The sequence below is a fragment of the Xenophilus azovorans DSM 13620 genome, assembly GCF_000745855.1.
Classification (GTDB): Bacteria; Pseudomonadota; Gammaproteobacteria; order Burkholderiales; family Burkholderiaceae_C; genus Xenophilus; species Xenophilus azovorans.
Window position 1 is genome coordinate 1 of record NZ_JQKD01000011.1, and the last position, 53,387, is coordinate 53,387.

63 protein-coding genes and 3 pseudogenes are annotated in these 53,387 nt (G+C 65.7%); 17 read left to right on the top strand and 49 right to left on the bottom strand.

Annotation, left to right across the window (positions count from 1 at the left end; translation table 11 throughout):
* On the bottom strand, positions 1-1,116 hold a 1,116-nt coding region (gene mobH / locus Q392_RS07815; protein ID WP_245610674.1), incomplete at its 3' end, for a MobH family relaxase.
* A 298-nt stretch (positions 1,117-1,414) separates the two neighbouring features.
* Here mobH and Q392_RS07820 point away from each other — a divergent pair.
* The 3 genes from Q392_RS07820 to Q392_RS07830 are packed head-to-tail and all read left to right on the top strand — an operon-like array spanning position 1,415 to position 2,594.
* Positions 1,415-1,732, top strand: a complete 318-nt coding sequence (locus tag Q392_RS07820; protein ID WP_038204260.1) for a type II toxin-antitoxin system PrlF family antitoxin — start codon at positions 1,415-1,417, stop codon at positions 1,730-1,732.
* Positions 1,732-2,190 (top strand): type II toxin-antitoxin system YhaV family toxin, encoded by a 459-nt coding sequence (locus Q392_RS07825; protein WP_011804662.1) that lies wholly within the window; start codon positions 1,732-1,734, stop codon positions 2,188-2,190. The genes Q392_RS07820 and Q392_RS07825 overlap by 1 nt, the downstream gene beginning before the upstream one ends.
* Positions 2,191-2,216: 26 nt before the next feature.
* Positions 2,217-2,594 carry a DUF3742 family protein gene (locus Q392_RS07830; protein ID WP_011804663.1) on the top strand — a complete coding sequence of 126 codons (378 nt, stop codon included), beginning with the start codon at positions 2,217-2,219 and terminating at the stop codon, positions 2,592-2,594.
* Positions 2,595-2,609: 15 nt separating this feature from the next.
* Here Q392_RS07830 and Q392_RS07835 read toward each other — a convergent pair whose 3' ends face one another.
* The 16 genes from Q392_RS07835 to Q392_RS07910 all read right to left on the bottom strand — a co-directional run bounded on the left by Q392_RS07835 (position 2,610) and on the right by Q392_RS07910 (position 16,649).
* Positions 2,610-4,127 carry a conjugal transfer protein TraG N-terminal domain-containing protein gene (locus Q392_RS07835; RefSeq protein ID WP_011804664.1) on the bottom strand — a complete coding sequence of 506 codons (1,518 nt, stop codon included), beginning with the start codon at positions 4,125-4,127 and terminating at the stop codon, positions 2,610-2,612.
* 14 nt (positions 4,128-4,141) lie between these two features.
* Positions 4,142-4,501 carry a hypothetical protein gene (locus Q392_RS07840; RefSeq protein ID WP_009518522.1) on the bottom strand — a complete coding sequence of 120 codons (360 nt, stop codon included), beginning with the start codon at positions 4,499-4,501 and terminating at the stop codon, positions 4,142-4,144.
* Complete coding sequence (locus tag Q392_RS07845) at positions 4,498-5,892, bottom strand: integrating conjugative element protein (RefSeq protein WP_009518521.1); 1,395 nt, start codon at positions 5,890-5,892, stop codon at positions 4,498-4,500. The genes Q392_RS07840 and Q392_RS07845 overlap by 4 nt, the downstream gene beginning before the upstream one ends.
* 9 nt (positions 5,893-5,901) lie before the next feature.
* The gene (locus Q392_RS07850) at positions 5,902-6,849 is read right to left on the bottom strand and encodes a TIGR03756 family integrating conjugative element protein (RefSeq protein ID WP_023108457.1); all 948 of its coding nucleotides are present in this window, start codon (positions 6,847-6,849) and stop codon (positions 5,902-5,904) included.
* A complete protein-coding gene (locus tag Q392_RS07855) occupies positions 6,846-7,292 on the bottom strand; it encodes a TIGR03757 family integrating conjugative element protein (RefSeq protein WP_009518519.1) in 447 nt (148 codons plus the stop codon). Before Q392_RS07855 ends, Q392_RS07850 begins: the two co-directional genes overlap by 4 nt.
* Positions 7,293-7,455: 163 nt before the next feature.
* Complete coding sequence (gene radC, locus Q392_RS07860) at positions 7,456-7,950, bottom strand: RadC family protein (protein WP_009518518.1); 495 nt, start codon at positions 7,948-7,950, stop codon at positions 7,456-7,458.
* A gap of 175 nt (positions 7,951-8,125) precedes the next feature.
* Positions 8,126-8,890 (bottom strand): DsbA family protein, encoded by a 765-nt coding sequence (locus Q392_RS07865; RefSeq protein ID WP_023098544.1) that lies wholly within the window; start codon positions 8,888-8,890, stop codon positions 8,126-8,128.
* A 24-nt stretch (positions 8,891-8,914) separates the two neighbouring features.
* Positions 8,915-11,806: a conjugative transfer ATPase gene (locus tag Q392_RS07870; protein WP_024766751.1), complete on the bottom strand. Its 2,892-nt coding sequence runs from the start codon at positions 11,804-11,806 to the stop codon at positions 8,915-8,917.
* Entirely contained in the window at positions 11,806-12,255 is a 450-nt protein-coding gene (locus Q392_RS07875; protein WP_009516217.1) for a TIGR03751 family conjugal transfer lipoprotein, read from the bottom strand. Before Q392_RS07875 ends, Q392_RS07870 begins: the two co-directional genes overlap by 1 nt.
* Positions 12,236-13,666, bottom strand: a complete 1,431-nt coding sequence (locus Q392_RS07880) for a TIGR03752 family integrating conjugative element protein (protein ID WP_009516218.1) — start codon at positions 13,664-13,666, stop codon at positions 12,236-12,238. Before Q392_RS07880 ends, Q392_RS07875 begins: the two co-directional genes overlap by 20 nt.
* Complete coding sequence (locus Q392_RS07885) at positions 13,656-14,564, bottom strand: TIGR03749 family integrating conjugative element protein (RefSeq protein WP_009516219.1); 909 nt, start codon at positions 14,562-14,564, stop codon at positions 13,656-13,658. The genes Q392_RS07880 and Q392_RS07885 overlap by 11 nt, the downstream gene beginning before the upstream one ends.
* Positions 14,561-15,253, bottom strand: coding sequence for a PFL_4703 family integrating conjugative element protein (locus Q392_RS07890; protein ID WP_009516220.1), 693 nt, complete (start codon positions 15,251-15,253; stop codon positions 14,561-14,563). Before Q392_RS07890 ends, Q392_RS07885 begins: the two co-directional genes overlap by 4 nt.
* On the bottom strand, positions 15,250-15,648 hold the full coding sequence (locus Q392_RS07895) for a TIGR03750 family conjugal transfer protein (protein WP_009516221.1): 399 nt from the start codon (positions 15,646-15,648) through the stop codon (positions 15,250-15,252). Before Q392_RS07895 ends, Q392_RS07890 begins: the two co-directional genes overlap by 4 nt.
* An 11-nt stretch (positions 15,649-15,659) precedes the next feature.
* Positions 15,660-16,019: a TIGR03745 family integrating conjugative element membrane protein gene (locus Q392_RS07900; RefSeq protein ID WP_003090173.1), complete on the bottom strand. Its 360-nt coding sequence runs from the start codon at positions 16,017-16,019 to the stop codon at positions 15,660-15,662.
* Positions 16,020-16,035: 16 nt separating this feature from the next.
* The gene (locus Q392_RS07905; RefSeq protein WP_003050225.1) at positions 16,036-16,269 is read right to left on the bottom strand and encodes a TIGR03758 family integrating conjugative element protein; all 234 of its coding nucleotides are present in this window, start codon (positions 16,267-16,269) and stop codon (positions 16,036-16,038) included.
* Positions 16,266-16,649, bottom strand: a complete 384-nt coding sequence (locus Q392_RS07910) for an integrative conjugative element protein, RAQPRD family (RefSeq protein WP_003090167.1) — start codon at positions 16,647-16,649, stop codon at positions 16,266-16,268. The genes Q392_RS07905 and Q392_RS07910 overlap by 4 nt, the downstream gene beginning before the upstream one ends.
* A gap of 203 nt (positions 16,650-16,852) precedes the next feature.
* On the opposite strand from Q392_RS07910, the gene Q392_RS07915 reads away from it, so the two are divergent.
* From Q392_RS07915 to Q392_RS07950, 8 genes are read left to right on the top strand one after another with little or no spacing between them, the layout of a single operon-like run.
* Positions 16,853-17,323, top strand: a complete 471-nt coding sequence (locus Q392_RS07915) for a helix-turn-helix domain-containing protein (protein ID WP_003050245.1) — start codon at positions 16,853-16,855, stop codon at positions 17,321-17,323.
* A complete protein-coding gene (locus tag Q392_RS07920) occupies positions 17,320-17,895 on the top strand; it encodes a PIN domain-containing protein (protein WP_003153636.1) in 576 nt (191 codons plus the stop codon). The genes Q392_RS07915 and Q392_RS07920 overlap by 4 nt, the downstream gene beginning before the upstream one ends.
* 17 nt (positions 17,896-17,912) lie before the next feature.
* Positions 17,913-18,827 (top strand): CBASS system CD-NTase-associated protein Cap6, encoded by a 915-nt coding sequence (cap6, locus tag Q392_RS07925; protein WP_003050256.1) that lies wholly within the window; start codon positions 17,913-17,915, stop codon positions 18,825-18,827.
* Positions 18,824-19,294: a type III CBASS phage resistance system CD-NTase-associated protein Cap8 gene (cap8, locus tag Q392_RS07930; protein WP_003090160.1), complete on the top strand. Its 471-nt coding sequence runs from the start codon at positions 18,824-18,826 to the stop codon at positions 19,292-19,294. Before cap6 ends, cap8 begins: the two co-directional genes overlap by 4 nt.
* Positions 19,291-19,791 (top strand): type III CBASS phage resistance system CD-NTase-associated protein Cap7, encoded by a 501-nt coding sequence (cap7, locus tag Q392_RS07935; RefSeq protein WP_003090159.1) that lies wholly within the window; start codon positions 19,291-19,293, stop codon positions 19,789-19,791. The genes cap8 and cap7 overlap by 4 nt, the downstream gene beginning before the upstream one ends.
* Positions 19,791-20,693 (top strand): CBASS oligonucleotide cyclase, encoded by a 903-nt coding sequence (locus Q392_RS07940; protein ID WP_003090158.1) that lies wholly within the window; start codon positions 19,791-19,793, stop codon positions 20,691-20,693. Before cap7 ends, Q392_RS07940 begins: the two co-directional genes overlap by 1 nt.
* A gap of 38 nt (positions 20,694-20,731) precedes the next feature.
* The gene (gene nucC / locus Q392_RS07945) at positions 20,732-21,457 is read left to right on the top strand and encodes a CBASS effector endonuclease NucC (RefSeq protein WP_003050273.1); all 726 of its coding nucleotides are present in this window, start codon (positions 20,732-20,734) and stop codon (positions 21,455-21,457) included.
* Between the two features lie 9 nt (positions 21,458-21,466).
* Entirely contained in the window at positions 21,467-24,091 is a 2,625-nt protein-coding gene (locus tag Q392_RS07950; protein WP_038204325.1) for an AAA family ATPase, read from the top strand.
* A gap of 40 nt (positions 24,092-24,131) precedes the next feature.
* On the opposite strand, the gene Q392_RS07955 is transcribed toward Q392_RS07950, so the two are convergent.
* From Q392_RS07955 to pilL2, 7 genes are read right to left on the bottom strand one after another with little or no spacing between them, the layout of a single operon-like run.
* Positions 24,132-24,881 (bottom strand): TIGR03747 family integrating conjugative element membrane protein, encoded by a 750-nt coding sequence (locus tag Q392_RS07955; RefSeq protein WP_023108453.1) that lies wholly within the window; start codon positions 24,879-24,881, stop codon positions 24,132-24,134.
* Positions 24,878-27,070: a type IV conjugative transfer system coupling protein TraD gene (traD, locus tag Q392_RS07960; protein ID WP_023108452.1), complete on the bottom strand. Its 2,193-nt coding sequence runs from the start codon at positions 27,068-27,070 to the stop codon at positions 24,878-24,880. The genes Q392_RS07955 and traD overlap by 4 nt, the downstream gene beginning before the upstream one ends.
* A gap of 4 nt (positions 27,071-27,074) precedes the next feature.
* The gene (locus tag Q392_RS07965; RefSeq protein ID WP_033961852.1) at positions 27,075-27,623 is read right to left on the bottom strand and encodes an integrating conjugative element protein; all 549 of its coding nucleotides are present in this window, start codon (positions 27,621-27,623) and stop codon (positions 27,075-27,077) included.
* Positions 27,620-28,210, bottom strand: a complete 591-nt coding sequence (locus tag Q392_RS07970; protein ID WP_024767279.1) for a transglycosylase SLT domain-containing protein — start codon at positions 28,208-28,210, stop codon at positions 27,620-27,622. The genes Q392_RS07965 and Q392_RS07970 overlap by 4 nt, the downstream gene beginning before the upstream one ends.
* Positions 28,192-28,917: a TIGR03759 family integrating conjugative element protein gene (locus Q392_RS07975; RefSeq protein ID WP_011804680.1), complete on the bottom strand. Its 726-nt coding sequence runs from the start codon at positions 28,915-28,917 to the stop codon at positions 28,192-28,194. Before Q392_RS07975 ends, Q392_RS07970 begins: the two co-directional genes overlap by 19 nt.
* A gap of 16 nt (positions 28,918-28,933) precedes the next feature.
* Positions 28,934-29,569: a hypothetical protein gene (locus Q392_RS07980; protein WP_011804681.1), complete on the bottom strand. Its 636-nt coding sequence runs from the start codon at positions 29,567-29,569 to the stop codon at positions 28,934-28,936.
* Complete coding sequence (pilL2, locus tag Q392_RS07985; protein ID WP_011804682.1) at positions 29,566-30,132, bottom strand: PFGI-1 class ICE element type IV pilus protein PilL2; 567 nt, start codon at positions 30,130-30,132, stop codon at positions 29,566-29,568. Before pilL2 ends, Q392_RS07980 begins: the two co-directional genes overlap by 4 nt.
* A 168-nt stretch (positions 30,133-30,300) precedes the next feature.
* Here pilL2 and Q392_RS31785 point away from each other — a divergent pair, with 168 nt between their 5' ends.
* The 5 genes from Q392_RS31785 to arsH are packed head-to-tail and all read left to right on the top strand — an operon-like array spanning position 30,301 to position 33,359.
* Positions 30,301-30,621 carry an ArsR/SmtB family transcription factor gene (locus Q392_RS31785; RefSeq protein WP_023108449.1) on the top strand — a complete coding sequence of 107 codons (321 nt, stop codon included), beginning with the start codon at positions 30,301-30,303 and terminating at the stop codon, positions 30,619-30,621.
* Between the two features lie 2 nt (positions 30,622-30,623).
* Positions 30,624-31,118 (top strand): arsenate reductase ArsC, encoded by a 495-nt coding sequence (locus Q392_RS07990; RefSeq protein ID WP_011804684.1) that lies wholly within the window; start codon positions 30,624-30,626, stop codon positions 31,116-31,118.
* Positions 31,119-31,128: 10 nt separating this feature from the next.
* On the top strand, positions 31,129-32,205 hold the full coding sequence (gene arsB / locus Q392_RS07995; RefSeq protein ID WP_023108447.1) for an ACR3 family arsenite efflux transporter: 1,077 nt from the start codon (positions 31,129-31,131) through the stop codon (positions 32,203-32,205).
* A gap of 16 nt (positions 32,206-32,221) precedes the next feature.
* On the top strand, positions 32,222-32,644 hold the full coding sequence (arsC, locus tag Q392_RS08000; RefSeq protein WP_011804686.1) for an arsenate reductase (glutaredoxin): 423 nt from the start codon (positions 32,222-32,224) through the stop codon (positions 32,642-32,644).
* On the top strand, positions 32,637-33,359 hold the full coding sequence (gene arsH / locus Q392_RS08005; protein ID WP_023108446.1) for an arsenical resistance protein ArsH: 723 nt from the start codon (positions 32,637-32,639) through the stop codon (positions 33,357-33,359). The genes arsC and arsH overlap by 8 nt, the downstream gene beginning before the upstream one ends.
* Before the next feature lie 58 nt (positions 33,360-33,417).
* Here the strand turns inward: arsH and Q392_RS08010 are convergent, their stop codons facing one another.
* The 17 genes and pseudogenes from Q392_RS08010 to merT all read right to left on the bottom strand — a co-directional run bounded on the left by Q392_RS08010 (position 33,418) and on the right by merT (position 45,996).
* On the bottom strand, positions 33,418-35,697 hold the full coding sequence (locus Q392_RS08010) for a helicase-related protein (protein WP_038204362.1): 2,280 nt from the start codon (positions 35,695-35,697) through the stop codon (positions 33,418-33,420).
* A gap of 136 nt (positions 35,698-35,833) precedes the next feature.
* Positions 35,834-36,139, bottom strand: coding sequence for a hypothetical protein (locus Q392_RS08015; RefSeq protein ID WP_011804740.1), 306 nt, complete (start codon positions 36,137-36,139; stop codon positions 35,834-35,836).
* Between the two features lie 89 nt (positions 36,140-36,228).
* Positions 36,229-36,549 carry a hypothetical protein gene (locus Q392_RS08020; RefSeq protein WP_003098896.1) on the bottom strand — a complete coding sequence of 107 codons (321 nt, stop codon included), beginning with the start codon at positions 36,547-36,549 and terminating at the stop codon, positions 36,229-36,231.
* Positions 36,550-36,599: 50 nt separating this feature from the next.
* A complete protein-coding gene (locus tag Q392_RS08025) occupies positions 36,600-37,733 on the bottom strand; it encodes a DUF6094 domain-containing protein (RefSeq protein ID WP_254917107.1) in 1,134 nt (377 codons plus the stop codon).
* A 40-nt stretch (positions 37,734-37,773) separates the two neighbouring features.
* Complete coding sequence (locus Q392_RS08030) at positions 37,774-38,421, bottom strand: hypothetical protein (RefSeq protein ID WP_003098901.1); 648 nt, start codon at positions 38,419-38,421, stop codon at positions 37,774-37,776.
* Between the two features lie 76 nt (positions 38,422-38,497).
* Entirely contained in the window at positions 38,498-38,758 is a 261-nt protein-coding gene (locus tag Q392_RS08035; protein WP_003098905.1) for a hypothetical protein, read from the bottom strand.
* A gap of 16 nt (positions 38,759-38,774) precedes the next feature.
* A complete protein-coding gene (locus Q392_RS08040) occupies positions 38,775-39,182 on the bottom strand; it encodes a hypothetical protein (RefSeq protein ID WP_038204371.1) in 408 nt (135 codons plus the stop codon).
* A 106-nt stretch (positions 39,183-39,288) separates the two neighbouring features.
* The gene (locus tag Q392_RS08045) at positions 39,289-39,630 is read right to left on the bottom strand and encodes a hypothetical protein (RefSeq protein ID WP_023108442.1); all 342 of its coding nucleotides are present in this window, start codon (positions 39,628-39,630) and stop codon (positions 39,289-39,291) included.
* 92 nt (positions 39,631-39,722) lie between these two features.
* The gene (locus tag Q392_RS08050) at positions 39,723-40,412 is read right to left on the bottom strand and encodes a DUF3275 family protein (protein ID WP_038204375.1); all 690 of its coding nucleotides are present in this window, start codon (positions 40,410-40,412) and stop codon (positions 39,723-39,725) included.
* A gap of 56 nt (positions 40,413-40,468) precedes the next feature.
* Positions 40,469-41,398 carry a DUF3577 domain-containing protein gene (locus Q392_RS08055; protein WP_011804694.1) on the bottom strand — a complete coding sequence of 310 codons (930 nt, stop codon included), beginning with the start codon at positions 41,396-41,398 and terminating at the stop codon, positions 40,469-40,471.
* A 310-nt stretch (positions 41,399-41,708) separates the two neighbouring features.
* Positions 41,709-42,159, bottom strand: a pseudogene (locus Q392_RS33845) (XF1762 family protein).
* 141 nt (positions 42,160-42,300) lie between these two features.
* Positions 42,301-42,597 (bottom strand): annotated as a pseudogene (locus Q392_RS08065) (DUF3085 domain-containing protein); the annotation flags it as partial.
* 33 nt (positions 42,598-42,630) lie between these two features.
* Positions 42,631-43,149, bottom strand: a pseudogene (locus Q392_RS34175) (Tn3 family transposase); the annotation flags it as partial.
* Positions 43,113-43,628: a Tn3 family transposase gene (locus Q392_RS34180; protein ID WP_003098931.1), complete on the bottom strand. Its 516-nt coding sequence runs from the start codon at positions 43,626-43,628 to the stop codon at positions 43,113-43,115. The gene Q392_RS34180 and the pseudogene Q392_RS34175, both read right to left, overlap by 37 nt.
* 18 nt (positions 43,629-43,646) lie before the next feature.
* Entirely contained in the window at positions 43,647-45,335 is a 1,689-nt protein-coding gene (merA, locus tag Q392_RS08075) for a mercury(II) reductase (protein WP_003098932.1), read from the bottom strand.
* Positions 45,336-45,345: 10 nt separating this feature from the next.
* A complete protein-coding gene (gene merP, locus Q392_RS08080) occupies positions 45,346-45,633 on the bottom strand; it encodes a mercury resistance system periplasmic binding protein MerP (protein ID WP_003116826.1) in 288 nt (95 codons plus the stop codon).
* A gap of 12 nt (positions 45,634-45,645) precedes the next feature.
* Positions 45,646-45,996 carry a mercuric ion transporter MerT gene (gene merT / locus Q392_RS08085; protein WP_011804695.1) on the bottom strand — a complete coding sequence of 117 codons (351 nt, stop codon included), beginning with the start codon at positions 45,994-45,996 and terminating at the stop codon, positions 45,646-45,648.
* 71 nt (positions 45,997-46,067) lie between these two features.
* Here merT and merR point away from each other — a divergent pair, with 71 nt between their 5' ends.
* Complete coding sequence (gene merR, locus Q392_RS08090) at positions 46,068-46,475, top strand: mercury resistance transcriptional regulator MerR (RefSeq protein ID WP_003098939.1); 408 nt, start codon at positions 46,068-46,070, stop codon at positions 46,473-46,475.
* Between the two features lie 261 nt (positions 46,476-46,736).
* On the opposite strand, the gene Q392_RS08095 is transcribed toward merR, so the two are convergent.
* The 8 genes from Q392_RS08095 to Q392_RS08130 all read right to left on the bottom strand — a co-directional run bounded on the left by Q392_RS08095 (position 46,737) and on the right by Q392_RS08130 (position 53,296).
* Entirely contained in the window at positions 46,737-47,561 is an 825-nt protein-coding gene (locus Q392_RS08095; protein ID WP_038204397.1) for a hypothetical protein, read from the bottom strand.
* A 288-nt stretch (positions 47,562-47,849) separates the two neighbouring features.
* Positions 47,850-48,128 (bottom strand): hypothetical protein, encoded by a 279-nt coding sequence (locus Q392_RS08100; protein ID WP_003116828.1) that lies wholly within the window; start codon positions 48,126-48,128, stop codon positions 47,850-47,852.
* A 97-nt stretch (positions 48,129-48,225) separates the two neighbouring features.
* Positions 48,226-48,963 (bottom strand): DUF5983 family protein, encoded by a 738-nt coding sequence (locus Q392_RS08105; protein WP_003116829.1) that lies wholly within the window; start codon positions 48,961-48,963, stop codon positions 48,226-48,228.
* An 83-nt stretch (positions 48,964-49,046) separates the two neighbouring features.
* Complete coding sequence (locus Q392_RS08110; protein ID WP_003116830.1) at positions 49,047-49,733, bottom strand: hypothetical protein; 687 nt, start codon at positions 49,731-49,733, stop codon at positions 49,047-49,049.
* 182 nt (positions 49,734-49,915) lie between these two features.
* Positions 49,916-50,308: a hypothetical protein gene (locus tag Q392_RS08115; RefSeq protein ID WP_003050375.1), complete on the bottom strand. Its 393-nt coding sequence runs from the start codon at positions 50,306-50,308 to the stop codon at positions 49,916-49,918.
* A 21-nt stretch (positions 50,309-50,329) separates the two neighbouring features.
* Positions 50,330-50,551, bottom strand: a complete 222-nt coding sequence (locus tag Q392_RS08120; protein WP_003120032.1) for a hypothetical protein — start codon at positions 50,549-50,551, stop codon at positions 50,330-50,332.
* A 333-nt stretch (positions 50,552-50,884) separates the two neighbouring features.
* A complete protein-coding gene (locus Q392_RS08125) occupies positions 50,885-51,442 on the bottom strand; it encodes a hypothetical protein (protein WP_038204404.1) in 558 nt (185 codons plus the stop codon).
* 243 nt (positions 51,443-51,685) lie between these two features.
* Positions 51,686-53,296, bottom strand: a complete 1,611-nt coding sequence (locus Q392_RS08130; protein ID WP_038204406.1) for a DNA cytosine methyltransferase — start codon at positions 53,294-53,296, stop codon at positions 51,686-51,688.
* Positions 53,297-53,387: the final 91 nt, after the last annotated feature.

The following is a 53,387-nucleotide window of genomic DNA, read 5'->3' on the forward strand; positions in this document are numbered from 1 at the left end:
CCAAAGTGTCCATGTGTCCACGCAAAAGTCCGTGGACACAAGCATCCTTGGCCGGCTATCGAACTTCAATGTGGGTTGGCCGGACGCATACCGCCAGACCGCCTTGCCGTCGGACGTCGGCTGCAACATGCCGTGATCCTGCAGGACGTTGAACACCGCGGTGTTGTTCGCTGGAATGCCGTCGATACCCTGAGACAGCAGGTGCGCACGCAGCTTGTCCGAGACTGTCTTGCTCACCAGCCACAGGGCATCCTCGGTGAGCCAGCCATCGGAGGCTTCCGGCTGGTTCAGTTTCAACTGTTCCTTGAGCAGGTAGCGCAACCCGTCGAGCAGCTTGCGCTGCAGCGCGTGCTTGGGCGCAGCCATGGCGCGGGCCGGATCGCCGCCCAGTTCCTGGGCCACCGAAGCCCGGTCGGCCTGCACGACAAGTTCGCCCAGCACGCCGGCGTGCTCGTACTGGCCGGCCAGGACGTAGAGCAGCGGTCCCCACAGGTCGGGATAGCCACTGAGCCAGTCCAGGGCATCACGGTCGAGGAGTTGGCGGTAGAGCAAACCTGTCGCGGCGCTGTGAAGCCGATATTCCCGATCGTCGCGGTAGCGGAAGCGGTATGGCTGGTGCAGCGGGCCGTGCCAGGGGTGCCACAGCGAGCCGTCGGCCAGTTCGACGTGCAGATCGACGGCGATCTTGCCGATGTCGTGCAGCAGCGCGGCATAGGCGACCGCGGCAGTCCAGGCTTCAGACTGCGCCGCCTGGTCTTCGGGACTGGCGCCAATCGGCAGCAGATGGGACTGCCGCAGTTTCAGGCTGTAGGCGACGATTTCCAGGCCGTGGTCCAGCATGCCGCCCGGGTAGGCATGGTGATGCGCCTCGGAGGCCGGGAAGGCCTGGACCAGCTCGGCGTAGCGCTCCAGGGGCGCCCGGTACAAGGTGGCGAACTGCTTACGTGAGAGCGACGTGCGCTGCCAGATGTGCTCCAGCAGCTTCTGCCGGCGCGGGGTGGCCAGCAGCGATGCGGCCGACTCGGGCCGCATCAACCCTTTCGGGAGGTCGGTGACCGATGGTGGCGTCGGAGCGGCAGCGACCGCGGGCCGTTTTCGCTGGAACAGAGAAAGCATGCGGGTGTCCTGTCGGGGGCCGAGCGGGAGGCCTTTTTGCCTTTTGGGGATAGAGCCTTTCCCCTTGCACTCCATTCCCTTGCCATTTCGACCCTTTGCGGCCTTTGGGTATAGAGCAACGGGTCCTGATCGTCCATCGCCAATGTGGGTTGCGGCAGGGCCGGATTGATGCAGGAAGGCTGGCTGTTCACGCCCTACGATGGGCCAATTCTTGGACCGGGAGAGCGCCATGAGGCTTCACATTGACAAAGTAAGGAAATTTCCTTACCATGCGGGTATCGCAATCAGGAGAGCCGCCATGCCTGCCATCCACGAAGTCGCCACGTTGACCTCCAAGGGCCAGGTCACGCTGCCCAAGCCTATCCGGCAGGCGCTGGGCGTTGATGCCGGCGGCAAGCTCGCGTTCGATCTGCGGGGCAGCGAAGTCGTCGTCACCCGTGTCGATGCCGAGCACGAGGACCCCGCCATCGGCGCGTTCCTGAGCCTGCTGGCCCGCGACATCGAAGCTGGCCGGAACGTCCAAGGCCTGCCCGAGGATCTGGCCCGCGCCATGCTGGAGCATGCTGGCCATGGCGTGAACCTGGACGAGGAGATCGACGGGGAAGTGGAACTCTGATGCAACGGCATGGCTGGACGCTGCTCTTCCACGACTGCGTGATTGAGCCGTTGCAGAAACTGCAAGCGGCCGCGAGGCGCGCGCAGGAGAACGACCCGAAAGGCTTCGAGTCCAATGCCAACGTCAAGCTGTTCCGGGCCTTGAGCCAGTTGATGTTGGAAGTAGTGCCAGGCGATCCGGCACGCGACGAGTACCGTCAGGGCAATACCTTGGGATCGGCCCACCGCCACTGGCGAAGGGCCAAAATCGGAAGGCGGTTCCGGCTGTTCTTCCGGTACGACTCGAAGGCGAAGGTCATCGTGTACGCCTGGGTCAACGATGAACAGACCCTGCGGTCTTCGGGTAGCAAGTCGGACCCGTATGTCGTCTTCGAGAAGATGCTCGGACGCGGGAACCCGCCAGACGACTGGCACGCGCTGATACAGGCAAGCAAGCAGGATTGGAGCAAACTGGAATAGGCATCCCTCAGTAGCAGGAGACGACCATGACCACCACGACCCGCATCAGTACCGCAGAACGACTCGGCCGCGCCTTGGGTCGCGGATGGCGTGCCTACGTGCGCGGCGAACGCCGGGTATCGAGCTGGTTGGTGTCCAAGGGGATGCCGGCGGCCGGTGCCACCGCGCTCGTGTGGGTGGTCAAGCTGGTTGCGCTCGGGGTGCTGCTGTACACCACCTTCTGGCTGGCGGTGTTACTACTGCTGGGCGTTGCGGCGGCATGGATGGCTGGCAATTCGGCTAGAGATGACGACCGCTGGGCGCAACAGGATGAACTGCGCAATGGCGAGGCGGGCTTTGGCCTGTATTCTTCCAATGGCCAGCGGCTCGACCCTCACGACCCGAACGATCCGTTCGATGACTGAGATTTGGCCTGTCCGTCACAGAACCTTGCCGGCTACCTTGTTTGCACCTGACCCGGCGCTATCACGCGCTTCCTTGGAGCCGACAGCAAGGTTCTGAGCAATCACCCCAGCCTTAACTCCGACCCACCCCAAGGCAGCGACCCAAAACGTCGGCAGGACCAGAAACATCGTGCCCGTGACGAACATCAGGAGCATGTCACCGAAGGCGTTGTTCAGTCCTACCAACGGGTCGAAATTGGTGTGCGGCCGGTTCCAGCCGAACCCCCAGCCATAAAGTGCGTCCAGGATCGTCGAATCGATCCAGCGCGCAAGCTGAAACCAGAAGTCCGTGAAGAACAGCGCGAACTGCACGACGCTGACCGTGACGACCGTCTTCAGGTCATAGGTGCCCACAACCAGCACGAGCGGGATGCAGATGACCAGCGCCATCTTGAGCAAGGCGAGCACCATGGGCAGGGCCTGTCTCACAACGTCCATGGCGGGAAATGCCGCAAGCGCGCCGACTGCCATCCCAACGTCTCCCGTGGCCCGCGTCACGATGTTCGGCAAGGTCTTGTCGATCTGGCCGCCGTAGTCCGTATAGACGCTGCCCTGGTTCAACTTCTGCTGCCTCGGCGACGCGATGGTGCGGATCACCGAGTCGTCCACCTCGGCCCGGCTCAGGAACCCGGCCCAGCCCGCCAGCCGATTGAGCAGGCTCGGGTCCACCTGTCCCAGCAGGCGTGCCCGCAGGCCATTGCTGCCATCAGCCCACCATTGCCTGCAGGTCGGGTAGCCACCGCCACTGGATACCTGAGCCAGCCCGGCGTCGCGGTTGCTGTCATAGGGCCAGTCATCGCGCGGCGTGCTGGAACGGTACGTGTCGTAGTAGCCGTTCGTGTCGGTGAAGAACCGCGATCCGATCCAGGTCACGTCGTGCATCTGCTGCTCATCGAGCTGAGGGCGCTGCATGAACAATTTGGCCCGTGCAGGCCCATAGCAATCCCGCGAGAAATCCGCTACTTCCTGAGCCAGCACCGGGTCATCGATGCGCGTGGCGTCGATCTCCATGCGCATCTGCCGCAGGTCCGTGCCACACGGGATCGCCGCCACCGAGGCGCTCGTGACGGCGCGCGAGAGTGCATGCATGAACGCCCACCAGACGGGCACCTTCGCCGACTGGTTGTTGATGGTGCTGAAGGACTGCGACCAGCCGGTATCCGTGGGCTGCGGCACGCTGACCTGGCACTGGGCCGAGCGCGAGCTGTCGTACTGGATGGTGTTCAGGTCCACGTCGATGAACGGAATGCCGGCGAACATCACCACCACGATGGCGACGAAGACCCGGTTCTCGATGCGGGCGGCGCTCAGCACGCCTTTATTGCCCTCGTCGGCACCTTCCGCACGGGCCTTCAACCACTCCTGCACGATGATGGCGACGAAAGGCAGCGCGAATACCCCGCTGGATACCAGCACCGCCCAGATGCCGTTGTTGACGATCCAGGACACCAGCGTCAGGTAGTACTCCAGGTAGTCGGTCGTGAAAAGCGTCATCGCGCCATCTCCCCTCAACCGGCCTGCATCAGCAGGCTGGCTTCCAGCGCCACGATGGCGACGACGCCCGCGACCTCGGTGCGCACCAGGCGGCGCCGCGCCTGGGCGTCGTCCTCACGTACCAGCAGCCGGCGCCGCATCCAGACCCAGCCATAGGCCGTCGCCCCGTACAGGCACAACCGCCACACGAAGAAGTAGCCCGATGCGGCCGCGAGCCACCGCTCCCAGCCGGCCACGCTCCCGACCAGGTAGATGCCGGCGACGTTGGCCCCCACCGCAGCGGCGACGATCACCACCGCCCACAGCAGTGCTTTCGCCGCGCGCCGGCTGAACAGCCAGCGCAAGGGGCGCCAGGTCATGCGCATTGCGCTCATGGCCGGACTCCCGGATTGCCCTTCTGCAACTGGTCGAGGCGGTCGGGCACCGGATCGCCCTCGTAGATGCCGCGCGAGCCGGCCGCGCGCGTACCATGGCGCTGGATGATCGCCATCGGCGAGTTGTTCGCCAGCTCGCGGCGCAGCTCCAGCTCCGTTTTCAGGTTGCGGATCTCCCGGTCGAGCGTGTCGCTCTCGTGGTTCACAGCCTCGACCGCCAACTCGTTGGCCGCCACGTTGGGCTCCTTCTTTCCCGTGAGCAGCGTGCGCTGGAGCAACAAGGCCTTCTCCAGCACCGACGACAGCGCCACCTCGGACGCAAGGCGCCGCGCCAGCAGGTCCTGGTCCGGCTCGTCGCGCAGCGCCTCGATGACGCCGCGCGTGATCGGCAGCGACGTGCTGCCGGCCTCGCGCAAGTTCTCGAAGGTGGTGTTGCGCACGCCGGAAACCAGTTCCTGCAAGACTTCCAGTTTGGCTTCGTACTCCTCCTGGATCAGCGGCGTCAGCCCGACGCCGGGCACCGTCTCGGTCTTGGTGCAGGAATCGCACGTGCGCTGCACCTGTTCCCCGAGGACCCGGGTGGCCCATTCGGTCGCCTGCTGCGGCGACGTCCAGGTCTGGCAGGACAGGCTCGCGCAACTGGCGGGCGCGATGGAGGATGTGTCCGTCACGCCGCGCCCGTTGACCAGGTTGTAGCCCGCGCGGGTGACGTCGCCGACCACCCGAATGGCGGACTGGCCTGCGCCACCGGCATTGCTGCCGCCCACCCAGGGAACGCCGTCGTTGCCGCGGCGCGTCTCAGCCTGCTCGACGGCCGAAACGGCATCGTTGCTGCCAACCGCGTCACGCAGGGCCATGCCTTCGGCCATCTGGCTCCAGCCAAGCTGGCCGCCCGCCGTCTCGGCCATCTTCTCGGCCATCGCGCGGCACGTCAGCTTGGAGCGGTCGAAGTCCAGCCGCGCCTGCAGCACGCCGTTGGTCAGCAGGTTGTACAGGCCGGGATCGGCGCGCTGAATGATCAGCGCCGGCAGGGACGCCACCGCGCTGGTGGCGCTCTGGATCACGTTGCTCATGATCTGCTGGAAGCCGTTCGTGATGCCGTTGAGCTGGTTGCGCAGCGTGGTCTGGATGCTCATGTCGCCGCAGATCAGGTTGCTGTTCCACCCCAAGCCGACCCCGATGGAGCGCATGCCAGCCGCGCGGCCCATGGACACCGCGCTGCCGCCTCCGATCGAGTACATGACGTCATCGCCAATGACGGGGCCGCTGTTCTGGTATCCGACCTGCGCCCACGCCAGGCCGCAGACCAGAGCGAGCGTGCCGGCCAGCGCCGTCGGGCGCAGCAAGTAGCACGCCTTGGCGGAAAGGTTCATCGGTTCAGGACGCTTCATCGTGGCACCTCAGAGGAAATCGACGCTGCCCAGGAACACCTGCCCGCGGCGTTCGCAGCAGGCATACGGCCGCCACAGCGCCCAGGCGTAGTCGCCTTGCTGGGCCTGGGTCAGCGTGCCGCTGTGGGGGAAGACCACGCAGGTGTTCGACAGACGAGGGGTCAGCTCCTGCCACTTCCCGGTGGAGGTATCGCCTTCGACCAGCGCCCCGGCCGGCCAGTAGCCGTCACGGGCGTTGGCGAGCAGTGGCTGGTACACGTGCAACTGCCCGCGGCGCGTGACGACATCGCCCGCGCGCTGGGCCACCACCGCCCCGGATTTGTGGTCGTCGGTCTGGTGCAGGAAGCCACCGCGTGGATAGACATTGCCCCAGAGGTTCATCGTGGTGCGCGCACCGACCTCACGCATGCCCGGAATCAACGCCTCCGGGTAGGCCATCTCGGGCACGTTGTAGCGCCAGGCCAGCGTGTCCAGGGTGCTGAGCAGATACGGCATGAAGGCCGTGCCCGCGCCTTGGCAGAAGTAGCCGGAGGACGAGGCGAACTGGTTGAACACCTCGCCGCCGGGATGGCCGATAACATCGCTGTTCTTGAATTTGGCGAGGTTGTTTTCATGATCCTCGTTCGTGGTGCCGTCCCCGCCGGCCTGGGCCGAAGGATTGGGCGTGCTCATGGCGCGCACTTCAACCCAGGGGTTCTCGCCGGTGTTCGAGTACGACGACACCACTGCATCGGGGATGTAGTGCCTGACCTTGACGGAGGTACGCACCGTGCAGCCGGTCCAGGTGCAATAGAGCCAGTAGCAGATACCCACCACCCGGTATTCCAGGCAATCGGGCGAAGCCACTGAACCCACGATGGTTGCCGTGTTCAGGGCGTAGCTGCCCGTGGCGCTAAGCAGCAGCACGGACGCGACAGCAGCTCGCATGCGGCGCAGAAGGTCGAATGGGGGGATCACGGTTCGGTCCTCCGGTGCTGTTCGATCCGCGCGATGGCGCGGGCCACGTCCGGCTCGCCATAGACCACATAGCGCTGGTCCACCACGACGGCCGGGACGGCGGTGATGCCCAGGCTCCATGCGTCCGTCACGCCCTGGTAGGCCGTCGCGATGCGCCGCTGAAGGTCAGTGCCTCCCTGGGTCAGCCGACGCTTGACCAGGGCTGTCGCCTGGTCGGGGTCGGTGGGCAGATTCGCCGAAAGCTCGGCCTCGATGCGCGGCGCTTCATCCAGCTCGATCAGCCGTTCGCCGCCCATGGTCTTGACCGGGTGGTGGCCGTCGGTGACGACCACCACGTCGGCGGCGAAGGTGACCGGGCTGAACACCGCCAGGGACGCCGGCAGCGCCACGGCCAGGCCAAGGGTTCGCCAGCCTGGTGCGAACCGGGTAAAAGCTGCTGGCATGTCATGCGCGCCGGAAGTTGATCAGGGCCATAGTCAAACGCCGAACCCCATGCGGTCCCAACAAACAATGCGCATCGCGGCCACCCCGCATACCTGCTTGTGTCGCCGCGAAGAAAAAGCGGAGGCCGAAGCCTCCGCGCTGATCAACGAAGCAGTGCAACACTTACAGCAGGCCGGACTCCGCAAAGGAGAACGGGGCACCCTGGCCGACGATGATGTGGTCCAGTACCCGCACATCGATGAGCGCCAGCGCGGCCTGCAGTTGCTGGGTCAGCACGCGATCCGCGATCGACGGCTCGGACATGCCCGAGGGGTGCTGATGTGCGAAGACCACCGCAGCGGCATTCAATTCCAGCACACGCTGTACGACGACACGCGGATAGACCGAAGTCGAGTTGATCGTGCCCCTGAACAACGGCTCGTAGGCCAGCACCTGATGCATGCTGTCAAGGAATACAGCGACGAATATTTCGTTGGGCTCGGCCACCAGCTTCACGTGCAGGTAGTCGCGCACGGCCGTGGGGTCGAGGAGTTTCGGACCCGCTTTGAAAACCCGCTTCTCCAGCAGTGCAATGGCTTGCTGGATGATCCAGTCCTCGTGCTGGGCAGCGATGGCGGAAAGCGACTCCAGGCAGGAGTCATTGACGACGAAAGACATGGCGAACCTCCAAATGGTGAGATCGGAGGGCGCGCGCCCGGGGAGGGCAAGCCCTCCTGGGGAACGAACAAGGTGCATCCATCACCGCGGGAGCGGTGATCGTTCGCGGCCAGGATGCGAGGCGAACGGGTTGCGGTCAGCGCAGCGGACTGCGCCGTAGCCTTGAAGACCGGGGCTACCTGGGCATGTCGCCGACGACGTCGGCAGGCATTTCCGATGTAGGTGTGGCGGCGGGATCGCGGGCCGCGAGCATGTCCATGGCCGACAGCAAGGCATCGCCCTCGATCGGACCCTGCAGCAGGATAGCCTTGCCGGTTTCGCGATCGTGTAGCCGCAGCGACGGCGTGGCGGTCACGCCGCTGTTCGTGGCTTCCGCAGTTTGGGCGCGAATCGCCGCGTCGGGCCGCTCGCTCGCGATGCACTGCTCGATGGGTGGCGTAAGGTCGGGGTAGCGCAGGTCCTCGGGCAAGCCCTGACCGTCGCTGCGCGTGTGGGCATATACCCACTCGACGGCCTGCCAGAAGGCGGCATGACCGCTGGCTTGGCCCGCGCATTCCGCCAGGCGCGCTTCCGCGGACGCGGCCGGCTCATGCGCTGCCAACGGGAGGTGATGCCATTGCAAGGCCACGTCCGCATTGCCGGCCACCCAACGCTTGAGCACTGGGAAATAGGACCGGCAGAACGGGCATTCGAGGTCCGCGTAGAGCGTCAGCGTGAAGCGTCCTTCCGGATTGCCCATCTGCCACGGAGGCCCAGCCACCTGCGTCTCGCTGACTGGCGCTGAAGTCTGAGGCGTGGACTGCCCGGGCCAACGGGACACGAGCCAGATCAGCAGCAGTGCAACCAGCGCTGCGGCCACTGTCCAAGGCCAGCTGGGCCGCCAGTGCCGACGGCGGAACGCCTGCACCTGCATCGGAATGGAAGGACGTTTCTGTTCCATGGCGTTCTCCGGTGTACGGCAGATTCAGGGCAGGTCCAGGGTCGGCGACTCGATGCCACGTGCCCGGTCGATCTTCTCAGCCACCTTGAAGGCGGCATCCAGCTCGCTGACGCCGTGCTGCTGCATGAGTTGGTAGCGTTCTGCCTTCTCCTCGGGCTCGGTTTGCGCGAGCGCGAGGTAGAGACTTGGCGGCACGGCGCGGAACAGCACTTCCATGCTCTTGGAGAGGATGACGCCCTCGGTGAACTTGCCCGCTTCCTTGCGTGCGGAGAGCATCAGCGCCTTCTGCGCCGGCGAGAGTTCGCGGAAGCGCGCGATCTTCTCCACCTCGTCCGGCGGCATCGACAGGCACACCCACCACTCGATCATGTTGAGCATCGGCTCCGCTGCACGTGGCAGGTCGTCGATGTTCTGCGTCGCCAGCCAGAACCAGGCGCCCAACTTGCGCCACATTTTTGTAATTTTCACGACATAGGGCGCGAGCAGCGGGTTCTTGGTGATGATGTGACCTTCGTCGGTCACGTTGACGATCGGCCGTCCCAGGTACTGGTCGCGCTCGGCGATGTTGTTCACCGTGCTGATCAGGCTGATGTAGGCGATGGAGAGCTGCGCGTTGTAGCCCTCGCGGGCATAGGTCGCCAGATCGACCAGCGTGATGTCGGCCTCGGGCCACGGCGTGCCGTCGCGGTCGAACATCTCGCCGTCCGTGCCTTGGCAGAACATGTCCATCGCGTCCGCCATCTCCAGCAGCCGCGCACGGCGCATCTCGGGCAACGTCGGGTCCTGGCCACGGGTGCGCAGTGCATTGCGCACATCGCGCGTGAGCACGGTGCGCTTCTCCGCCACGCAATGTTCGGCGGCGTCGAGGATGCACTGGCGGATCAGCGAGCGGTCGGCCCGCGTCATCCGCGCTTCTTCCTTGTCTTCGCCGCCCGTGATCATCAGCCGTGCCGTGATCTCCAGTTCGCCGAGCACGTCGCGCTGCTCATCCGCCTCCATGGCCGAGGCATCCGGTGGCAGGTCTTCGTCCAGGGCATCGGCATCGAGCGTCTGCACGTCGCTGGGCGTTTCGATCAGCCGGCGTGCGTCGGCGAACGGCGCCAGGCTGATGCCCGATCCGGGGGCCAGCTTGACCCGGTTCACGGTCAGGCCCAGGCGCCGCGCGAAGTCGCTGAACAGGCCGAAGCTGTTGCCGGCTTCCACGATGAAAAGCCGCGGCCGGTAGATGGCCGTCACCTGGTTCAGCAGGTTGTTGAGTGTGGCGGACTTCCCCGAGCCGGTGGGGCCAAATAGAAACAGATGGGCATTCATCTGCCGATCCAACCTGTTCAAGGGGTCGAACGTAATCGGGCCGCCGCCGCGATTGAACATCGTGATGCCGGGATGCCCCGTGCCCTGGGCGCGGCCCCACACCGGCGACAGGTTCGCCGCATGCTGGGCGAACATCAGTTGCGTGTACCACCGGCGCCGATCCTGGCCGGGGTTGTAGCAGCACGGCAGCCAGCGCAGGTAGCTGTTGAGCGGCGCCACCTCGTCGTCCTCGCGCACCGGCTGCAGGCCGGCGTTGAGCATCACGTTCGCGAGGTCCAGGCCGCGCCGATCCAGTTCCGCCTCGTCGCGCCCGCGTAGGTAGAACGCCAGAGTGCCCCGGTAGAGCTTGTGCGCGCTGCCGATCAGGGAGCGGGCTTCATGCACGTCCTTGAGCGTCTGCTCCGACGCCAGCGTCTCGCCCACAGCTTTCTTCGCCAGATGGTTGAGGTCCGATTCGAGGACGTCCTGCGGCGTGGCGACCATCGTGAGACACATCAAGGTGTCCTCGGGCATCTGGTCGAACAGCGTGTTGATCGCGTCCCCCTTGCGGGTCTCGCCGGTCAGGTGCCCGGTGCCGGGCGGCATGCGCAGCCGGTCGGTGATCAGCACGCGGTGCGGCATGCCGTCGAAGTACCAGGCCCCTTGCGCCACGTCCGAGCGCGGCTGCCCAAAGAACAGCCGCTGGCTGAAATCCCGCCCGCTCGCCAGCTCGATCTCGCCGGCCTCGCTTTCCTCGGTACTGTCCGGATAGCGCGCCAACGCGTAGAAGCGCTCCCGGTCCTCCACCCCAGGCCCGAGCAGCGTGGGGCGCGGGTTGAACCACCGCAGCAGCCAGTCGTGGACGTCGGCCGCGACCATGCGCCGGGCCTGGATGCCGGCGTTCGCCAGGCCGCCGCACAGGCGGTCGCAGACGATGCCCAGCATCTGCTCGGGTGTCTGGCCGCGGCGGTTTGCCTGTCCCTGTCCGCTCGCGCGGCGGTACACCACCATGCGCACGCGCCGCGTCTGGCCGCGCCAGCGCAGCCGCGTGACCACCGTGTCCTCGAACAGGCCGCCGGGCTTGGCCACAGCGCGCAGGTGGTGGCCGAAGAAGCGCAGGTAGAACTCGGTGAACGCCGAGCCGCGCGCACGTGGCTGCACGTAATCGCGCAAGGTCTGCATGTACTGGTCGAAGCTCGGTTCGTCCTGGGCATAGAGCTGGAGCACCCACGGGTTCTCGTCCAGTTCATCGAAACTGTCCTGAAGCGCGTTTTCCAGGGCGTCGCGGGCATGCGCGAGCCAGCCAGGCTCCCGGCCCTCGGTGCCCAGCGGCACCAGCTCGTAGAACGCCGCCACCGATTGGCCGTCCTCCAGGAGCATCGATTTCGACTCGGGCATGAACTCCACCCAGGGCAGCAGTTCCACGAAGGACGGCGCAACGTCGTACAGCGCCTGCTCGTCGGCCACGGTCGCTGGCTTGCGGCCGTGGACTGCCGAACCGGGTTCGGGGATGCCGGCCTGGCGCAAGGCCTCGACGTGGCGCTGCCAGCTGTCCGGCTGCTCATCGCTGGCCGGGCTACTGGAGCCGGCGCCGGCCAGCTTCGGCCATGGGAGTTTCCACCGCATCAGTAGTCCTCCACGCGCTCGCCCGGCATCGCGTACTGGATGCGCTGGTAGAGCGGGAAGACGGTCGTGTAGCCGGGCACCGGCACGGGATCGGTGCCGGCCAGGTGCGGGTACACGTACATCACGAGATCGGGATTGGGCAGGCGCTGGAACTGGCGGTGGACCTCATTGCGCGCGGTGCGCGTGTAGCGCATCTGCTCGACAGGTGCGGCCTGCACGTCGGCGTCGGTCAGGGGCCGACGCAGGCTCTGGCGCGCGTCGAGCAGCTGGCGGCCGGCGTTCCGTCCGGCTGCGCCACCGCCGTCGCCGGCCTCCTGCTGCCAGATGTCCATCATCGTGCGGTCACCGTGGGTCAGCAGCTTTTCCTTGCTGGTGGCGCAGCCGCCAAGCACCGCGACGGCGAGGGCCAGTGCCAGGCCACGGGCCAGGTTAGTCAAGTTCGAGTGCATGGCTTTCTCCTGCGCGGTGATCGACCTTGCGGCCTTCGGGATCGAAGTCGATGGCGAGCGGCTTTTCGAGGTGGACGGCCACCTTGGCGCCGGGCTGAACATAGACGGCGGCGAATGCCTGGCCGTACAACTTGTTGACCCAGGCCGACATGTCCCGCACGCCGCCCGCCAGAATCTGGCCGACCGCTTCCTGGCCGGTGATGCCCACGGTGCCGATGGAGCCGTCCGAGCCGACATAGGACATGCGGCCGCTGTCGCTCTCGATGAGCGAGGCCACACCGGCACCGGCCGCGGTGATCAGGGCCTGCGAGCCGAGGTATTGCTGGGCGTTGCTGCGCCGCTCGCCGCTGACGCACGGGATGCCGTGGGGATCGCTGATCCAGCCCAAGCCCCCACTTTGAGAGTTCTGCTGTTGGTTGTCCTGCTGGTTGCCCTCGCGGTCTTCGGGGATCGTGCGGATCGTGCCGTCGTGGAAGACGAACGTGATGCTGCGCACCTGACCGCGCACGCACGACAGCGTCCAGTCGCCCGAGGCGGTGCCGCTGAACACGGCGCCGGCCACGTCGGGAATGTCGATGCCATTGGCGGTCAGGTTGTCCGGCCCGACCAGGACTTTGAACGGATAGGGATCATTGACCGTGCCGTCGATCGGCACGCGGCCGATCAGCGCGGTCATGGCGACCGAACCCATGAGCGTGGAGTTGGTCGGCACGGTATAGACCGGCTTGGCACTCTTGACCCCGGCGGCGCGGGCGCCCGCGTTGGCCACGGTTTCCGCGGTGGTTTCGAGCGTGCTCTGCGCCGGGCCGAAGCTCGTGGGGAAGCTCATGCCGCCGCTCGCGCCACGCCCCCCGTTGCGCCCCTCGGCGGGCTTTGCGTGGTCCGGCTCGACCCACCGCACGCCGCCCTCCATGCCGGCCTCGTCGCCGCCCTGCAGCCCCAAGCCCACGGGCAGGTCCGCATGGCCGCCGCCGCGCCCGCCGATGCTGTCCAGGCGCCGCTGCAGGTCGGCGAGCAGCCCTTCGGTCTGCTGGCGCGCGCTGGCCGCCTGCTCCTGGTCGCGGCGCAGGTTGGACCGCTCGGATTCGAGCGCCGAGTTGATGCGCTGGTCGATGGAGTTTTCGCGCTGACGCAGCCGCTGGTTCTCTTCACGCTGGGACTTGTTGTCCGAGAGCGCGGTCTGAAGCTCGGTGCGCAACTGCTTCACCTGCGCCACCAAGGTCGCCACGGTGTCGCGCGGGGTATCGCCCTCGATGCCGAGAGCCTTCATTTCATCGGGCGTGAGCTGGGCGCCGTTGTCCTCCGCGGGTGGCGCCGTGCTGCCTCCACCCGAGAACAGCCGGATACCGACGAACAGCACCAGGATGGCGACAGGGATCATCAGCCACTTGAGCAGGCCGTTACTGCGCATGGCGGGCCTCCTTGGTGTTCTCGTCGCCGTCCGGCTGCGGCAGATGCAGGGCAGGGTCGAAGCGGTGAATCGCCGGCAGCAGCGACTGCGCGAGGCCGCGGCCGCGCGTGACCAGGTACAGGACGGTCGTGTCCTCGGGCGTGCCGCGCGGGCCCAGCGCCTCGTGCTGGAAGGTGGCGGTGAGGAAATCGCCTTGCAGCACGCGCGGGTCGAGCGTGATCCAGCCGCCGCTGCCGTTGGTCAGGCGCACGGCTGTGACCCACTGGTCCTCCAGGCGCCACGACGCGAGCGCGACCGCGCGCACGGGCAGCGTTGGCATCAGTGTGTCCAGGTCGAGGTCGCGGGGCAGGTTGACCCGCATGACGCCCGGCAGCGGCTCCACGGTGCGCAACGGCGCGTAGAGGTTCTGCGCGGCGAAGCGCGTCAGGACGACAGGGACCGGGGTTTCGCGCCGCGCGGTCCGAGCACCTGCCTGGGCACGTGCTGGGGCATCGTCGGCGCCGCCTGCCTGATCGCCGTAGCGCGCTGGAGTGCTGCTGCCCTCGACGATGCGCACCGGCTCCAGCTCGGCCTCGCCGTCCTTGGGTGGTTCGGCCGCGATGTCCAGCAGGATCAGCGCGCCCGTGTCGGCGTCCTGCAGTTGCAACCGCGTGGGCTCGATCGGCTCGCTGGCGCGCAGGTACACCGCGCCGCCCGCGCTCTGTACGCGGAGGCGCTCGCCCACGCCCGCGGGCACGCCCACGCGCACGTCCCGGTCGATGAACACGATGCGTTCCTGACCGACCTTCAGCGGCACTGCCAGCGGCATGCGCTCCCAGCGCAGGATTTCCACTGCATGGGCGACGGGTGCCGCGGCCACGGCCAGCAGTCCCAGCAGCGCGAGTACAGGGTGCTTCATGGGGTGTTTCCTCCTTGAGGCGCTTGCGGAGACAGGCCACTCGGCGCCGGGCGCGTCGGCTCCGGTGCACTGATGCGCTGGGGCGCGCCGTCGTAGCAGTCCAGCGCCAGGCCGAACGGGTTGCGGGCGGGATCGACATCCACCCGCGTGACCTTGATCGGATAGCGCACCAGGGCGCGCTTGACCTGCTCGGCGCCGTAGTACTCGTCCGCCGTGATGTCCAGCGTCACCACCCAGTCGCGGTCGGACACGGTGCGCACGCGTGCCGTGGGGTCGTCGCCATAGCCGCGGCCGGGAATCTCGTAGATGCCGCGCACGCGCTGGCGCAGCTCGCCGGTGGAGCGGCGGTAGTCGTAGTCCGCCCGCAGGAAGGCCTGGCAGGATGGGGTGAGGTACGGCGAGAGCGTGTGGAGGTTGCGCGGGTAGTCCTCTTCGCCATTGGTCGGCCAGCGGTTCAACGTCTGGAACACGTAGAACGTGAACGCATAGACCGATTCGGGCGGCACCTCCCACCACTTGCGGGTACTGCCAGAGCGCAGGTCGGGCGGGACGTGGATGGTCAGGTCGCGCGGCGCGCTCCACCAGCCGCCGCCCATGACCAGGGCAACGACGACCAGCGCGCCCGCGCCCAGCCGCAAGGTCTTGATGTGCGCCTGCAGGTGGGCGATCTCGTTCTTGAAGCGGCTCATCGCATGCTCCTGCGGGTGGACCAGAAGCCCGAGCGCGAGATCAGCACATGGCCACCAACCCAGCCTGCCATCAGCGGATGGCGCGTGACGATGCGCCATTGCAGTTGTCGATACAGCCAAGTGTCGGGACGCCCACGCTTGAGGCGGCGCAGGATGCCGCCGCCGATGAAGACGCCGAGCGCCACACCCAGGACGACGAACGTCGGCGCCAGCGCGATCGTGCGGAACACCCAGGACAGGGGCGCGCCGACCAGCAGGCCGGCGGCGCCGGACAGGCCGCAGCAAATCCAGAGTTCATCGGCGGTGAGGCCGCGCACGACAACGGGATGGCGGTTGAGCCGGTGCGGAAGGAACGTCACGGTCCCGTCCGCACGGACGTGCTGCTGCTCGGACATACCGGCCTCGCTTACAGGATGCCGGTAGCTTCGGTGAGCAGCCAGATGCCGATCACCAGCAGCACGGCGCCGATGGCGACCGTGAGGCCGAACTGGCCCCACGTCTTGCGGCCGGTGTGGATCTCCGCGTAGGTCCCGTAGGCGTGGTAGCAGACGCCGATGAACATCGACGCCACCACCAGCAGGGCCACGAGCATGATGATGTCGTAGCCGTAGTTGCGGATGGTCTCCATGATGCCGTTGCCGGTGCCGCGCGTGGGGTTCTCCAATTGCGGCAGACCTTGCGCGAACGACAGCGCGGGCAGCGCTGCGGCGCCCAGGGCCACGGCGGCGCGCTGGGCAAAACGGGAAGTGAGGTTGCGGTTGTGCATGGTCGGGCCTTTCAGGTCAGGACAGAAGGAAGAAACTCAGGACGAGGTACATCGCGACGAAGCGGATGCAGACGCCGAGGAACTGGCGCTGGTTGAGGCGGCTCTCGGACCACCCCACGTAGGCCGTTCGGATGGCCCAGACGCCCCACACGAGCAGGACCGCGAACACGACGCCGACCAGGACGGTCGCCATTGCGGAAGGCGCGATGCCGCTGTTGGCTTGAAATGCCGAGACCTGGGCGCCGTTCATTGCTTGCCCCCCGCAGTCGTCGCCGGCAGCGGCTCGGCCGCCCGCTCGGTGCGGTAGTCGCCGGCCAGTTCGGAGGGGTCGCGCGGCTGAGCGCGCGATGGCGTCAGGTGAAACTGGATGCCGGCGCGAACGCGCGCCAGGTCAGCCAGCAGCCGCGGGTAGTCGAAGTGGTAGCGCTCGCCCGGCTGGATGGGGGCATGCGCGGCGCTGTCCGCGACGGTGCGCTCCAGCGCGTCGAGCTGGCGCAGTGCGGCGACCAGCTCCTGGCGCTGTGCCGGAGACTCGGCCAAGGCCATCTGGGACTGACCCAGCAGGAGGGCCGTCACGAGAAAAGTGGGCACGCCGCGATGCGCGGCGCGCAGCCAGATCGAAGCCACCATCGCGCCATTCCTGTGTGATCAGCAATGGGGTGATCGTGGAGATCAGGGCTGTTTTAGGCCGCAAACAATAGGAACTGGCGGACGACCGGATTGGGCATACCGCGAGCGAACCTACAAAAGCCCGGGTCGAGTTTCGATTATTGCGTTTTTCGAGTGTTTCGAATATGATCGGCTCTGCAACCGTTTTCGCTTAGGAGCTACCCATGACCACCGCCACTGCCCAATCCAAGATGACCCTTCCCGCCGCGGGAGAGGTTAAGGCAGCCGTCCAGGGTCAACGTGCCTTGGCGGCTTACCTCGCAACCCAGTTCGAGACGCAGCACATCCAGATCTTTGATGACCACAAACAGGCTCATCAGGTGGAACTGCCTACCTCGGCTTTACGCCTGCTGGTCGACATCCTGGCCGAGTTGGCCGATGGCAATGCAGTAAAGGTGGTGCCCGTCCATGCAGAGCTGACGACCCAAGAGGCGGCGGACTTGCTCAACGTGTCCCGTCCCCATTTCGTCAAGCTGCTAGAAGATGGGGTGTTGGCATTTCATCGCACCGGCAAGCACCGCAGGGTGAGGTTCGCCGATCTGATGCAGTACAAGGAAGCGCGCGAGCGCGCCAGTGAGCAGGCGATGGCCGAACTCGCTCAGCAGTCGCAAGAGTTGGGAATGGGATACGAATGAGGCATTCCCCATTCACCGCCGTCTACGACGCGTGCGTTCTATATCCCGCGCCACTGCGGGATTTCCTGATGTGGCTCGGCCTGTCTGGCCGCTTCCGGGCGCGGTGGAGCCAAGCCATTCATGAGGAGTGGAAACGCAATCTGTTGATCAACCGCCCCGATCTCACCCGGGTTCAGGTCGACAGGACGTCGGATCTCATGGACAGGGCCATTCCGGACGGCTTGGTGGAGGGCTACGAAGCGCTCGTGGCAGGCCTGACATTACCCGATCCGAACGATCGGCACGTCCTGGCTGCGGCGATTCGCTGCGGTGCGAGCGTGATTGTGACGTTCAACGAACGTGATTTCCCGAACGATCTGCTGGCTCCGTACGGCATCGAATCGCAGCACCCCGATGAGTTTGTGGACAACCTGCTGGATCTGGATGCGGCCGCCGTAGTGTCGGCTGCGCAGCGCCAGCGTGCCCAACTCAAGCATCCGCCGATCGATGTGGACCGCTATCTCGAAATCCTGCTGCGCCAAGGCCTTGTGCAAACGACCAAGGTGCTGGCGACCTATCGCACCATTCTCTGACCCGCCGAGAGCCACGGATGACCAAGAATCCTTCATCAGACGCCACTTTGCCGAAAGGCATCCATCGAAGCTGGAAGCTGCCGGATAAGTCGCTGGGTGACTTGTGGGATTCGATCGTGATGGACGAAGCCATCAAAAAACAGTTGCTGTCACAAGCGATCGTCAACTTCACGGTGCGCCCCAAGGTGGAGCGCACGGTACTCCCCCTGCACGGCGTGATCTTGTTGGTCGGCCCGCCGGGGACTGGGAAGACCTCCTTGGCACGGGGCTTGGCGCATCGTGTGGCCGAATCTTTTTCTTCTGCGAAGTTTCGATTGCTGGAAGTGGAGCCTCACACGCTGACGAGCTCTGCAATGGGAAAGACTCAACGCGCCGTGGCAGACCTGTTCTCGCAATCGATCGCAGAATCCGCAGCGGCGGGCCCGACGATCGTCCTTCTGGACGAGGTCGAAACGCTTGCGGCTGATCGAGCGAAGCTCAGCCTGGAAGCCAACCCGGTTGATGTGCACCGGGCCACCGACGCGGTGTTGGTGCAGTTGGACATGTTGGCCGAACGCAACCCGCATCTGCTGTTCGTGGCCACCAGCAACTTCCCACAGGCCGTCGACAGTGCCTTCCTATCTCGTTGCGACATGGTGATGGAGGTGCCACTGCCCGGCAAGGATGCCTGCAAGCAGATCCTAGTGGACTGCCTGAATGGCCTGGCAAAGACATTTCCGGGGATTGGCAAGCTTTCCTCGGCTCACCAGTTCGACGCGTGCGCTGGCGAGTGCGTCGGATTGGATGGTCGGGCCATTCGCAAGGTCGTAGCCAACGCCCTCGCGGCCGACCCGCAAGTGGCTATCGATCCGAACAAGCTTTCCGTAGAGCACCTGCGCAGTGCGATACGACAGGCAAAGCAAATGCGCCTTCAAGGAGGGAAGCAAAAATGACCACCGTTGTCAGCCGGACGTTTCGCAGCTCGCCGCACCGCGATGCGTTGCAGACATGGGATGCCATTGTCGAACTGCTCACTCAGGGCAAGGACGGCACGGCTCGCTCTGAACTCAGGGCCGTGACGGGCGTGGCCGCCAGCTTGATCGCCGACCAGGCACCCAAGAGCGCGCCCATCGTTGCGACATGCGATGGACCACGGACCAGGATCTACTGCCTCTTCGACGAAGACGCGATCGATGGTGATGATGCCAACGAAGAAGTCTTGGGGTTCGAGCCGTTGAAGGGAGACTGGGGAGTCTCGCTGCCGTGTCCGAAGGAGCAGCTAGGCTGGGTGCAAAGCGCGCTCAAAAAGCACAGTTCTCGCATCATTGCACGGGACTTGAGCCAAGGAATTGCCACGCAGGCGCAGGCCGATGCTGGGCAAGCGCTGTCGCTCGACCTCGGAGGTTTCCTCAAGTCATGAGCACCGTCGCCACCTACTCGTACACGCACTCGGTTACCTATGTGACCGACAACATCCTCAAGAGCTTGAAAGACATCATCCTGCTCAGTGGGCTGGACCCTGAGCACTTTGCGGATCGCTGGGAGAGCAATACCCGAGCCATCAAGACGTGGCTCGGGACCGGTGATCTGCGCAAGGTGATTCTGGAGATCTACAACCCGGCAACCGACAAGCTCGTGACCCGATGGGATATCGACATCGTGTATGGGTGGTCCGATGGCGACGGCAGCTTCTGGACAGATACCGAGCAGTTGAAGTACGCGATCAAGAAAGCTGGGCTGCTGCCATCGCAGGCCAAGTACAAGTTAATGCTCGATACAAAGCCAGGGCGACCTGATGTGGAGGGATGGAGCAAAGGAAGTTATCGCTCGACGGATGGAATGGTCAAGCAGAGCCTAGGCTCGACTGTCGAACACAGCGGCCTGGCGGGTCAGGCCGGATATTGGAGGCAACGCTGATGCTGTCGATCGATGAAGCTTTTCGCAAGTTCAAGTCGCGTCTGGAACTCAACGAACGCGAACAGAAGAATGCCTCGCAACGCCAGAACGAAGTGCGGGACTACCTGCAGACCAAGTTCGGCATTGCGCGCAGCTTCCTGACCGGTTCCTATGCTCGATACACGAAGACGAAGCCGCTCAAGGATATCGACATCTTCTTCGTGCTGAAGGACTCGGAGAAGCATTACCACGGCAAGGCCGCATCGGTAGTGCTGGATGATTTCCACTCTGCATTGGTGGAGAAATACGGTTCGGCGGCCGTGCGCAAACAGGCGCGCTCGATCAACGTGGATTTCGGTGTTCACATCGACGCGGAGGACAACACGGACTACCGGGTGGTCAGCGTGGATGCGGTGCCCGCATTCGACACCGGCGACCAGTATGAGATCCCCGATACGGCGTCCGGAAAGTGGATCAAGACGGACCCGGAGATCCATAAGGACAAGGCGACCGCAGCGCACCAAGCCTATGCCAATGAGTGGAAAGGTCTCGTGCGCATGGTGAAGTACTGGAACAACAATCCCAAGCACGGCGATCTGAAGCCGGTGAAGCCCTCGTTCCTGATCGAGGTAATGGCCCTTGAGTGTCTTTACGGCGGCTGGGGAGGATCGTTCGATCGCGAGATCCAGTCGTTCTTTGCCACGCTTGCCGATCGAGTTCATGACGAGTGGCCGGATCCCGCCGGACTTGGCCCGGCGATCAGCAACGATATGGATGCCGCGCGCAAGCAGCGCGCGCAGCAGCTGCTGTTCCAGGCGAGCCAAGACGCAAGCATCGCCATCGACCACGCGCGTCGTGGTCGCAATATCGAAGCGCTTCGCGCCTGGCGCGCACTGTTTGGCCCCAAGTTCCCACTGTCCTGATTCCATCGGCTTCCATACACGTCCCATCGAGGTACAGCATGTCCCAGTGGTCGCTTTCCCAGCTCCTGTCGTCCCTGCATGAGGACATCCAGCAGCGCTTGTCCGTAGTACGCAAGACCTTCGGTCACCCGGGTACGAAGGGGGATGCGAGCGAGAACGTCTGGATCGACATGCTGGATACCTATCTGCCCAAACGGTACCAGGCGGCCAAGGCGCATGTGGTGGACAGCCTGGGGAACTTCAGCCAGCAGATCGATGTGGTGGTGTTTGATCGGCAATATTCGCCTTTTATCTTCACCTACGAGAACGAGACGATCATTCCAGCCGAAAGCGTGTACGCCGTTTTCGAGGCCAAGCAGACGGCTGACGCGGGGCTTGTGGCCTATGCCCAGGAGAAGGTCGCCAGTGTGCGCAGGCTGCACCGCACGAGCCTGCCGATCCCGCACGCTGGCGGGACCTACCCAGCGAAGCCGTTGATTCCGATTCTGGGTGGCTTGCTCACCTTCGAGAGCGAATGGAGTCCTGCATTGGGTCCATCCATGGACAAGGCGCTGAACGCAAACCTCACCGAGGGGCGTCTGGACATCGGATGCGTTGCCGCCCACGGGCACTTTTTCTATGACCAAGCCAGCGGCGCGTACAGCTACACCAACGAAAACAAGCCGGCGACCGCGTTTCTTTTCAAGCTGATCGCGCAGCTTCAGTTCAGTGGAACGGTCCCCATGATCGATGTGGAGGCTTACGGTCAGTGGTTGACCAAGTGAGGGGGCGCTGTGGCAAGCATACGTTCGGAGTACCACCGGTTCCTGGCGCACTTGGCGCAGCGGCACGTGCACGACGACGTGCGCCGGCTGGCGCACCTGGTGCTCGATCACCTGCAGCCACTGGCCGAGGTCGGTGCTGCACGCCGGGGGCGCTCCACGCGCTTGGCGCCGCTGGCCATCGCGCATCTGGCGCAGATGCCTGTCGCCTACGACGGGGACGCGCGCGGCCCCGAAAACGGGCCGGCGCTCGGGCGACTGCACCAGCTCGAAGTCGGGCCGTTTCGAGGATTCATGCGGCAGGAGACGTTCGACCTCAGCCATGACATCACCTTGGTCTACGGTGCCAACGGCACCGGCAAGAGCAGCTTCTGCGAAGCCTTGGAAGTGGCGATGCTCGGTTCGATCAGCGAAGCGCAGGCCAAGCGGGTCGACCAGCGGACGTACTGCAACAACGCTCGCCTGCGCCGCCACGTCGCGCCAGTCCTGTCGTCTACGGCGGCGGGCGAAGCGCAGGCCGTCCAGCCCGACGAAGCTGAGTATCGCTTCTGCTTCATCGAGAAGAACCGCCTCGACGATTTCGCCCGAATCGCCGCGCGGACCCCGAGCGATCAGCGCCAGCTCATCGCCACCCTGTTCGGCGTGGACCAGTTCAGCGAGTTCGTGCGCGGCTTCAACCCCTCGCTCGGTCAGGACCTGATGCTTGCCGGCGTGCAGGCGGCGCAGCTGGCGCAGCGTCGCCTGCGGTTGGCGAACTCCGAACAGACCATCGCCGCCTACCCGCAGAAGATCGCAGCGGTCGAGGGCCTGGAACAAGCTTTGGCGCAGCGCATGTCACCTGGCGCGACCTATCAAGCCTGCGTGGACTGGCTGCTGGGTACGCCGCAGCAGCAAGGACGGCTACCGTATGTCCAGGCTCAGCTGGACGCCAACCCGCCTGCCATTCACGAGGTGACCCAGGCCCGCCTGCAAGCGTTGCTGGCAGAGGCCTACCGCGTCCAGGGACTGTGGCAAGCGTCTTCCGCGCAACTCGCGGCACGCGCGGGCGAGGTGTCGTACGCGAAGCTCTACGAGGCCGTGCAAGCGTTGGCGGACGGGGCGACCGTGTGTCCGGCATGTGGAACCGGACTGGCCGCTGTGGCACAGGACCCGTTCGCCAGGGCGCGAATGGGCCTGGAGCAGCTCGCGCAACTGGCCGTCCTGCAGCAGCAAGAGGCCGGGCATCGGACGCAGTTGAGCGAGGCGGTCCGAGCGCTGTGGGACGAAATGCGCCGCGTGGTGGCGGCGGCTGGGGTCGCTTGTCCTGCCGAATCGCAGGCCGCGGGCCTGCCACTGCTGCCTCCCACGTCGGCGGGCAATTGGCTCGGCGGCTGGGTGAATGGGGACCAGCGCGCCTGGCAAGCCCTCTTACGGATCGCACAGATCATCGAAGGCTTCGACGCGCAGGCGCGCGACGTGAATGCCCAGCGCGGCGCGATGGCCCAGGAGCGGGACCGCCTGCAACAGCATCAGCTGGAGATCGAACGGCTGCGGATCATGCGCACGACTGCGGATCAGGAGCTGGCGGCCGCCCGCCAAACCGTGGCCCAGTTCGACGACGCGAACCGCGGCCTAATCCAGGCGGCCACGGACGAAATGCCGGTGGTGGTGCACCATCAGCGGGTCAAGGCCGCCTACGACGGCTTCCTACCCGAGATTCAGGCATACCTGACCGCTCTGCCGGGGGTTCTGCTACAGGGGCTGGGAGACCAAGCCCGCCATCTCTACAACGCATTCAACCGGGCCGATCCGCCCGGCGATCTGCTGCACGCGCTGTGGTTGCCCGTGGCCGAGAACGGCAAGATCGAGGTGGAGTTCGCCGGCGAGCCGGGCGTGCGCTACGACGCGTTGATCGTCTTCAGCGAAGGGCACATCAAATGCTTGGGTCTGGCGATTCTGCTTGCCAAGAACCTCGCGCAGGGCTGCCCCGTGGTCATCTTCGATGACGTCGTCAATGCGATAGACGACGACCATCGCGATGGCATCTGGCGTACCTTCTTCGAGGACGGTTTGCTCCACGGCAAGCAGGTTATCCTCACCTCGCACGCAGAGGAGTTCCTGCACCGCATCCAGCAGGAGTTGGGCGTGCGCCGCGCCGCGGCCATCAAGCGCTACAAGTTTCTCCCGCATCAGGGAGAGCACGAACTGCGGGTCGACAGCGACCCGCCAGCGAAGAACTATGTTCTTCTGGCCCAGCAGGCGTTGGCGGCTGACGAGAAACGCGAGGCACTGCGCCAGGCCCGGCCGGCGCTGGAGAGTCTGACGGACCGCCTGTGGACGTGGCTGGGTCGGCGGGCGGACGGCCGGATCGACATCAAGCTGAGCGGGCCCCGCGCGCCTTGGGAGCTGAACAATAAATGCACCAAGTTGCGGTCGGCCGTCGAGCGTATCGCGGCGCAACATGCGGGTGCGCCGGATGCCGTAGGGGCGTTGGTCAGGCTGCTCAATGTCAGCGGTACGAGTATTGAATGGGGTTACCTCAATAGCGGTGTGCACGACGCTCAGCGCGATCATGAGTTCGATCGGGCGACGGTAAGAACGGTCGTCGAGGCGGTTACGGCGTTGGATGCTGCTCTTGATACCCTGCAGAACCGATGAACGGCACACGGCTTTGCAGAGCAGTGCCGCCCGTGTCACCTCATAAGTACTTCTTGAAGCTGCCTGCGGTCAGGCTGACTGCCATCCCCAGCAACGCCGCGCTGGGCAGCAGGATGACCAGAGGATGCACCGATATGGGCAGAGCGAGATAGGTGACCCAAGGCAGCACGGCCAACGGCATCAGGCTGGCCTTCGCGCGGTGGTAGATGAAGCCGGATTCGCGGCCGGCGCCGAACCGGCGCACATCCCGTCGCACCAGGCCGTCAATCAGGCCGACGAATGCCGCCGTGAGGATCAGGGGCAGCGTGAGCACCAGGACCAGCAGGCGCACCAGGAAGGTGAGCGTCGTGAAGGCCGCAGCGATCAGGTAGCTTTCGGCCCAGACATAGACTTGGCTGATGTAGTAGCGGAAGTTGCGGCTCTGCCCGTGGCTGGCCGAGCGGACGCGCTCGGCGGTCTGGCTCATGCGCTCCAGCAACCCCGAGCGCACGAACACCCACTCGTACCCGGTATCCACCAGCTCGTGCGCCGTGCGCCCCGGCTCCTGCACGACCACGCTGCGCGTGAAGTGGTCGGACAGGTGCCCGAGTTCGTACTGCAGCATCTGCTGGGAGTGGCGCCAGCCCTGGTCCTTCCAGAACAGGTGCATGCCGACGCACTCCACCGCGATCGAGAACAGCAGCGAGCCAATGAGCACCCCGAGCAGCCGGAACGGTAAGGTGATGGTGCCGACGATCAAGCCTTGGCGTTTGTTCTGCTCCCGCTGCGCGGTCGAGGCGGCATCCTTCATGGCACGGCCTCGTTGTCCGCGCCATCGTCGGCGCCGGTGGCCACCGCGCCGGGCTCGGCCGCAGCGGCATCGTCAAGCAGGTCGTCGGGCAAGGCCGGATCCTGCAAGGCCGACGAGCTGGTGAACTCCCACCACTGCGTGGCCTCGCTGTAGCTCTGGCGCATGTACCCGGCCAGTTGCTGCAGGTCCGCCGGCATCACTTCATCCGCGTCCGGCGCCGGCAGCGGCATGCGTACCTTCCAAAGCTGGCCGCCCTGCAGCAGCGCGAAGCACTGGCCCTTGGGCAGGCCGACGACGTGTGACGGCTCGATCATCGGCACGCTGGACATGCTGATGCGGTCCTGGGTGTTCGACGTGAAATCCGTCGCGCCGCGGATGTCTGAGCTGTCCGTCGCGCCCGAGACGATGGTAGTCGTATAGACCTCGACCTTCGGCAACTGCCTCGTCAGCAGTTCCGCGGTGGCCGTCTCGCGCACGCGCAACATGAACAGGTTGTTGAAATTCCCGATCACTTGGCCGGCCTTCGCGCGATTGCCGATGCGGGCCTCGATGTCCGAGAGCGTTTGCGTGTAGGCGGTGACTTGCAGGCCCGCGCCACCGCCCTTGTTGATGAGCGGAATGAACTCGTCACCCATCAATTCATTGAACTCGTCCGCATGCACGTTGATCGGCACGCGCGCACCAGCCGATGCACCCGGCAGTCCATCGTCGATCCCGTGCTTGTAGATGTGGCCTGCGACCGAAACCAGGTCGGAGAACATCGAATTGCCGACCGCCGCGGCGACCTCGGCATCGGACAGCGCATCCAGGCCCACATAGACGACGGCTCGCTTCCTGATCACCTGCATCCAGTCGAAGATCGGCCGTGGGTCGGCCAGGTCGGAGTAGTTCGGCGCCAGGAGCTGGGCGATCTTGCCGCTGGTGAGCTTTTCCAGCAGCGGCAGAAGCGATGCAACGATCTTGTCGAAGTAGGTCTTGTCGTAGCGGACCGCCGAGCGCAGCCCGTCGAGCACCGGGTCGTAGTTGCGCGCCTGGGAGAGGTACTGCTCCAGCGCCACCACGCGCTTCTCGCGCCCGATCATGTTCCTTGGGATGTTCTTCTCGTTGAGCTTGGCCTCGATCTGGACGATCACCTCCCAGGCCTTGGGCTCCGTCTTGGCGAAGTAGTGCTGGGCGTACTCGATGAACAGCGCGTCGATGTTGATGACGTGGCGCTGGATCAGCATGTAGTCCGGGCGCTGCCCCAGTTCCACCAGGGCGCGGGCGATGATGTTCACGAAGCGCCATGCGAACTCGCGGAACGCCGCGCTGTTGCCTTCGCCGGAGAGCTGCCCCGCCACCCGGGTCGCCACTTCGCTGATGCGGCCGAAGCGGCCCACCGCGTTGTAGCGTGCCGAAATGTCCGGCCAGCCCAAGTGGAAGACGTAGAACTCGCCTTCGCGGCCAGCGCGCTGGGCTTCGACGTACATCCGCTTCAAGAGATCGGCATCCCCCTTGGGATCGATGACGATGACGACCTCATGCTCGCCGGCAGCATTCCTGCGGCGGATGTCCTGCGTGACGAACAACTCGGCCAGGCGCGTTTTGCCCACCCGCGTGGTGCCCAGCACCAGCGAGTGGCCGACGCGCTCGCCCAGCGGCAGGCTGACATCCACCTCGTCGGGTTCGATGCCGTGCAGGCGCGGCAGGCCACCGACAGGCGGCAACGGGCGCACGGGGTTGAAAGGCACGTCCCAGCCCGTGAGCGCGGGCAGCCGGGACAGCGGGAATGGCGCGAACTCCAGCCGCTCCTCCAGGCGCCTGGCCAGCCGGTAGGCCGGCGTCGGCTCGACGTACCGCCGGAACTCCGGCCGGTACGTCTGCATCAGCCTATGGGTGTGCTTCTGCTCCCAGAGGAACCCGCGCCCCACGAACAGCCGCTGCTGGCTGACCGGCACGTCCTTGCTCGTCATCACGTAGCGCGGCAAGCGGCGGATGTTGCGCCGGTAGCGCAGGATGACACGGGCATCGCGGTAGCGGATCGCGCCGTAGGCGCCGAATGCCAAGGCGCTGCCGACGCCCATCGAAGGGCTCAGCGCGAGCGACCATGGGGCCACCAGGCACAGAAACGCGGCGCCTGCACACGCCGCGACGGTGTATAGCTCCACCGCTGGGCGTAGCAGAACCTCGACCGGCTGTTTGCCTGACATGGCGTCATTGCTCGATGCCGGTGGCCGTGATCAGCGCCGGGTAGTGTCGCAGGCCCAGGCGATCGGCCAGGTCGTCGCCGGCCACGGGCGCGAGCGGTACGCCCGGCACCAGGGCGCGCAGCCGCGCCAGGCCCTGCGCGGTCTCGACGTTGACCACCAGGCCGACCGCGCCGCGCTCGCGCAACGCGTCCGCGTGGCGGCGCAGCCAGGCCTGGGACGCCTCGTCGTCGCCGATGACCACGAACGGCCGCAGGCCGGGTGCTTCGATCACGCGCCGCGCGACGGTGCCGGGTGTGAGCTTGGCGCTGCGCACCGGCAGCATCGCGGCTTCGTCCACTGGCGTGGCGGGAACCTGGGGCGTCGGGATGGGTGGCCGGGCCGAGGCATTGGCGCGCGGCTGGAGGTTGAGGGCCTCGTAGTATGGCAGCGCCGACGTGCCGCCGCAGTCTTCGACCACGATCAGCGGCTCGCCGGCACGCGAGACTAGCGGCAGGCCTGCCAGCAGCATGAGCAGGCCCGTGAGCGCGAGATGGACCGGATGTGGTTCCGTCATGGGGAGGTCTCCTGGCGCGCGGCGAAGACCGCGGCGGTTGGGCGCGTGCCCTGCACGCGGGCAAGGTGGCGGGACACACTGCGCCGATAGCGGGCGGCGGGCTCGCCGCCTGCGGGGCGGTGGTAGCGGCCGATCGCCAGCAGCCAGTCCTCGCTGGGGGTGTGCTGCTCCTTCAGGATCTCGGCGGCAACGGCCAGGTTGCGGTACGGGTCCAGCAGGTCGCACGCGCCGGTGAAGCGGTGCTTGTGGTAGCCAAGGTTGATCTGGCCCAGGCCCGCGTCGATGCGCGTGTGCGGCGTGGCGCGCATCGCCTGCTGCAGGCCAGCGCAGGCGTCCGCGCGCGTGGCGAAGCGGCGCGATTGGCCGGCGACGTTGAGGGACCACGGCCATGGCACCAGGCGCCCGTTGCGCCGGATGCCGCTCTCCTGCAAGGCCACGGCGTAGAGCACGGTCGAGGAGATGCCTGCGCGCTGGGCAGCGAGTTGGTAAGCCGGTGGCGGAACCTCCTGGGCCAGGGCGGCACCGGCATACAGGCCGGCAGCGAGCATCAGTGCGCGCAGGGACACGGCTACGGCTGGCGCTGCCATTGGCCGTTCACTTCGCGCACGGCGGCGGGCAGATCGCCGGGCAGGCCCAGCGACAGCCAGCGGCCGCCGTCGTGGTTGAGCGTGATGCTGCCGGCGCGCACGCGCGCCGGATCGACGTTCGCGCGCTTGGCCCAGTCGCGGATGCGCGCATCGTCCTGGCGGCTGCCGACCATGTAGAGGTCGAACTCGGCGCCCGAGGATTGCAGGCGCTGCACGAGTTGCCCGCAGGCCGCGCAGCCGTCCTTGACGAACACCGCCGTGCGGCTACTGCCGCGCACGCCTGCGGCGGTCGGCAGATCATCGGGGAGGTTCACTCGCTGCATGCCGGGGTTCAGGCGCTGCCACGCTTCGTCGTAGGCGCGCTGGTAGGCAAGCAACTTCTCGACGCGCCTTGCCTCGGCTTTCACCTGCATTTCGGCGTAGCGGCGCCGCTCTTCATCGGAGCGAGCCTCGACGCCCAGCGCGGAAAGCGGGTCCAGGTTGGGCGAGTAGATGCCCAGCGGCCCCTCCATCAGTTCGCGGTAGCGCGCCCACTCCTGCGGTTGCAGTCCCCAGTCGCTCGCCACGCGGTCGTCCAGGATGCGGCCGATCACGGGACGCTCCTGGCTCTGGGCATTGCGGGACTGGGCCGTGGCGGGCTGCTGCGCCCAGACGGGCAACTGCGCTGCGGCCAGCAGGAACAGGGTGAGCAAGATCGAGGGCTTCATGGCGGGACGGTCTCCGTCAGGGAATCGCCAAACGGCGGGTCTGCTCGCCGGCCTGGAAGACGGCGGTGTTGCCCTCGATCGCCTGCAAGCGCCACGGGCCGACCGCATCGCCGGGCAGCAGCACGTGAACCTGGTCGGCAGTGAACTCGCCCGTCGCTGGTGCAACGGAAAGGCTGCGCTGGCCGGCTCGCAGTTCGGCACCCACGATGCGGAGCGGCAACGGGAAAGGCTCAGGTTTGGCGGCGGCCTTGCTTGGTGAGCGCGGCTGCGCAGGCACAGCGGCACGAACCGTCGCTTGGCGAGCCTTGGCCTGCTCGACCTCGGCGCGCAGGGCCTGAAGGTCGTCGTTGGAGGCATGGCCGCCCAGCGCCTGTTCAACCTGCGCGATGCGGGCTTCCAGCGCCTGCCGGATGTGCTGCAATTCCGCCGCGGTTGCGGTAGCCGGCCGCTGCTGTACGGTCTCGGTCAGCCCGACCACCTGTGCTTCGAGCTGCTGCAGGCCGGAATCCACCCGTTCCTGGTCGGCCAGGCCATTCATCGCCTGGTGGTTCAGGGCAACGAAGACGCTCAGGCCGATCAGCCAAAGCCAGAGCAGGCTCTGCACGATCACGGCGGCGGTCGAGCGCTGGGAAGGCCGTGGTGCGTTGTTCATGGCTGACCTCCCGCGAGCGGGAACGTCTGCACCGCCTCGGTGGCGAGTGGTTCGGGAACCGGATCGGCATCTGCATCGCGGCCGTGCCGCTCGAAGCAGACCTGTCGCGTCCGGTCATCGGCGTGCAGGTCCCAGGCCGGGCCGGCAAGGGTGAGTAGCGCATCGCGCAAGGTCATAGGGCCGAGGTGCAGATGTGCCGCAGGCAACGGCAGCGCGTACAGCTCGATCACGGCATGCGCGGTCTCGCAAAGGCCATAGCCGCTGCGCTTGAGCACATGCCGCAGCCCGTCGCCAACCGTGGCGCGGGCATCCTCGGGCATGGACACGTCGATGGTCTGCAACAGCAGGTCGCGCTGCGCCGCCGTGGGTGCCAACTCGACCAGGGTGTAGCGGCCGTAGCGCACGACCGGGATGTACTCGGGCGCCTCGGGTTCGGGCGCGGCCGAGACTTCCTCGATGGCATCGGGTGCGAGCGGCGCCGTGGTGGTCGCGCAGCCGCTGGCCAAGGCTGCGGCCAGGAGGCCGGCGCCGACCAGGTGCCGGGATACATGGATTGCGGGCATGGCATCGGCTCTTCTGTTGCGATGCCGATACCTTGGCCGCGCGCGGCGGCGCGGTCAGTCAGGAATGCGAACTCGGAGCTACCCGCTTTTGCAGTCCAACACATAGCGCAACCCGCAAACCCAACCGTGGTTTGCACATTGATTCAATACTTGTTGTATTATCGAATCATGCAAGAAGATCAAGCCATTTCCGCCTTAAACGCCCTGGCTCACACCCAGCGCCTGCGCGTGTTCCGCGCCTTGGTCGTTGCTGGGCCGGGCGGACTGACCCCGAGCACGCTAGCCGACCAGCTCGACGTGGCCCGCAACACCTTGTCGTTCCACTTGAAGGAGCTGGCCCATGCTGGCCTCGTCAGCATCGAGCAGCAGGGTCGCAACCTGATTTATCGCGCCGAGTACGGCCGCATGGACGGTCTGATCGGTTACCTGACCGAGCATTGCTGCCAAGGTGGCGTATGCGAGGTTTCTCCATCCAAGACCTGCTGCTGACCATGACCGATACCACTTACAACGCCTTGTTCATCTGTACGGGCAATTCGGCCCGCTCCATCCTCGCCGAAGGCATCCTCAACGACATAGGTCAGGGGCGGTTTCACGCCTGGTCGGCAGGCAGCCATCCGAAAGGCGAGGTTCACCCGCTGGCGCTCGCTACGCTAGAGCGGCTGCACCTGCCGACAACGGGCTACCGCAGCAAGAGCTGGGACGAATTCTTGAAGCCCGATGCGCCGGTGTTCGATTTCATCTTCACTGTCTGCGACAACGCCGCCGGCGAGGCCTGTCCGCTGTGGCCGGGCAAGCCGGTTTCGGCGCATTGGGGCGTGCCTGACCCGGCCGCGGTGGAAGGCACCCAGGAACGACAAAGCAAAGCATTCTTCGACACCGCCATGACGCTGCGCCGACGCATCGAGTTGTTCCTGTCGCTGCCGATCAAAAGTCTCGATGCCATGTCGTTGCAGCGCGAATTGCGCGACATCGGCCGTCAGTGAGGCCCGCGCGATGAGTGCAACCAATACCGCCGGCACCGCGCCCGCAAACTCCGCGATGAGCGGTTTTGAGCGTTACCTGACGCTATGGGTGGCGGTGTGCATCGTCGCCGGCATCGCGCTCGGCCAGTTCGCGCCCGCCGCATTCCAGGCCATCGGCCGCATGGAGATTGCCCAGGTCAACCTGCCGGTCGGCCTGCTGATCTGGGTAATGATCATCCCCATGCTGCTGAAGGTGGACTTCGCCGCGCTCGGCCAGGTGCGCCAGCATTGGCGGGGCATGGGGGTCACGCTGTTCATCAATTGGGCCGTCAAGCCGTTCTCAATGGCGCTGCTGGCGTGGATCTTCATCCGCCACGTCTTTGCCGACTGGCTGCCCGCCGATCAGCTCGACAGCTATATCGCCGGCCTGATCCTGTTGGCTGCTGCACCGTGTACCGCAATGGTTTTCGTTTGGAGTCGGCTGACTGGCGGTGATCCGGTATTTACGCTGTCGCAAGTGGCCTTGAACGACACCATCATGGTGTTCGCCTTCGCACCCATCGTCGGCCTGCTGCTGGGCCTGTCGTCGATCACGGTGCCGTGGGACACCTTGCTGGTGTCGGTGGGTTTGTACATCGTCATTCCGGTCATCCTGGCCCAGCTCTGGCGCCGGGCGCTGCTGAGCAAGGGGCAGGCCGTGTTCGATCGAACACTGGAACGCATCGGCCCGTTGTCCATCGCCGCGCTGTTGCTGACGCTGGTGCTGCTGTTCGCCTTCCAGGGCGAGGCCATCATCCGGCAGCCGCTGGTGATCGCCATGCTGGCGGTGCCGATCCTGATCCAGGTGTTCTTCAATTCCGGTCTGGCGTACTGGCTCAACCGCCAGGCGGGCGAAAAGCACTGCGTCGCGGGGCCATCCGCGTTGATTGGTGCCAGCAACTTCTTCGAGCTGGCCGTGGCCGCCGCCATCAGCCTGTTCGGCTTCCATTCCGGCGCAGCACTCGCAACAGTGGTCGGCGTGCTCATCGAGGTGCCGGTCATGCTGCTGGTGGTGCGCGTGGTCAATCGCTCACGCGGCTGGTACGAACGCCGCGCGACCACTTCGTAATCTCCAAGAGGCATCCATGAGCACCATCACGATCTACCACAACCCAGCCTGCGGCACCTCGCGCAACGTGCTGGGCCTGATCCGCAACAGCGGCGAGGAACCGACCATCATCGAGTACCTGAAAACGCCGCCCGACCGCGACACGCTCCAGGCGCTGATCGCGGCGATGGGCGTTCCGGTGCGAGACGTGCTGCGCGAGAAAGGCACGCCCTATGCCGAACTCGACCTGGGCAACCCGAAGTGGAGCGACGACGACCTGATCGGCTTCATGCTCCAGCATCCCATCCTCATCAACCGGCCTATCGTGGTCACGCCGCTAGGCACGCGCCTGTGCCGGCCTTCGGAAGCCGTGCTCGACCTGCTGCCGCAGCCGCAGCGCGGCGCGTTCAGCAAGGAAGACGGCGAACCGGTGGTCGATCAGGATGGCCGCCGTGTCTGAATCCCGTCTCGACCTGCCGAACATCGACGCGGCGCTGTTCCAGCAATCGGACACCGAACACCTGTTCGCGCCGGCACGGGTCACGCACGCGCCGCGCTTCCTGCTGCTCTACGGCTCGCTGCGAGAACGCTCGTTCAGCCGCCTCGCCGCCGAAGAAGCGGCGCGCATCCTGCGGGCGCTGGGCGGCGAGACCCGATTGTTCAATCCGTCCGGCCTGCCGCTGGTGGACGATGCGCCAGCCGATCACCCCAAGGTGAAGGAACTGCACGAACTGGTGCAATGGGCCGAAGGCATGGTGTGGAGTTCGCCGGAGCGCCACGGCGCGATGACCGGCCTGATGAAGACGCAAATCGACTGGATTCCGCTGTCGGTCGGCGCGGTGCGCCCGACCCAGGGCAAGACGCTGGCAGTGATGCAGGTATCGGGCGGCTCGCAGTCCTTCAACGCCGTCAACCAGATGCGCGTGCTGGGCCGCTGGATGCGGATGCTGACCATCCCGAACCAGTCCTCGGTCGCCAAGGCGTACCAGGAGTTCGACGAGGCCGGGCGCATGAAGCCCTCGGACTATTACGACCGCATCGTGGACGTAATGGAAGAACTGATGAAGTTCACGCTGCTCACGCGCGACGCGGTCCCCTATCTGGTGGATCGGTACAGCGAGCGCAAGGAGAGCGCTGAATCACTGTCCAGGCGTGTACGGCAAGGTGCAATTTGACGCTGCGAGGCGCTGAAAAAAAGCCGACGACCTCTCGGTCGTCGGCATTGCGTGAAGTTCAGGCGGCGACCAATTGCCGGGCCAGTGCGACCTCGACGGAATCACCGTCCTGGTTGAGTACATCCAGCCCGGATTCGGGCACGTCGCCCGAGGTGGACTGCGAGACCATGATCTTCTTGGCCATCAGCTCCAGGCAGGTCATCTGCGAGGAACCGGAGTAGCCGAGGTAGATCACGCGCACCGGCTGCTTCTGCCCGATGCGCCAGGAGCGGCGTGCCGCCTGCTGGAGCGAGTACACGTTGTAGCCCGACTGCATGAATACGATCGTCGGGAAGTCCAACAGGTCCAACCCCGTCTTGACCAATTCGGGATTGGTGATGAGCACGTCGATGCCACGATCCAGTTGCTCCGCAATCCAGTCTTCGCGACGGCTGGCATCCACGCTTGCGCGCAGCACCGCCACCCGAAAACCTTCCTGCTCCAGCAGCACCTTCAACCGGCTGGTCGTGTCGCGTGTGCCGGTATAGACCGTGTAGGCCAGGACCTTGCGGCCCTGGGCCTTCTCTTCCTTGCAGATCTCGATCTGCTCACGCTCCTTGGGGCTGATCTCGAACTCGTTGAACTGAGCCGGGACGAACGCCAAGGTGTTGCGCGTGCGCGGATGCACCACGGTTTCCGACCGGAAGCAGCAATCCGGCCAGGCCAGCAGCACGTTGAGCACCACCCCCAGCAAGGTCGTATCGCGTCGCGCCAGAGCCTGCTTCAACTCCGCGGTCAGCCGACCCGCCAGATCGCGGTAGGCCGCGGCTTGCGCCGTGTCCATTGCGACCTCACGGAACTCTTCGTCATACGGCGGAAGCACGTTGCCGCCGATGTCTCTGAGCTTCAGGAAGATCGTGAACGGCAGGATGCAGCGCAACACGCCCTTGGGGCCGAAGCCTGGGGCCTTGACCGTTCTGACACTGACTTTCGTGCCTTTCGCGGTCTTGTGCGCCGTGCCGGTGCTCTCGGAATAAATGTCCTTCAAGACACCGTGATCGCGCATGAACGCCATCGCGGCCGAGGTCATGCTGCCGCTCGTGGTCGGGCGGTAGCCGTCTTCGATCATCCGCCCGGGAAGGGCTCGGAACAGCAGGTAGAACAGATCGTCGCCGTAGCCGCCCATCAGCGTGCCGGTCAGCAGCAAGGTCTTGCGAGCCTTCGCTGCCAGCACGCCCATGGCCTGGCCTTGGGCACTGCCACCGTTCTTGTACTCGTGGGCCTCGTCGGCGATGAGCAGGTCGAACGTGCCTTGCGGCAGGTAGCGTTTGATGAACTCGGACGGCTGGTAGCCGCCCTCGCCAAAGCCAAACTCCATATTGGCCATAGCGCGTTCCATGCGCGTAGCCTGGCGGTCGGAAAACACCAGCTCGCCGTTGCCGTCCATGAGGTTGATGAACTCATGGATGTTGTCGCCCAGCATCGACGCCAGGAACCCGTCACCGAACTTCTGCATCAGCTTCTGCGCAGTGACTTGCCCGATGGTCGGGATGCGCTTCAAGGCTTTCAGCACGGCCGAGGACTGGTCGCTGCCGGACAGGCTGCGCGGGCGGATCAGCGTCCACAGGGGCGCGGCGCAATGGCTGCACTTCCTGCGGTACTCCTCGGCTTCGAGCGCGACCGGGTTGACCGGCTCGCCGTCGAGGTCGGTGATGACCGTGCCGCAGTCAGGGCACGCTGCCACGTCGCCATGGCGGGTGCGCCGCGTGGTGAAGACGGGCTTCCAGTGGAATCCCATCCGCATCCGCACGCGCCCCAGGACAAAGAACTCCTGGCCCGTGGGCTGCACACCCAACTGCTCGCGCAGCTTGATGAGTTTGACCAGCGTATCCGGGCCGTTGAGCACCCAGACCTTGGCGCCTGCCACCGTCTCCTGGATCTCACGCCGCCACTTGTAAACAAGGTGCGGCGGCGAAAGTACCAGGGTGCGGCAGTAGCCTTCGGCGTTGAGAACGGCGGCCGTGGCGATGCCAACGGTCGTCTTGCCGCAGCCCATTTCGCCATTGACGATCGCGGCGCGTTCGCCACGGTCGATCAGCAGCTCGGCGGCGGCATGGACGACTTCGGCCTGAGCCTGGAACAGCTTGCGCTTGAGGCTGGCGACGACGAGTTGGCGATGCGCCTGCGGTTGGCCGGTATAGACCGGCGGGTTGGCGCGGTTGAGCGAGTCGAGCAGTTCGTCGCCGAACTCACCGACGAAATCCTGAAGGCTCAGGGTCAGAGGGGATGATTCCGCGTCGAGCAGTTCGCCCTGTACGGGCGCGGCGTCAGCGGCAGTGGTTTCGAGATCGAGGGACATGGTGATGCTCCAATGAAAAATGGGGCATGCACCACCCCCAGCGGGGCAATGGCACGCCCCGTGGTGGGAAGTACATCGGCGCGCGGCCGAAGGTGGTTGAAGATGCTGGCCTGAGTGGCCTGCGGGTGAACCGTGCTCAGTCTTCGGACGGCAGCACGATGGCGGTGACACTGCGCCCCGCATCGGTGATGATGCGAATGGCGAGTCCCGGGTGGATCACATAGTGCGATTCCAGCGACGCGCCCGATTGAAGTGCAACGCCGTTGGCGTGCCATTGGTAGACGTTGACGTCACCCCAGTCGCCACGGGTGTGGCGCCTGAAGTACGGAATCGGGTCCAGGCGACCCGCGCGGACAAGGCGATCAATGCCTCGGCTGAAGATGAGCGCCCCGATGGGGAACGCCAGCCTCTGGCAGTAGGTTTCGATGCGATGCGATGCCATGGGCTCCTCCTTGAAAGGCTATTGAGCCACGACACCCCTGGCGGAGTGAAGTGGCTCCGTCAAGTGGATGGGATGACGAGGCGGCGCCTTCAGATCAGGTCGCGCTCTTCGGGAAGCTGGACCACCGTGGTCTGGTGGTCTTCGCTGGTCTTCACGAGCAACACCAGTTCCGGCGTGATCCGGTACTGGGAGATCATCAGGTTGTCCTGTTGGATTGCGACGTCGTTGGCTTGGCGGGTGGCCTCATCGATCTCGCCCCAGTCCCCGCGCACATGGCGCTGGACATAGGCCAAGGGGTCGATCAGGCCTCGCCGAGCCAGCCAATGCACCTTCTCGCTCAACTTCAACGTACTCGGTGCGAACAAGGGTTGCTTGCGCGGCGCAGGCCGCTTGAATGGATTGGGGAACATGGTGTTTCTCCTTCGAGGTGGTACAGCAGGACGGCAGCGCGTCCGGTGGATCAGCGGATGGTCAACACCTCGCCCCGTGTCGGGGAGCCAGGCGTCATGTCCCACGCGCGGATGACAGGCACGAACTTGTCGGTGAGGATGCGTGTCTCGGCGATGGAGCCGTCTTCGCGTTCGGTGAATTCCCGCTGGAGCGTCTTGTCCTTGTGGGTGTCACCTTTGACGACGAGCACGCGCCCCGTCTGGGAGCGCACGACGCCGGAGATCGCGCCCGCGGCCAGAGCCAGGGCGAGATGCCAGTGGGACAAGGCCCGCGCCGGTGGACGCAGCGACTGCTGCGCGGTCCCCAAGTGCGTGTCCAGCGACGGCCAAAGGCCTTGCAGCCGGCCAACCTCGTCGGCGAACTGTTCGGGCTCCATCGTCACGCGGAAGAAATGCTCCGGCTCGGCCGGACTGGCGGGGACGATGTACGGCAGGAACGGCCATTCGCTCGGCAGTTCCTCGGCTTCGACTTCGCCAAGCCCAACCTGCAGCAGCAGATTGCGCACGGCCTTGACGCCATCGGGTGCCAGCTCCCGCTGACGGACCCGGCGGCCGAAGATCACCACCTGCTTGAACTGCGTTTCCACCGCTCGGTAGATACGCAGATCGGTGTAGTGGCGCGTCAACCAGCCGACCAGCTCCGCGTCGAGCACGTAGCCGGGGACGATGAAGACCAGCACGCCGCCGTATTGCAACAGCGACAGCGAACGCTGATAGAACAGCTTTTCGAGGCGGGCACGGCCCTGGCCCTGATAGCCGATGTTGCCGTTGACGTCCTTGGACAGGTCGCCATACGGTGGATTCAGCCACAGTAGTCCGAAGGACTGCTTGGAGATCATCGTGTCCATCAGGTCCGCGTGCAGGCAGTGATCGACCAGGCCGCGGGCATGGCGCGCCCGCTCGGCGTCGAATTCGACGGCGAACGCCTTGGTCTGTTCGCGCCCGAGGGCATGAGAGGCTTCGGCGATTGCCACGCCTTCACCGGCGCAGGGATCGAGGATGCACATCGGCCCGTCGCTGGGCATCAGTGCGTTGAGGGCTCTTTCGAGCGTGGGTTCGTCGGTCGGGTAGTACCCATTTTTGGCGAAATTGCGGGCGAGCCGCGGGAACATGAGAGCCATGGAAGTCTCCTGGTTGGCGGGGATGAATGACGGAAGCACGCCAAGGCGTGCCTCCGAGGGTGGGTCAAGCCGCTACCGCTTCCGGCGTCCAAATCTTGGCCGGATAGGGATAGGCGGTGAGCGCGTCACTGCGGATCAGGGAGCCCAGCGCCAAGCTCAGCGCCGGCACGTCGATGGCGAGCCGATGGCCTTCCAGCGGCCCGAGGGCGAACGGAAGGCGGGCCAGCATCTCGCGGCTTTGCAGCAGTTCCAGCACGGTCTCGCGCCAGTGGTCGAGCAGCGGCAACGGGCAGGTGTCCCGCACCAGCATCCACAGGCGGTCAAGCCGGTGGGCGCTGTCACGTGGCAGCAGTGCCAATGCGCTGGCGTTGGCCTTGTCGGGCTTGACGCAGCGCCGGTCGAACAGCCACACGTTGGACAGCGAACCGAACAGCGTTCGCCGGTAGGCGCGCGTGATGCGCTTTTCCAGGCGATCGACGTTGCCGATGAATACCGGGACGCTGCCGCCCTGGTCGGTGATGACGTGGAACTGGTCCAGTCCCTGCTCGTCGCGCCCGAGGGTCAGGCGTGCAAGGAACTGCTGGACGGCGGTGTCCCGCGCCCAGATGGACAGGAAGATCAGGTTGCCCTGGTCATCGCCGACGCAGGCGTCGGCCATCACGTCCGGGCATTCGTCGATGCGGTACAGCGTGGAAGAAGTGTTTGCGGGCATGGTGGTGTCCTCGGATGAACGGGAACAGCACCGCCCGCTGGGGCAAGTACTGCCCCAGGGGGTGGAAGAAAACCGCTCAGTCCGGCTCGAACTGTTGGGTGTGCGGATTGAAGTGAAGCGCCTCGTCCACCGCGGTGATCGGCGTGAAGCCGTCCAGGTAGATGTTGTTGAGGTACTGGTCGCGGTAGGTCAGCGCCTGCCGTGCCTGCTCCTCGGTGAGGCCGTTGTCGATGAAGTACCCCAGCATTTCCTCGTCGGAGGAAACTTCGTCGTTGGACAAACTGCCTTCAACGAGCTTCAACAGCGAGAGCGGGAGTGCAGCCAGGATCGGGTCCATGTCGGTTCCTCCTGGCTCAGGCCAACAGCGCCGCGGCGGGTGCCGTGACAGCCGTGGGTGTGCGCCGCCGGGCGTGGTAGGCGCGAACGCCTGCACGCCAGTCGGCGGACTGCTCCGGTGCGAGGCCCAGATAGGACAGCGGGCACGAGTAATAGTACGGATGCATGGACTCTTCCAGCGGCTTGTAGCCCCACTGGTTGCCGCTGCGTTCCAGCAGATCGCAGCGGATGTAGCGCAGGGACTGGCCCGGCGCGAGATCACGATGCACACCTTCGACCTTGGCGGTCAGTTCGACCACGGACCACAGCACGTTGCCGCGCAATGCGTGAGCGATAACCTTCGCGCTGACGCGCTCGGTCTGCTGTGGTGCGATCAGTTCCGCGATCAGTTCAGACCGCGATTGGGGAGAGAAATACCAGCCCATGAGAGGCCTCCTCGAAAAGTTGAGCTGGAGGCCTCCCCGTGGGGAAGAACCCCCAGTGGGTGATGGAATGCCGCAGGTGCAGCGAAGGAAAACCTATGCCTTGGCCTTAGTCCCAGTCGTCATCGTCGCGATCACAACCGGCCGGGCAGCAGCCGAACTCGATCCCATGCGAGCAATAGCCATGCTCCGCATTCCAGTCCTGGGTTTCCTGCCGTTCGGCAGGTGTTGCGTAGTCCCATTCCTGGGCCGCGATTTCGAGAGCCTGAGCACGTTGCTCATCCGGCAAACGATTGGCCTGTGCGTCGATCGCCGAACTGAAGAGCGTCACGTAGTGGTCGTAGGACAAGCCGCAACCGCGCTGGGCGTGTGCGGCGGCCGCCTTGCAGAGTTCCCGCCACGCGGGTTCATCCAACGTTGAACGCGGGGTATCGCAAGCGATGGTGAACATAATGGGGACCTCCAGAAAATGGCCAGGGCCTCCCCCGCATGGGGAAGGAACCCCGGCAGGTGGATGAAGAACACCGCGCATGCGGCGTCTGCTCACGCAGCTTGTGGTTCGGCCTGGCGGCTCCACTCCTGCGTCTTGAAGTCCAGCGCGTAGCCCAGCTCGCCCAGGCGGGCGATCTGCGCGCGCAGGGTGCGGCGGTCGATGGTCGAATCCAGTTTCACGGACTCGCCCAGCGGCCACAGCAGGCCGAACAGCGCGGCGTCACCGTCTTCGGTGCTGCCGGGGGCAGCGGCCGCAGCAGGCGGTGGCGCATCCACGCCGAAGGGCGTGGTATCGACCAGCGGGTCCGCGGACGCCTGCACGGGTGCGGGCTTGGCAGGCCTGGATGCCTTGGCGGGCTTGGCCGGCGTTGCCGCAGGCTGCGCCCCTTGCTCTTCATCGAGCGGATCGACGTCCTGGGTGGCGAAGCTGCGGGCTTCGTCGCGGCTCAGTTTGTCGATGCCATTGAGCGTCATCCCGTCGAGGCTGGCGCGGATCTCGAACCGCATGCCGCCCCCGACCGGGTAGGACTTCGGAAAGATGTAGCTGATCACAAACTCCCCGTCGTATTTCCCTTCGGGGTACTGCTCCAGTTCCGGGTCTTTGACCTCGAACGTACCGAGGTGCGTCGCGAGGCGGCCGACCGTGAACGGGCCGTTCTTGCCGCGAATGGTGCGCAGCGTGAGCTGGCCGGGGACGACGATGGGCGCGACCGATTTCTCGGGTGCCGGTGTGGCTGCCATGATGGTTCTCCTTGAAGAATAGGAAAAAGCAAGGCCCCGTGAGGGGCCATGCCGGATCAGAACGAAGCAGCCAATGCCGGCTCCTGCTCCTCGACTTGCGCCTCGGGCTCGCGCTCGGCGGGCTCGGCAGGCTGGTCTGCAGCGGGGTCGGCAGCAGTGTCGATGGCTTCGTCGGCTTCGGACGCGGATGCGTCTTCGGCCGGCGACGCCTCGGCTTGCGCCTGGCTCGTCGGATAGACCTGGGTACCGTCGATCTTGATGAGACCGATGTGGACCAGCGTCGATTCCAGGCTTGCGGCCGGTTCCCCGGCGTGCTCGCCCTTGGTGCGGATGTACGGATCGATCTTCATGTCGTTCAGACGGAAGGCGATCAGGACCTTACGGTCCCCCTCGATGGCCTGGACGCACCGGCGAGCCAGATGCTCGGCTTCCGGGGTGGCGACGATGATGTCGAAGTACCGATACTCCGGTTCATCGACAGGCCCGGCCAGTGCTGCGACCGTGCAAGAGAGGAACGAGTCGCCAGCCTTCGGGGTGACGTCCTTCACACGATTGAGATAGCCGATGCCGCGGGTGATCAGCTCGTGCTGCTCGATCGAAGCCAGTTCGGCCCGGTCGATCAGTTCGGCCTTGAGCAGTCGCGCCTTGAGGGACGCGGCGGCCTGACCCTTCTGCTCACCCTTGTCGCGGATGTACGCATCGCCCCACAGGTCACCGAGGCGAAAGCGCACCAGCGGGCGCTGCTTGGGATCGTCAACGCCGATGTAGCGCTGAACGAGCTTCTTGGCCTCGGCTCCCGAGACCTTGACGTCGAAGTAGCGGTAGCTGGGGTCCCGGGCGGGGCCGACCAGCGCGGCGATGGTGCAAGCCAGGAAAGGCTGCGCACGGCGGCCGCCCCGGACGGGCACTTCACGGACACGCTGGATGTAGCCGATGCCCGAGGTGTGGAGGTCGAAATACGATTTCTCGTTGGACGTGGTGTTCATGGTGAATCTCCATTGGGATGAAGCGGAGACACACCGGCCCACGCATGCGGGGAAGGTGCGTGACCCCGCGGTGGGTTGATAAGGCGAAAGCATCCGCCACCAGAGGCTGGTGGCCGCTCGCGGAAGGATGCGGTGCGAGCTGGCTCGGTCACGCAGTGGGAACTGCGCCGCAACCTCGAAGACCGATGGTTGCCTGGCATGTCGCTGACGACGTCAGCAGGCATGGGGCCAGCATGGCGGGGCCTCGCGCGCGCGGCAGCAATCAATCGGCACCCGGGCGCTTCCCTTTGTCCGCGCCACCCGGCGCCTGTCACAGGCACTTGGCGCCGCGCAGGTGCTCGGGGGTATCGGCGCGCGGACGGCCGGGACGGCTCCAGGCGCCGCCACCGCGCGCGCCGATCAGCCGCCAGCCGGCGGCGCGCAGGCTGGCGCCACCTTCGTCGGGCATGGTGTAGGTGAGCAGGCGTATGTAGCCCAGCGCCCTTGCCGCCTGCCAGGCCGCGCCGTAGAGCTTGCTGCAGGCGCTGGGTGTGCCGTCGGTGCACAGCCGCGTGACTTCCAGCGTCCAGGTGCCGCGCGACCGGGCGGCCGACAATGGCCACGCCGTGGATCAGGTCGCTGTCGCTCAGCGTGACGGCCAGGGCGAACTTCGCGCCCTGGACCGGGCGGTGGTGGCGATGGTGCGACAGAACGAATGCATTGGCCGTGCGCAGCGACACCGGTAGGAGGTGCAGCCTCGGCGAGGTCGATGGCGTGTTCATGCGGTTGTCTCCGGTGGCATGCCGGCGTTGTGGCCGGCGGGGCGTGCCTCGGCGGCTGGAGACAAACGCGCACGCGCGGCGATGGCGGCGGTGCGAACAAAAGAAGGCCCCCGATGCGGGGGCTGCGAGGCGGTTGCCGCGTCAGGCGGGAGGCACCACTGCTAAGGACAGGTGCGTGGCGGTGGCGGAAAGCACGAGATCGTCCGCCGAGTGCTGGAGGCGCGTGAACAGGCCGTCCTTCGGGTCGAAATACTCCGCGAAGTCATCGCCGCCCAGCTCGCGGCCGGCGAGGTGCCACCAGTCATCGAACGGGTCGGTGTCCGGGTTGCATCCGACGGCGTAGGCGAGCAGTGCCTGGCGCCCATCCGGGCGACGCTCCCCACGCTCGGCGAGGAAGTACACGCCCTGATCCTTGACCAGGACAATGCGGCACTGATTGGGGACGTCTCAGAAAACGGAAAAAATCGTACGCTAAGCCGGTTGCAGCGGTCGTAGCGGCCTGAACTTGCCCGCGCCGATCTTGGCGCTGCTGCGCCAGAGGTAATCGCCGGTCAGGTTGATGTGCTCCCAGCCCAGCGGCGACAGGTACTGCAACAGGGCGTCATCGACAGTCTGGCCGTGACCGCGTAAGGCGTTTGAGGCCCGTTCCAGATAGACCGTGTTCCACAACACTATGGCCGCCGTCACCAGGTTGAGGCCGCTGGCCCGGTAGCGCTGCTGCTCGAAACTGCGGTCGCGGATTTCGCCCAGCCGGTTGAAGAACACGGCGCGGGCTAGCGCGTTGCGGGCTTCGCCCTTGTTCAGTCCGGCATGCACGCGGCGGCGCAGCTCGACGCTTTGCAGCCAGTCCAGGATGAACAGCGTTCGCTCGATGCGGCCCAGCTCGCGCAGCGCCACGGCCAGGCCGTTCTGGCGCGGGTAGCTGCCGAGTTTCCTGAGCATCAGCGAGGCCGTCACCGTGCCCTGCTTGATCGAGGTGGCCAGCCGCACCTTGGCGTTGATCGCCTTGCCGGACGCCTGGAACTGCTGCTGATGCTTGTGCTTGGCAGCGTTGAACAGCTTGCCCAGGATGCGGTCGTGCAGGTCGATGATTTCGTCGGTGACGGTGGCCATGCCCTCGATGGCGAGCGCACCAGGGTCGCGTAGCGGCGCTGTGCCTCGAACTTGGCCAGATCGGCGGGCGTCATCTGGCCGCCTTCGCGGGCGATCTTGAGCAGGCGGTTCTGGTGCACCGACCGCTCGATGCCGGAAGGCAGGTCGAGCGCCTGCCAGGCTTTGAGGCGCTCGATGTGTTCGAGTATGTGGCGCGAGTTCGGCTTGACGGGCGACTGGCGCAGCCAGGCCAGCCAGGTCGTCTTGCCGTTGTCGTGGCGCTTGAGCAGATCGTCGAGGCGGTGCCGGTGGGTGGCCGACAGGGGATCGGACAAGGCCGCGTAGATGCGGCGGTTGGCGCGGCTGTAGGCGTTCATCGAACACCTCCCTTTTCCTCATCCGGCGCAACAGGACAGTTGCTTCACGTCCTTGTTGAAGGTCTGCGCCGCGAGCTTCAGTCCCTCGACCATGGTCAGGTAGGGGAACAACTGGTCGGCCAGCTCCTGCACGGTCATCCGGTGGCGGATCGCCAGCGCGGCCGTCTGGATCAGTTCGCCCGCTTCTGGCGCGACCGCCTGTACGCCGATCAGCCGCCCTGAGCCAGCTTCCGCCACCAGCTTGATGAAGCCGCGCGTGTCGAAGTTGGCGAGCGCCCTCGGCACGTTGTCGAGCGTCAGCAGCCGGCTGTCGGTCTCGATGCCGTCGTGGTGCGCTTCCGCCTCGCTGTAGCCCACGGTCGCCACCTGCGGATCGGTGAACACCACCGCCGGCATCGCCGTCAGGTCCAGCGCCGCGTCGCCGCCGGTCATGTTGATCGCGGCGCGCGTGCCGGCCGCCGCCGCCACATAGACGAACTGCGGCTGGTCGGTGCAGTCGCCGGCAGCAAAGATGTGCGGTGCGCTCGTGCGCATGGCGCGGTCGATGACGATGGCTCCCTGCGCATTGACTTCGACGCCTGCCGCTTCAAGGTTCAGGCTGCGCGTGTTCGGCGCGCGACCGGTGGCGACCAGCAGCTTGTCGGCGCGCACTTCCCCCTGCCCGGTGGTGAGCACGAATTCCCCGCCCGCATAGGCAACGTGGCTCGCCTGGGTGTGGTCCAGCACCTCGATGCCCTCGGCGCGGAAGGCGTCTGTTACGGCTTCCCCGATGGCCGGGTCTTCTCGGAAGAACAGCGTGCTGCGCGCCAGGATCGTGACCTGGCTGCCCAGCCGGGCGAAGGCTTGCGCCAACTCGACCGCCACCACGGAGGAACCAATCACGGCCAGCCGCTCGGGGAGCGAGCTGCTTTCCAGCGCCTCGGTGGAGGTCCAGTGGGGTGTGTCCGCAAGGCCCGGGATTGGCGGAAGCGCCGGGCTCGCGCCGGTGGCAATCAGGCAGCGGTCGAAGTTCACCTCGTGCGTGCCGCCGTCAGCGGTCGCCACGGTCAGCGTGCGCGTGTCCCTGAACCGGGCCTCGCCGCGCAGCACGGTGATGGCCGGAGTGCTTGCCAGGATGCCTTCGTACTTGGCATGGCGCAGCTCCTCGACGCGGCCTTGTTGCTGGGCCAGCAGCCGCTCGCGCAGTACAGCGGGCGCTGCGGCCGGCAGGCCAGCATCGAACGGGCTTTCGCGGCGCAGGTGGACGATGTGCGCGGCGCGGATCATGATCTTGGACGGCACGCAGCCGACATTGACGCAGGTGCCGCCGATGGTGCCGCGCTCGATCAGCGTGACGCGGGCGCCTTGCTCCACGGCCTTCAAGGCAGCCGCCATCGCCGCGCCGCCGCTGCCTATCACAGCCACGTGCAGCGCTTGTTCACCGCCAACATGCTTCGTTTCGCCACCGAGCCAGCCCAGCGCCTTGTCTAGCAGGCCGGCAGGCTTGTTCGGCGTGTCGGTAAGCCGTGCGCGATAGCCGAGCGTGGCCACTGCGGCAACCAGCGGGGCCACGCTCACGCCTGCATCCGCCTCGATTTCGGCCTGCCGCTGCGGATAGGACACCGAGGCCGCGCGCACGCCGGGCACGTTCGTCAAAGCCTGCTGGACGTGCTCGGCGCACGACGTGCAGGTCATGCCTTCGATGTGGAGGGTGATCGCCTCGGCCATGATTACGCCCTCACTGCTTGACGCTGGACGGGTAACCCGCGTTTGCGGTGGCCTTGGTCAAGGCGTCGGCATTGGTCTTGGCCTCGTCGAAGGTGACGACGGCCTCCCGCTTCTCGAAGCTGACTTCGGCCTTCTCGACGCCGGCGACCTTGGACAGAGCCGTCTTGACCGTGATCGGGCACGCGGCGCAGGTCATGCCGGGCACCGACAGGGTGACGGTCTTGGTGGCAGCCCAGGCGGGCGCGCTTAGAGCGGCGGCCAGGGCGATGAGGGTGGTGAGGGTGGTGAGTTTCTTCATGGTGATCTCCTTTCAGTAGAACAGCGGCAGGACGTAGGGAAACGCGAGGGCAACCAGAACCAGGGCGGCCACGATCCAGAAGATCACCTTGTAGGCAGTCCGCACTTGGGGCACAGCGCAAACGTCGCCGGGCTTGCAGGCATGGGCTGGTCGGAAGATGCTGCGCCAGGCGAAGAACAGCGCGATGAGCGCTGCGCCGATGAAGATCGGCCGATACGGCTCCAGCACGGTCAGGTTGCCGATCCACGCGCCAGAGAAGCCGAGCGCGACCAGGACAAGGGGGCCGAGGCAGCAGGCCGAGGCGAGGACGGCCGCGACGCCGCCGGTCGCCAGTGCGCCGCGGCCGTTCTTGGGTTCCGACATAAGGTTCTCCTTCCGGGACTTCGCTTGATGCTGTAACGTTACTTCCGTAGTCAACTACGGAGTCAAGCGCCATGGAGAACGCTCAAGAGAATCTGACCATCGGGGCCTTCGCCAAGGCAGCCCGGGTCAACGTGGAGACGATCCGCTTCTATCAGCTCAAGGGCTTGCTACCCCAGCCGGAGCGGCCCTACGGTCGCATCCGCCGCTACGGGCAGGCGGACGTGGCGCGGGTGAAGTTCGTGAAGTCAGCCCAGCGCCTGGGATTCAGCCTGGATGAAGTCGGCCAGCTCCTGAAACTGGAGGACGGCACCCATTGCAGCGAGGCGGCCGAACTGGCTGCTCACCGGCTGGCCGATGTGCGCGCACGCATGGCGGACCTCACGCGGATGGAAGAGGCCCTGTCGACGCTAGTGAGAGAGTGCAACGCGCACCATGGCAATGTTTCCTGCCCGTTGATCGCAGCTTTGCATTGCTGCTAAAGGGCCCACTTCGGCTCTTAGCGTACGATTTTTTTCCGTTTTCTGAGACGACCCCTGATTGGCGATGGCTTCGGTCAGCACGGGGCGCAGGTCAGCGCCTTTGAATCGCAGTGACATGGATGAAATCTCCTGTGTGGAAGAATGAGAAAGGCCTCCATCCGATGGGATGAAGGGCCTGTAGTGCACGCGGCCGGAACGGCTGGAACGCCGTGGCGGATGCCTCGGGTCAGCCGCAGGACCGCCTGGTTTCGCTGCGGGGCGTCATGCCGGGACGGCCTGGCGCTTGCGGGCCGCTTTCGCGTCGAGGATGCTCACGTCGATCTGGCGCCAGCGCCCGTCGTCGATGAGCCTCTCCAGCACTTCGCCGAGCATGTCGAAATACACCTCGTCGTGCCGATCGACCAGTTCGACCGATTCACCGTTCTGACGGTGCAGTTCCACCACGTAGGTGTCTCCGCCGCGGTCGTAGAGGTTCGTCACCCGGCCCTCGAACTTCGCGGTCGAGACCGTGAAGCTGATCGCCGGCGGGGTCTCGATGATCTTGGAGGGCGTGGGATCGACCCAGGTGAAGTCGCGGGCACCGGCATCCACCAGCATGTGGGTGATGCGCCGGAAGCGATCGGGGGCCGGCATCTCCTCCAACTGCTCGATGAGCTGGCCCAACTCCATGCACTGCGGCGTGGGAATGGGCAGCTTGGCCGGCGCCGAGCCGAGGATGTGCCTCGTGATGGTGTACGGCGTGCCGTCCGAAGTCTCCTCGGTGATGACCTCCGGCGTGTCCGCGCGCAGTCCGTCGAAGCGACGACGGGCATAGGGTTGGACATGCACCTTGGCGCCTTCGGCAGGAACCGTGGTCACCAGGCTGGGATCGAGCACCGCGAACTCGGAAGGCTTGAGCTTGACGACGATGGCATCGTCGGTCGCGGCGACCACCTTGCCGTCGAAGGGTTGGGGGTCGATGGCGAAGCCCAGCGTTGAGGACAGCGGCTGATCATCGAACACGCGGTACTTGAACGACCGCACGTTGCGGGGCACATGGCCTGCGACCAGCGAAGGCATCATGGATTTGATGAGGGAACGATCCATGGGGAAACTCCTTGAGGAAAAACAAGGGATTCCCCGCCCGCAAGGGAGAGGTCCCTTGTGGGTGGCGTGGATGGACGCGGTAGGTCCGTAGGAAGAAACGACCAGCACGGTTTCCCGCGCTTGCAGCCTCGAAGGTCTCGACTGCCTGGGCATGTGCCGGCAACGCCGACGAACATGGGGCAAGCATGGCCCTGGGGCGGTCTGCCTGCCCGCAGGAAACGGCACCGCACCACAACCGTTTTCCTGTGCTGCGGGCAAGAAAAAGCCCCTCGAAAGGGGCTGGAGGAATCAGGCTTGGTACACGAAGTAGTGCTCGCGCTGACGCGGAAAGAACACGTGTTTCCACGTGTCGCCGCTTGTGTTGCCACCGTCGAAGACGACCATTTCGTAGTCGTCCACGTCGGTGTCCACCAGGTCGGCGCTGGCGATATGGCGCATGTGCAGCGTGCCGCTCATGCGCTCGAATACCAGGATCTGGCCGATGGCATCTTCCTGGCTCATGGCGTTGACGCAGGCTCCGAGTTGGTGCTCGAAGTCGGATGCGGGTGTGATGAGGTCGGGGAACATGGGATCGCTCCTGTGAAAGTGCGCCGGCCCGGCTCTCTGGCGGGAGACCGGGCCGGCATGCGGTGAGGACAAGGAAGGCCGGGGATGTGTGTGGCAGCTATTCGCCGGCCAGCGATAGGCCCGGCAACACGGGTGCGTCGGCATCGAGGATGAGGATGCGCACGTCGGCCTGGCCGGCCAGTTCAAGGATCTGTGCCAGCTCGTCCGGCATGCCCTTGCTGCGGTGCTCCTGCCGAAGCTGCTCGGCGGCGATCCCCTCGACGTCCTGCAGGTGCTGGTCCGTCCAGGGCGTGGAGATCAGCTTGACGCCGATCGCCGGGCTGTAGGGAATCCGGAACGCGATGAACAAAAAGGCCTCCGGCGTCGCGAGGTCAGCCAGGTTGGCCAGGTACTGGCCGGTTTCGCGGCTGATGTGCGCGCTGCTGATTTCCCAGCACCGGCTGTAGTAGCCGGTCTCGAAGCTCAACCGCTGCACGACTTCCCGTGCGGCCTCGGCCGAATAGGTGTCGCCAATGTGGACGGGGCGGCCGTCGAAGTCGTCGCCGTGGATCGCGTACACCACGGCACCCACCATGCCTTCGCCGCTGCCCCCTTCAGCCGCGTCGCATTCGGCGATCAGTGCGGCGCCGACAGGTTCGGTGCCAGTCCTGACCACCGCGAAGTCGCTGGTGATGATGCAAGGAGAAGAAACCAGCGCCGCGTCGCAGAGGTGCTGCTGGCTCGGGTGGATGTTTCGCCAGACATGCGGGCTTCCGTCCTCGTAGCTGATGGACAGCGTGCGGACGATTTTCAGATTCCAGTAGCCGCGTAGAAAGGGATTGGGATTCTGGGACATGGGATTTCTCCAACAGAATAATGATGGAGCAAATCCCCGCCACCGGGAATTGACCCCGGTGGGTGGAAAGAAAGGAAACAGCGTCAGGTGACGCTGATCGTTGGCGTTTGGGCCAATCGCTCGGCGACGCGCCGGCGCAAATTCATGCGGAATGGCTCGTCGCTGACGCCCGCCAGCAGATTGATGGTCTCCAGCGCGATCAGGGCCGAAGCCTCTTCGATGTCGGCGGCCACAATGGTCTTGCGCAATTGGTCGCCGAGCTGGAGGGCCTGGGAGGAGGAGCTGATGAAGCGGACCTCGCGGCTCAGGTAGCAGCCGTTGCCGCCGAACTCGAACAGCCGCGGCTTGCTGCAGTACCAGCAGCCCTCGAACTGGATGGCGGTCAGGTGGTGCCCGTCATCGAACCGGGTGGCGATCAGAAACAATGCGTCGAGATCGGCGGTGTCCTCGAACGAATGACGGTCGATCAAGTTCCCCAGCTCTTCGTCCTCATCGGCACGGAAGTGCACGGCGAGCAGTTCGAGCAGCGGCGGGATCGACAGCCCTTCGTCGTCCGGCATCGGAATACCGAGTTGCGTGGCCAGGTCTTCCAGGCCATCGAGCACGTCCGGCCATTGCGGATTGGTGGTCTCGGCGATCTGGGCGATGTAGGCCTGCCCGTTGCCGGGGTGGCTCTCGTCCAGCGCGAAGGCGCCGAACAGCGCCTGGATGACGGGCGTCACACGGTCGAGCACGAGAACGCCGGTGGCTTCGTAGTAGTTGTTGGCCATGAAGGCTCCTTTCGATGAATGAACGGAGCCAGCCCTTGCGGACGATGGCATCCGCAGGGGAAACCGCCTGATGCCGGATGGCGCTGGGCGGGGAGAAAACGCGAGGGACATGGCCTCGAACGAGGCGCATGTCCCTCATGGGGTCCCGTGAACGCAGTGATGAAGGTGTGCCAGGGACCGGCTCACCAACCGCTGTAGTTCAGCAGCAGGTCGGCGATCACCTGGCGACGTGGCAGATCGAGGCCGTCGAAGTCCGACAACCCGTTGAAGTGGCAGCGCTTGAGCATGGCACCGCCCTCGCGCGCGTTGTAGAAGCTGACCATCGCGGACAGGAACATGCGTTCCCCGCTGCTCAGGACGCCGAGGGCGTCGTTGAGGCGCAGCATGTCGGGACGCAGATCCCACTTGCTCTTGGCCTGGTTCAGACCTTCACGGGTGCCATCGCCAAACCATTGCGGGCCGGCGATCTCGACACCACGCTTCCATGCCTCGAAAAAGGCTTGGGGCGCGGCGCTGAAATGCCGTTCTTCCCGAACGATCTGATCGACGACTTCCTGTGGCAGTAGCTGGTTCATGACGTGATTCCTCCAGTTGGATCAGGGAATGGCGAGCTGGGACCAGCCGCCTCTTTCGAGGGCACGTTGAGCCGCGGCATGGCTGCGGAAGTACTCACGAGATTCCCGCGAGACGGGACCTTCGGTATCGCGCGTGCCGATGTAGTGGCCGGCGGCGCTGTGCAGGACTTCGAGCGGCAGGAACTTGCCGCAGTAGGTCAAGGCCAATTGACCGAATCGGCCGAAAGAGGCTTGCTGGGACATGGATGGGCTCCTTGGAAAAGCGGGGCCCTGTCCCTCACGGGATGGCAGCTCCCGCACGCGGTTGAAAAAAAGCATCAGCGTCTTGGGGACGCGCGTCCGCGCAATGGATGCGATGCGGACTGGTGGGTTGCGCGGAGAGAACCCCGCGGCAGCCTGAAACCCTGGCTGCTGGCATGTGCTGACGAATCAGCGAACATGCGGACAGCTTCGTGAGGGTGCCGCGCCACGTCAGTTGGAAATCGGCATCTGGTCCAGCCCCGATTGATGTGCGCAGGGACAAAGAAAAGCCCCGCAACGAGTGCGGGGCGGTCATGACGGTGCGGTGAGGCTGGATCAGCGGGGCTTGTCGCCCAGGACATGCTGCTTCCAGATGGCGAATGCCTCGTCCGCTGGCAGCTCGGCCAGGATGACGATGGGCTGGTCCTGTCGGCTGCGCAGCTTTGCGAAATATGCCGCGCGTTCGGCAATGGCCTTGAGCTTGATGCCCTTGAGGAACAGCAGCCGGCCGTCCTTGATGAACAGCACCTTGTTGCCGATGTCGCGGTGGAACGCGGTGCGCAGCTTGCGCTCTGCGTGCATGGCATCGGCCAACTGGTCCACGAGGAAGTCGAGCGTCATGTCGATGAGAAGTGGCTCGTCGTCCTCGCGCTCGACGTCGAGCGATGCCGGCGGCAGGCTCTTGGCAAATTCCTCGGCTTGGGCCAGCAGCGCGGCCTGGCCTTGCAACGCGCGCACGAACGTCGAGCCGCCGTGTCCGTCATTGCGGGCTTCGGCGATGGGCCTGCCGTCGAACATGACGGTGGCGGTGAAGCACAGCGTTTCCTCGCTCGCGAAATCCGCGACCTTGAGGTTCTTGAGCGTGATGCGGTCTTGTCGGGTGATGGTGTCCATGGAAAGTCCTGATATCGACCGGGTTGACGACACGCCCCTGACGGGACGCGGCATACATCCCGTGGGTTGGAGGAAGGTGGCATCGATGCCCGGTGGGCAGCGTTCGCCGGAGAGATGCCGGGGCGAACTGGCGGGTGGCGTGGGAGGAACCCACGGCAGCCTTGACACCCTGGCTGCTGGCTGTTGCCGATGCGTCGGCAATGCAGGAGGGAGGATCACGCGGCCCGCCGGCCGCGTCGTGCATCAATCCGAAGCGCTCGATCCCGTCTTGTGCAGGCACTGCACCAGCCGCTGGCCCAGCCACGCGACGCACGGCACGGCCATGGAGTTGCCGATCGCCTTGTAGCGCGGCGCGTCGGCGGAGGGCCTGCCGCGGTACGGCACCAGCGTGTAGTCGTCGGGCATGCCTTGAAGCCGCTCGCATTCGACCGGCATCAGCCGACGCACCCGCCACTGCGACCAGTCGCCCGGACCGGGGTTATTCCAGTCGTAGCGGAAATGTGCCTCGAAGTCCGGTGCCAGCACATGGGGCTTGTCGGCACCGCCGCTGCTGGTGCGCAGCGCGGTCGAGACGCCATCGCCCAGTTCAGCGGCCAGGCCTTCGGTGCGACCGCGCAGCGCCACGCCGATCACCATCGGCCGGCCTTGGCCCGGCTTGCCGCCACCCGTGGAGAGCGTCCCGGCAAGCTGGCCGTGGCCGGATTCCAGCCGCAGCTCGCCGCGCGAGTTCTGCGCGAACGCGATGGCCGGCACCACGCCGGCGTTCGCGTGGCTGAGGCGATGTCTGCCGGCACGCAGCGTCGGTGCATGGTTCGTCGTCGCATCCGCCCCGCAGCCCTGTGCGGTGAAGGCAATGATCGGCACACCCTTGCCGGTGCCGTCCTCGCTGCAGCCCTTGCCGCCGTTGGCGGTGCTGAGCGTGTGGCTGATGCTGCCCGCGATGGACTGCGCCACGAAGGTCTCGACCTCGAAGTCGTTCTTCGGGCCGGGCGCCGCGGTCAGGCAGGCCGCGACGTCGATGGGTCCTGCGGTGTTGCCCCCGCCGAATCCGAACGTCACCGTGGCCTTGCCGTAGGGCTGCTTCAGTCCTGCATATCCCGAGTACCAGCCTGCTGCCGCAGCGCCCGATCCAGCAGCGCCGGCAGCGTCTTGCCACGGCGCGAAGCCCGGCGAAGAATCCCCGCGCAGGCCTGGGCGCTCAAAAAGTACCTCGGCGGGATCGACGCCACCTCCACCACTTGCCACAAGAAACACGCGACGGCGCCGTTGGGCGACGCCGAAATATTGAGCATCGAGCAAGCGCCAGGCGATGCGGCGCCGGGGTCCAGACACACAACCTGCGTGCGCCCATTTTTGCCCTGGCGGTTCGAGCGCACGGCTTTCGCCGGCCAGTGCGCCCAGGAAGTGTCCGAAGGCGTTGCTGCAGTCGCTGAGGACGCCGGGGACGTTTTCCCAGACGAGCGTTGCCGGCGGGCGGCGGTCTTGGCGGCGGGTTTGGTCGATGGCATTTGCAAGCTCCACATAGGCAAGGGTCAGGGCGCCGCGCGGGTCAGCCAGGCCACGGCGGGCGCCGGCCACGCTGAACGACTGGCACGGCGTGCCGCCGACCAGGAGGTCTGGCGCGGGCACGGTGCCGGCGCGGACCTGGCGGGCGATCGTGGTCATGTCGCCCAGGTTGGGCACGAGGGGGTTACGGTGGGCGAGCACGGCGCTCGGGAACGGCTCGATCTCGGCGAACCACGCGGCTTCGAGGCCGAGCGGTTGCCAAGCGAGGCTCACGGCCTCGATGCCGCTGCAGACGCTGCCGTAGAGCAGCGGCGTGTTGCGTGGCGGTGCGCAAAGTTTCGGGTGCATGTCGGTCTCCTGTTCGTATGGCGCAGGGCCATCGCCCTGGCCGGGGCGTTGAAAGGCAGGAGAAAGGCGCCGAAGGCCCCAGGGGCCTTCG

Coding starts and splice junctions, on each gene's coding strand:
- Q392_RS07820 (WP_038204260.1), top strand. CDS start 1,415: ATGCCTGCCATCCACGAAGTCGCCACGTTGACCTCCAAGGGCCAGGTC.
- Q392_RS07825 (WP_011804662.1), top strand. CDS start 1,732: ATGCAACGGCATGGCTGGACGCTGCTCTTCCACGACTGCGTGATTGAG.
- Q392_RS07830 (WP_011804663.1), top strand. CDS start 2,217: ATGACCACCACGACCCGCATCAGTACCGCAGAACGACTCGGCCGCGCC.
- Q392_RS07835 (WP_011804664.1), bottom strand. CDS start 4,127: ATGACGCTTTTCACGACCGACTACCTGGAGTACTACCTGACGCTGGTG.
- Q392_RS07840 (WP_009518522.1), bottom strand. CDS start 4,501: ATGAGCGCAATGCGCATGACCTGGCGCCCCTTGCGCTGGCTGTTCAGC.
- Q392_RS07845 (WP_009518521.1), bottom strand. CDS start 5,892: ATGAAGCGTCCTGAACCGATGAACCTTTCCGCCAAGGCGTGCTACTTG.
- Q392_RS07855 (WP_009518519.1), bottom strand. CDS start 7,292: ATGCCAGCAGCTTTTACCCGGTTCGCACCAGGCTGGCGAACCCTTGGC.
- radC (WP_009518518.1), bottom strand. CDS start 7,950: ATGTCTTTCGTCGTCAATGACTCCTGCCTGGAGTCGCTTTCCGCCATC.
- Q392_RS07865 (WP_023098544.1), bottom strand. CDS start 8,890: ATGGAACAGAAACGTCCTTCCATTCCGATGCAGGTGCAGGCGTTCCGC.
- Q392_RS07870 (WP_024766751.1), bottom strand. CDS start 11,806: ATGCGGTGGAAACTCCCATGGCCGAAGCTGGCCGGCGCCGGCTCCAGT.
- Q392_RS07875 (WP_009516217.1), bottom strand. CDS start 12,255: ATGCACTCGAACTTGACTAACCTGGCCCGTGGCCTGGCACTGGCCCTC.
- Q392_RS07880 (WP_009516218.1), bottom strand. CDS start 13,666: ATGCGCAGTAACGGCCTGCTCAAGTGGCTGATGATCCCTGTCGCCATC.
- Q392_RS07885 (WP_009516219.1), bottom strand. CDS start 14,564: ATGAAGCACCCTGTACTCGCGCTGCTGGGACTGCTGGCCGTGGCCGCG.
- Q392_RS07890 (WP_009516220.1), bottom strand. CDS start 15,253: ATGAGCCGCTTCAAGAACGAGATCGCCCACCTGCAGGCGCACATCAAG.
- Q392_RS07895 (WP_009516221.1), bottom strand. CDS start 15,648: ATGTCCGAGCAGCAGCACGTCCGTGCGGACGGGACCGTGACGTTCCTT.
- Q392_RS07900 (WP_003090173.1), bottom strand. CDS start 16,019: ATGCACAACCGCAACCTCACTTCCCGTTTTGCCCAGCGCGCCGCCGTG.
- Q392_RS07905 (WP_003050225.1), bottom strand. CDS start 16,269: ATGAACGGCGCCCAGGTCTCGGCATTTCAAGCCAACAGCGGCATCGCG.
- Q392_RS07910 (WP_003090167.1), bottom strand. CDS start 16,649: ATGGTGGCTTCGATCTGGCTGCGCGCCGCGCATCGCGGCGTGCCCACT.
- Q392_RS07915 (WP_003050245.1), top strand. CDS start 16,853: ATGACCACCGCCACTGCCCAATCCAAGATGACCCTTCCCGCCGCGGGA.
- Q392_RS07920 (WP_003153636.1), top strand. CDS start 17,320: ATGAGGCATTCCCCATTCACCGCCGTCTACGACGCGTGCGTTCTATAT.
- cap6 (WP_003050256.1), top strand. CDS start 17,913: ATGACCAAGAATCCTTCATCAGACGCCACTTTGCCGAAAGGCATCCAT.
- cap8 (WP_003090160.1), top strand. CDS start 18,824: ATGACCACCGTTGTCAGCCGGACGTTTCGCAGCTCGCCGCACCGCGAT.
- cap7 (WP_003090159.1), top strand. CDS start 19,291: ATGAGCACCGTCGCCACCTACTCGTACACGCACTCGGTTACCTATGTG.
- Q392_RS07940 (WP_003090158.1), top strand. CDS start 19,791: ATGCTGTCGATCGATGAAGCTTTTCGCAAGTTCAAGTCGCGTCTGGAA.
- nucC (WP_003050273.1), top strand. CDS start 20,732: ATGTCCCAGTGGTCGCTTTCCCAGCTCCTGTCGTCCCTGCATGAGGAC.
- Q392_RS07955 (WP_023108453.1), bottom strand. CDS start 24,881: ATGAAGGATGCCGCCTCGACCGCGCAGCGGGAGCAGAACAAACGCCAA.
- traD (WP_023108452.1), bottom strand. CDS start 27,070: ATGTCAGGCAAACAGCCGGTCGAGGTTCTGCTACGCCCAGCGGTGGAG.
- Q392_RS07965 (WP_033961852.1), bottom strand. CDS start 27,623: ATGACGGAACCACATCCGGTCCATCTCGCGCTCACGGGCCTGCTCATG.
- Q392_RS07970 (WP_024767279.1), bottom strand. CDS start 28,210: ATGGCAGCGCCAGCCGTAGCCGTGTCCCTGCGCGCACTGATGCTCGCT.
- Q392_RS07975 (WP_011804680.1), bottom strand. CDS start 28,917: ATGAAGCCCTCGATCTTGCTCACCCTGTTCCTGCTGGCCGCAGCGCAG.
- Q392_RS07980 (WP_011804681.1), bottom strand. CDS start 29,569: ATGAACAACGCACCACGGCCTTCCCAGCGCTCGACCGCCGCCGTGATC.
- pilL2 (WP_011804682.1), bottom strand. CDS start 30,132: ATGCCCGCAATCCATGTATCCCGGCACCTGGTCGGCGCCGGCCTCCTG.
- Q392_RS31785 (WP_023108449.1), top strand. CDS start 30,301: ATGCAAGAAGATCAAGCCATTTCCGCCTTAAACGCCCTGGCTCACACC.
- Q392_RS07990 (WP_011804684.1), top strand. CDS start 30,624: ATGACCGATACCACTTACAACGCCTTGTTCATCTGTACGGGCAATTCG.
- arsB (WP_023108447.1), top strand. CDS start 31,129: ATGAGTGCAACCAATACCGCCGGCACCGCGCCCGCAAACTCCGCGATG.
- arsC (WP_011804686.1), top strand. CDS start 32,222: ATGAGCACCATCACGATCTACCACAACCCAGCCTGCGGCACCTCGCGC.
- Q392_RS08010 (WP_038204362.1), bottom strand. CDS start 35,697: ATGTCCCTCGATCTCGAAACCACTGCCGCTGACGCCGCGCCCGTACAG.
- Q392_RS08015 (WP_011804740.1), bottom strand. CDS start 36,139: ATGGCATCGCATCGCATCGAAACCTACTGCCAGAGGCTGGCGTTCCCC.
- Q392_RS08020 (WP_003098896.1), bottom strand. CDS start 36,549: ATGTTCCCCAATCCATTCAAGCGGCCTGCGCCGCGCAAGCAACCCTTG.
- Q392_RS08030 (WP_003098901.1), bottom strand. CDS start 38,421: ATGCCCGCAAACACTTCTTCCACGCTGTACCGCATCGACGAATGCCCG.
- Q392_RS08035 (WP_003098905.1), bottom strand. CDS start 38,758: ATGGACCCGATCCTGGCTGCACTCCCGCTCTCGCTGTTGAAGCTCGTT.
- Q392_RS08040 (WP_038204371.1), bottom strand. CDS start 39,182: ATGGGCTGGTATTTCTCTCCCCAATCGCGGTCTGAACTGATCGCGGAA.
- Q392_RS08045 (WP_023108442.1), bottom strand. CDS start 39,630: ATGTTCACCATCGCTTGCGATACCCCGCGTTCAACGTTGGATGAACCC.
- Q392_RS08050 (WP_038204375.1), bottom strand. CDS start 40,412: ATGGCAGCCACACCGGCACCCGAGAAATCGGTCGCGCCCATCGTCGTC.
- Q392_RS08055 (WP_011804694.1), bottom strand. CDS start 41,398: ATGAACACCACGTCCAACGAGAAATCGTATTTCGACCTCCACACCTCG.
- Q392_RS34180 (WP_003098931.1), bottom strand. CDS start 43,628: ATGAACGCCTACAGCCGCGCCAACCGCCGCATCTACGCGGCCTTGTCC.
- merA (WP_003098932.1), bottom strand. CDS start 45,335: ATGGCCGAGGCGATCACCCTCCACATCGAAGGCATGACCTGCACGTCG.
- merP (WP_003116826.1), bottom strand. CDS start 45,633: ATGAAGAAACTCACCACCCTCACCACCCTCATCGCCCTGGCCGCCGCT.
- merT (WP_011804695.1), bottom strand. CDS start 45,996: ATGTCGGAACCCAAGAACGGCCGCGGCGCACTGGCGACCGGCGGCGTC.
- merR (WP_003098939.1), top strand. CDS start 46,068: ATGGAGAACGCTCAAGAGAATCTGACCATCGGGGCCTTCGCCAAGGCA.
- Q392_RS08095 (WP_038204397.1), bottom strand. CDS start 47,561: ATGGATCGTTCCCTCATCAAATCCATGATGCCTTCGCTGGTCGCAGGC.
- Q392_RS08100 (WP_003116828.1), bottom strand. CDS start 48,128: ATGTTCCCCGACCTCATCACACCCGCATCCGACTTCGAGCACCAACTC.
- Q392_RS08105 (WP_003116829.1), bottom strand. CDS start 48,963: ATGTCCCAGAATCCCAATCCCTTTCTACGCGGCTACTGGAATCTGAAA.
- Q392_RS08110 (WP_003116830.1), bottom strand. CDS start 49,733: ATGGCCAACAACTACTACGAAGCCACCGGCGTTCTCGTGCTCGACCGT.
- Q392_RS08115 (WP_003050375.1), bottom strand. CDS start 50,308: ATGAACCAGCTACTGCCACAGGAAGTCGTCGATCAGATCGTTCGGGAA.
- Q392_RS08120 (WP_003120032.1), bottom strand. CDS start 50,551: ATGTCCCAGCAAGCCTCTTTCGGCCGATTCGGTCAATTGGCCTTGACC.
- Q392_RS08125 (WP_038204404.1), bottom strand. CDS start 51,442: ATGGACACCATCACCCGACAAGACCGCATCACGCTCAAGAACCTCAAG.
- Q392_RS08130 (WP_038204406.1), bottom strand. CDS start 53,296: ATGCACCCGAAACTTTGCGCACCGCCACGCAACACGCCGCTGCTCTAC.